The 57,671-nt window shown below is 59.4% G+C and carries 55 protein-coding genes, 1 other RNA gene and 1 pseudogene (1 of these 57 only partly in view); 27 read left to right on the forward strand and 30 right to left on the reverse strand.

Annotation, left to right across the window (positions count from 1 at the left end):
- Positions 1-129 precede the first annotated feature (129 nt).
- The 8 genes from G359_RS17435 to G359_RS17470 all read left to right on the forward strand — a co-directional run bounded on the left by G359_RS17435 (position 130) and on the right by G359_RS17470 (position 9,456).
- Entirely contained in the window at positions 130-1,122 is a 993-nt protein-coding gene (locus G359_RS17435; protein WP_371199103.1) for a Gfo/Idh/MocA family protein, read from the forward strand.
- Entirely contained in the window at positions 1,115-1,948 is an 834-nt protein-coding gene (locus tag G359_RS17440) for an SDR family oxidoreductase (protein WP_045837149.1), read from the forward strand. Before G359_RS17435 ends, G359_RS17440 begins: the two co-directional genes overlap by 8 nt.
- On the forward strand, positions 1,945-3,177 hold the full coding sequence (locus G359_RS20825) for an acylneuraminate cytidylyltransferase (RefSeq protein ID WP_082073113.1): 1,233 nt from the start codon (positions 1,945-1,947) through the stop codon (positions 3,175-3,177). The genes G359_RS17440 and G359_RS20825 overlap by 4 nt, the downstream gene beginning before the upstream one ends.
- Before the next feature lie 11 nt (positions 3,178-3,188).
- On the forward strand, positions 3,189-4,076 hold the full coding sequence (locus G359_RS17450) for an N-acetylneuraminate synthase family protein (RefSeq protein ID WP_045837150.1): 888 nt from the start codon (positions 3,189-3,191) through the stop codon (positions 4,074-4,076).
- Between the two features lie 503 nt (positions 4,077-4,579).
- A complete protein-coding gene (locus tag G359_RS20620) occupies positions 4,580-4,996 on the forward strand; it encodes a nucleotidyltransferase domain-containing protein (protein ID WP_156150820.1) in 417 nt (138 codons plus the stop codon).
- Positions 4,997-5,011: 15 nt separating this feature from the next.
- Entirely contained in the window at positions 5,012-5,650 is a 639-nt protein-coding gene (locus tag G359_RS17460; RefSeq protein WP_045837151.1) for a hypothetical protein, read from the forward strand.
- Positions 5,651-5,920: 270 nt separating this feature from the next.
- Positions 5,921-6,706, forward strand: coding sequence for a VCBS domain-containing protein (locus tag G359_RS19795; protein ID WP_082072992.1), 786 nt, complete (start codon positions 5,921-5,923; stop codon positions 6,704-6,706).
- Between the two features lie 677 nt (positions 6,707-7,383).
- Positions 7,384-9,456, forward strand: a complete 2,073-nt coding sequence (locus G359_RS17470) for a putative bifunctional diguanylate cyclase/phosphodiesterase (protein ID WP_052699438.1) — start codon at positions 7,384-7,386, stop codon at positions 9,454-9,456.
- Between the two features lie 229 nt (positions 9,457-9,685).
- Here the strand turns inward: G359_RS17470 and G359_RS20625 are convergent, their stop codons facing one another.
- Positions 9,686-9,886: a hypothetical protein gene (locus G359_RS20625; protein ID WP_156150821.1), complete on the reverse strand. Its 201-nt coding sequence runs from the start codon at positions 9,884-9,886 to the stop codon at positions 9,686-9,688.
- Between the two features lie 496 nt (positions 9,887-10,382).
- On the opposite strand from G359_RS20625, the gene G359_RS21175 reads away from it, so the two are divergent.
- The 4 genes from G359_RS21175 to G359_RS19800 all read left to right on the forward strand — a co-directional run bounded on the left by G359_RS21175 (position 10,383) and on the right by G359_RS19800 (position 14,061).
- Complete coding sequence (locus G359_RS21175; RefSeq protein ID WP_082072993.1) at positions 10,383-11,144, forward strand: SH3 domain-containing protein; 762 nt, start codon at positions 10,383-10,385, stop codon at positions 11,142-11,144.
- A 116-nt stretch (positions 11,145-11,260) separates the two neighbouring features.
- Complete coding sequence (locus G359_RS17480; protein ID WP_197077605.1) at positions 11,261-12,259, forward strand: NAD-dependent epimerase/dehydratase family protein; 999 nt, start codon at positions 11,261-11,263, stop codon at positions 12,257-12,259.
- Positions 12,260-12,365: 106 nt separating this feature from the next.
- Complete coding sequence (locus G359_RS17485) at positions 12,366-12,917, forward strand: isoprenylcysteine carboxyl methyltransferase family protein (RefSeq protein ID WP_045837154.1); 552 nt, start codon at positions 12,366-12,368, stop codon at positions 12,915-12,917.
- Positions 12,892-14,061, forward strand: coding sequence for an NAD(P)/FAD-dependent oxidoreductase (locus G359_RS19800; protein ID WP_052699439.1), 1,170 nt, complete (start codon positions 12,892-12,894; stop codon positions 14,059-14,061). The genes G359_RS17485 and G359_RS19800 overlap by 26 nt, the downstream gene beginning before the upstream one ends.
- Here G359_RS19800 and G359_RS17495 read toward each other — a convergent pair.
- The 4 genes and pseudogenes from G359_RS17495 to G359_RS20630 form a co-directional block, all read right to left on the reverse strand.
- On the reverse strand, positions 14,058-15,164 hold the full coding sequence (locus tag G359_RS17495; protein WP_052699440.1) for a type III polyketide synthase: 1,107 nt from the start codon (positions 15,162-15,164) through the stop codon (positions 14,058-14,060). The genes G359_RS19800 and G359_RS17495 overlap by 4 nt on opposite strands.
- Positions 15,165-15,380: 216 nt before the next feature.
- Positions 15,381-15,521 (reverse strand): annotated as a pseudogene (locus G359_RS20990) (cytochrome P460); the annotation flags it as partial.
- 50 nt (positions 15,522-15,571) lie between these two features.
- Positions 15,572-15,772, reverse strand: a complete 201-nt coding sequence (locus G359_RS17500) for a response regulator transcription factor (protein WP_197077606.1) — start codon at positions 15,770-15,772, stop codon at positions 15,572-15,574.
- 367 nt (positions 15,773-16,139) lie between these two features.
- The gene (locus G359_RS20630) at positions 16,140-16,478 is read right to left on the reverse strand and encodes a hypothetical protein (protein WP_156150823.1); all 339 of its coding nucleotides are present in this window, start codon (positions 16,476-16,478) and stop codon (positions 16,140-16,142) included.
- Here G359_RS20630 and G359_RS17510 point away from each other — a divergent pair.
- From G359_RS17510 to folE, 4 genes are all read left to right on the forward strand, one after another.
- Complete coding sequence (locus G359_RS17510) at positions 16,423-18,774, forward strand: YadA family autotransporter adhesin (protein WP_371199104.1); 2,352 nt, start codon at positions 16,423-16,425, stop codon at positions 18,772-18,774. The two genes, G359_RS20630 and G359_RS17510, sit on opposite strands and share 56 nt — an antisense overlap.
- A 111-nt stretch (positions 18,775-18,885) precedes the next feature.
- Positions 18,886-19,476 (forward strand): hypothetical protein, encoded by a 591-nt coding sequence (locus G359_RS19805; RefSeq protein ID WP_156150824.1) that lies wholly within the window; start codon positions 18,886-18,888, stop codon positions 19,474-19,476.
- A 275-nt stretch (positions 19,477-19,751) separates the two neighbouring features.
- Positions 19,752-21,122, forward strand: a complete 1,371-nt coding sequence (mgtE, locus tag G359_RS17520) for a magnesium transporter (protein WP_045837159.1) — start codon at positions 19,752-19,754, stop codon at positions 21,120-21,122.
- A gap of 221 nt (positions 21,123-21,343) precedes the next feature.
- Positions 21,344-21,937 carry a GTP cyclohydrolase I FolE gene (folE, locus tag G359_RS17525; RefSeq protein ID WP_045837160.1) on the forward strand — a complete coding sequence of 198 codons (594 nt, stop codon included), beginning with the start codon at positions 21,344-21,346 and terminating at the stop codon, positions 21,935-21,937.
- Here folE and truA read toward each other — a convergent pair.
- From truA to G359_RS17585, 13 genes are all read right to left on the reverse strand, one after another.
- Positions 21,934-22,686: a tRNA pseudouridine(38-40) synthase TruA gene (truA, locus tag G359_RS17530; RefSeq protein WP_045837161.1), complete on the reverse strand. Its 753-nt coding sequence runs from the start codon at positions 22,684-22,686 to the stop codon at positions 21,934-21,936. The two genes, folE and truA, sit on opposite strands and share 4 nt — an antisense overlap.
- 69 nt (positions 22,687-22,755) lie before the next feature.
- Complete coding sequence (locus G359_RS19810; RefSeq protein WP_052699442.1) at positions 22,756-23,196, reverse strand: hypothetical protein; 441 nt, start codon at positions 23,194-23,196, stop codon at positions 22,756-22,758.
- Between the two features lie 78 nt (positions 23,197-23,274).
- Positions 23,275-24,210 (reverse strand): methionyl-tRNA formyltransferase, encoded by a 936-nt coding sequence (gene fmt / locus G359_RS17540; RefSeq protein WP_045837162.1) that lies wholly within the window; start codon positions 24,208-24,210, stop codon positions 23,275-23,277.
- 66 nt (positions 24,211-24,276) lie between these two features.
- On the reverse strand, positions 24,277-24,792 hold the full coding sequence (gene def, locus G359_RS17545; RefSeq protein WP_045837163.1) for a peptide deformylase: 516 nt from the start codon (positions 24,790-24,792) through the stop codon (positions 24,277-24,279).
- Between the two features lie 31 nt (positions 24,793-24,823).
- Positions 24,824-25,810: an NAD-dependent epimerase/dehydratase family protein gene (locus tag G359_RS17550; protein ID WP_045837164.1), complete on the reverse strand. Its 987-nt coding sequence runs from the start codon at positions 25,808-25,810 to the stop codon at positions 24,824-24,826.
- Positions 25,811-25,911: 101 nt separating this feature from the next.
- The gene (locus G359_RS17555; RefSeq protein WP_045837165.1) at positions 25,912-27,276 is read right to left on the reverse strand and encodes an MATE family efflux transporter; all 1,365 of its coding nucleotides are present in this window, start codon (positions 27,274-27,276) and stop codon (positions 25,912-25,914) included.
- Between the two features lie 51 nt (positions 27,277-27,327).
- Entirely contained in the window at positions 27,328-27,933 is a 606-nt protein-coding gene (gene recR / locus G359_RS17560) for a recombination mediator RecR (protein ID WP_045837166.1), read from the reverse strand.
- 57 nt (positions 27,934-27,990) lie between these two features.
- Positions 27,991-28,311 (reverse strand): YbaB/EbfC family nucleoid-associated protein, encoded by a 321-nt coding sequence (locus G359_RS17565; protein ID WP_045837167.1) that lies wholly within the window; start codon positions 28,309-28,311, stop codon positions 27,991-27,993.
- 48 nt (positions 28,312-28,359) lie between these two features.
- Complete coding sequence (locus G359_RS17570) at positions 28,360-30,171, reverse strand: DNA polymerase III subunit gamma/tau (RefSeq protein ID WP_045837168.1); 1,812 nt, start codon at positions 30,169-30,171, stop codon at positions 28,360-28,362.
- A gap of 98 nt (positions 30,172-30,269) precedes the next feature.
- An RNA gene (gene ffs / locus G359_RS20210) (signal recognition particle sRNA small type) lies at positions 30,270-30,365 on the reverse strand.
- A gap of 89 nt (positions 30,366-30,454) precedes the next feature.
- A complete protein-coding gene (locus tag G359_RS17575; RefSeq protein WP_052699443.1) occupies positions 30,455-31,198 on the reverse strand; it encodes a glycosyltransferase family 25 protein in 744 nt (247 codons plus the stop codon).
- A 172-nt stretch (positions 31,199-31,370) separates the two neighbouring features.
- Positions 31,371-32,282: a prephenate dehydratase gene (locus tag G359_RS17580; protein ID WP_045837169.1), complete on the reverse strand. Its 912-nt coding sequence runs from the start codon at positions 32,280-32,282 to the stop codon at positions 31,371-31,373.
- 27 nt (positions 32,283-32,309) lie between these two features.
- A complete protein-coding gene (locus tag G359_RS17585; protein WP_082072997.1) occupies positions 32,310-33,044 on the reverse strand; it encodes a 3-deoxy-manno-octulosonate cytidylyltransferase in 735 nt (244 codons plus the stop codon).
- Between the two features lie 159 nt (positions 33,045-33,203).
- On the opposite strand from G359_RS17585, the gene G359_RS17590 reads away from it, so the two are divergent.
- The 8 genes from G359_RS17590 to G359_RS17625 all read left to right on the forward strand — a co-directional run bounded on the left by G359_RS17590 (position 33,204) and on the right by G359_RS17625 (position 42,912).
- Complete coding sequence (locus tag G359_RS17590; protein ID WP_045837171.1) at positions 33,204-33,761, forward strand: c-type cytochrome; 558 nt, start codon at positions 33,204-33,206, stop codon at positions 33,759-33,761.
- A 153-nt stretch (positions 33,762-33,914) separates the two neighbouring features.
- The gene (locus G359_RS17595; protein ID WP_082072998.1) at positions 33,915-35,852 is read left to right on the forward strand and encodes an extracellular solute-binding protein; all 1,938 of its coding nucleotides are present in this window, start codon (positions 33,915-33,917) and stop codon (positions 35,850-35,852) included.
- A complete protein-coding gene (locus G359_RS17600; RefSeq protein ID WP_052699444.1) occupies positions 35,849-37,756 on the forward strand; it encodes an extracellular solute-binding protein in 1,908 nt (635 codons plus the stop codon). Before G359_RS17595 ends, G359_RS17600 begins: the two co-directional genes overlap by 4 nt.
- Positions 37,756-38,877, forward strand: a complete 1,122-nt coding sequence (locus tag G359_RS17605; RefSeq protein ID WP_045837172.1) for a microcin C ABC transporter permease YejB — start codon at positions 37,756-37,758, stop codon at positions 38,875-38,877. The genes G359_RS17600 and G359_RS17605 overlap by 1 nt, the downstream gene beginning before the upstream one ends.
- Positions 38,878-38,879: 2 nt before the next feature.
- Positions 38,880-40,097, forward strand: coding sequence for an ABC transporter permease (locus G359_RS17610; protein WP_245280080.1), 1,218 nt, complete (start codon positions 38,880-38,882; stop codon positions 40,095-40,097).
- Complete coding sequence (locus G359_RS17615) at positions 40,097-41,728, forward strand: ABC transporter ATP-binding protein (RefSeq protein WP_045837173.1); 1,632 nt, start codon at positions 40,097-40,099, stop codon at positions 41,726-41,728. Before G359_RS17610 ends, G359_RS17615 begins: the two co-directional genes overlap by 1 nt.
- A 15-nt stretch (positions 41,729-41,743) precedes the next feature.
- A complete protein-coding gene (locus G359_RS17620; RefSeq protein ID WP_197077607.1) occupies positions 41,744-42,376 on the forward strand; it encodes a glutathione S-transferase family protein in 633 nt (210 codons plus the stop codon).
- Between the two features lie 86 nt (positions 42,377-42,462).
- Positions 42,463-42,912, forward strand: coding sequence for a hypothetical protein (locus G359_RS17625; RefSeq protein ID WP_045837175.1), 450 nt, complete (start codon positions 42,463-42,465; stop codon positions 42,910-42,912).
- Positions 42,913-42,928: 16 nt separating this feature from the next.
- Here G359_RS17625 and G359_RS17630 read toward each other — a convergent pair whose 3' ends face one another.
- Together G359_RS17630 and G359_RS17635 are read right to left on the reverse strand one after the other, a co-directional pair.
- A complete protein-coding gene (locus tag G359_RS17630; RefSeq protein ID WP_045837176.1) occupies positions 42,929-43,825 on the reverse strand; it encodes a C40 family peptidase in 897 nt (298 codons plus the stop codon).
- A complete protein-coding gene (locus G359_RS17635) occupies positions 43,822-45,243 on the reverse strand; it encodes a leucyl aminopeptidase family protein (protein ID WP_045837177.1) in 1,422 nt (473 codons plus the stop codon). Before G359_RS17635 ends, G359_RS17630 begins: the two co-directional genes overlap by 4 nt.
- Positions 45,244-45,457: 214 nt before the next feature.
- Between G359_RS17635 and G359_RS17640 the strand changes: the two genes are divergently transcribed.
- Positions 45,458-46,423 (forward strand): tetratricopeptide repeat protein, encoded by a 966-nt coding sequence (locus G359_RS17640; protein ID WP_045837178.1) that lies wholly within the window; start codon positions 45,458-45,460, stop codon positions 46,421-46,423.
- Between the two features lie 169 nt (positions 46,424-46,592).
- On the opposite strand, the gene G359_RS17645 is transcribed toward G359_RS17640, so the two are convergent.
- From G359_RS17645 to G359_RS17685, 10 genes are all read right to left on the reverse strand, one after another.
- The gene (locus G359_RS17645; protein WP_045837179.1) at positions 46,593-47,576 is read right to left on the reverse strand and encodes a type II secretion system F family protein; all 984 of its coding nucleotides are present in this window, start codon (positions 47,574-47,576) and stop codon (positions 46,593-46,595) included.
- 39 nt (positions 47,577-47,615) lie between these two features.
- The gene (locus G359_RS17650) at positions 47,616-48,602 is read right to left on the reverse strand and encodes a type II secretion system F family protein (protein ID WP_052699445.1); all 987 of its coding nucleotides are present in this window, start codon (positions 48,600-48,602) and stop codon (positions 47,616-47,618) included.
- On the reverse strand, positions 48,595-50,091 hold the full coding sequence (locus G359_RS17655) for a CpaF family protein (protein WP_045837180.1): 1,497 nt from the start codon (positions 50,089-50,091) through the stop codon (positions 48,595-48,597). The genes G359_RS17650 and G359_RS17655 overlap by 8 nt, the downstream gene beginning before the upstream one ends.
- Before the next feature lie 13 nt (positions 50,092-50,104).
- Entirely contained in the window at positions 50,105-51,406 is a 1,302-nt protein-coding gene (locus G359_RS17660) for a response regulator (RefSeq protein ID WP_045837181.1), read from the reverse strand.
- A gap of 15 nt (positions 51,407-51,421) precedes the next feature.
- Positions 51,422-52,162, reverse strand: coding sequence for a CpaD family pilus assembly protein (locus tag G359_RS17665; protein ID WP_045837182.1), 741 nt, complete (start codon positions 52,160-52,162; stop codon positions 51,422-51,424).
- 18 nt (positions 52,163-52,180) lie between these two features.
- The gene (locus tag G359_RS17670; RefSeq protein WP_045837183.1) at positions 52,181-53,800 is read right to left on the reverse strand and encodes a type II and III secretion system protein family protein; all 1,620 of its coding nucleotides are present in this window, start codon (positions 53,798-53,800) and stop codon (positions 52,181-52,183) included.
- 41 nt (positions 53,801-53,841) lie between these two features.
- Positions 53,842-54,648, reverse strand: a complete 807-nt coding sequence (gene cpaB / locus G359_RS17675; RefSeq protein ID WP_045837184.1) for a Flp pilus assembly protein CpaB — start codon at positions 54,646-54,648, stop codon at positions 53,842-53,844.
- Between the two features lie 165 nt (positions 54,649-54,813).
- Complete coding sequence (locus G359_RS17680; RefSeq protein ID WP_045837185.1) at positions 54,814-55,320, reverse strand: A24 family peptidase; 507 nt, start codon at positions 55,318-55,320, stop codon at positions 54,814-54,816.
- Positions 55,321-55,413: 93 nt separating this feature from the next.
- A complete protein-coding gene (locus G359_RS20215; RefSeq protein ID WP_082072999.1) occupies positions 55,414-55,578 on the reverse strand; it encodes a Flp family type IVb pilin in 165 nt (54 codons plus the stop codon).
- A 207-nt stretch (positions 55,579-55,785) separates the two neighbouring features.
- Entirely contained in the window at positions 55,786-55,968 is a 183-nt protein-coding gene (locus tag G359_RS17685; protein ID WP_045837186.1) for a Flp family type IVb pilin, read from the reverse strand.
- Between the two features lie 601 nt (positions 55,969-56,569).
- Here G359_RS17685 and G359_RS17690 point away from each other — a divergent pair.
- Positions 56,570-57,037, forward strand: coding sequence for a pilus assembly protein N-terminal domain-containing protein (locus G359_RS17690; protein WP_045837187.1), 468 nt, complete (start codon positions 56,570-56,572; stop codon positions 57,035-57,037).
- Between the two features lie 274 nt (positions 57,038-57,311).
- Positions 57,312-57,671: the 5' portion of a pilus assembly protein gene (locus G359_RS17695; RefSeq protein WP_245280146.1), read on the forward strand. It continues 99 nt past the right edge of the window; only the first 360 of its 459 coding nucleotides appear in the window; it begins with the start codon at positions 57,312-57,314; its stop codon lies off the right edge, out of view.

Raw genomic sequence — 57,671 nt, forward strand, 5'->3', positions numbered from 1 at the left:
CATGCGATGTGGCTCGGCTTCTCGCCGACCTTGTAGGGACCGGGTGGCTTGCTGAGCTGACTAAACCGGTGACGGCTTTTGGCCACCACCACGATGAAACTTTGATGGGATGCTGCAATCGTGCCTGATGTGCGCCTCTCCGCTCCGATCTTAATCGCCGGATTTGGTTCCGCGGGGCGACGGCATTTCAGGAATCTACGGTCCCTTGGATATAGAAAATTTGTGTTTTTGCGAAGTGGTCTCGGCGTTCTGAATGATCGCGAGATCGCTGATTTCCCGTCTACACATAGCTTAGAAGTGGCCCTGAGTTATAAGCCCAAAATTATCGTGGTAACAACGCCAAGCGCTACTCATTTGGAGATTGCCTTGGCAGCCGCCGAGGCAGGCTGCGACCTTTATATTGAGAAGCCACTTGGGCACGATCTGAAGAATATTGATCGGCTGCTCGCTGCAATTCGCAAACGGCATTTAGTCGCGATGGTCGGTTGCCAATTTCGTTTTCATCCAATGCTCGTGGAACTTCGCGCGATGATCTGCCGTGGGCAACTAGGCTGTATCGCAGGAGCAGCTGCTGAGTATGGTGAGTACCTTCCTGGCTGGCACCCCTGGGAGGACCATCGAAACAGCTATAGTGCTCGCGCTGAATTAGGCGGGGGCGCGATACTGACTCTCATTCATCCGCTGGATTACCTGCACAATCTTTTCGGGGAGTGGCGACGAATTCAAGCGTCGGTGAGGCGCGTGTCGTCCCTGGATACTCCAGCCGGGGAAGACTGGAGCGACATCAACGTTGAATTCGTGAACGGCGTCCTGGCTCATGCTCACGTCGATTACGTTCAACGCCCGGCGACACACCGGCTGAGCGTGGTGGGCGACAGGGGGCGTGCGATCTGCGACTTCGAAGCGGGCGAATTGCGTTGGTGGCCGACGCAAGGTGAAATGATCGAGCGTCGGGTCCCGGATGGTTTCGAACGCAACACGATGTTCTTAGACGCGATGCACCACTTCCTACATTGTGTGAGAGACCGGACCGAGCCGCAGATACCAATAGCCGATGGCATTGCAGTGCTCAAAATGGCGTTGGAGGCGCGGCGTGTTGCTTCGGACCAGATCGATGCTTAGTCCCGTTTCACCACTCTTTGACTTATCCGGACGTGTTGCCGTGCTGACGGGCGGCGCCGGTCTACTCGGCCGACAATTTGTTCGAACACTGCTTCTCGCACGAGCGCGTGTGGTTATTGCAGATATCGATGAATGCGCTGCGCAAGGTGAAGCGACAGCGGCTGTTGATGCTGTCGGCGGCGAGGCAATGGCATGGAAGGTTGATGTCACGCGTCAGGAAGACGTAGCAGCGATGATAGATGCCACACTCTCACGTTGGGGACGGCTCGACATATTGATCAACAACGCTGCCATCGATCCCAAAGCCTACGCGGAAAGGGGTAGCACTCTTTCGAATAGTTTTGAGGATTTTCCACTTTCGTCGTGGCAGCAGTCACTCGACGTCAATCTCACAGGGGCCTTTATCTGCGCGCAGGCCGCCGGTCGGGTCATGACGCTCGCAGGGCGCGGCGTCATTCTAAACATTTCTTCAACCTATGGCCTCGTAGCTCCCGATCAGCGCTTGTATCAACGTGACGACGAAGAGCAGCAGCGCGCATTCAAGCCCGCAAGTTATGCCGTCACGAAGGCAGCCATCGCTCACCTTACGCGATATTTGGCAGCTTATTGGGGCGGGGCGGGCATTCGCGTGAATACGCTGACCCCTCACGGTATTTTTGACGGTCATGACGAACAGTTTACGCGGCGCTTTAACGGTCGCTCTCCGCTAGGTCGCATGGCGCGGGCGGACGAGATGAACGGACCCCTTCTTTTTCTTGTGTCCGACGCATCATCCTACATGACCGGTGCGAACCTTGTGGTCGACGGGGGCTGGACGGTGTGGTGAAACAAACCGAAGTACTCGCGATCATCCAGGCGCGCGGCGGTTCGAAGGGATTGCCGAACAAAAATCTCCTGCCGCTTCAGGGGCATCCTCTGATCGCCTACAGCGTGGCCAGTGCACTCGGCGCCGCCAGGGTAACACGCACTATCGTCTCGACGGATAGCGAGGCGATCGCTGACGCCGGCTGTTCTTATGGTGCCGAGGCTCCCTTTCGCCGCCCTGCGTTAATTGCCGATGATGACACGCCGGATCTTCCGCTATTCCAACACGCGCTCGATTGGCTCTGGGAAAATGAGCGATATCGACCGGAGATCGTTGTGCAGTTGCGGCCCACCACTCCCTTGCGGCCAAGAGGACTGATAGACCACGCGATATCGCTGTTGGAATCCGATCAGAAAGCAGACTCCGTTCGAGGCGTCACTGCTCCCAAGCAAACTCCCTACAAGATGTGGCAGCCGGCTGAAGGCGGATATATGAGGCCGTTGCTCGATACAAATCTGCATGAACACTACAACCTGCCGCGGCAAAAATTGCCCGAGGTGCTTTGGCAAACCGGCCATATCGACGCGATTTGGACGCGGACGATTCTCGAACAGCAATCGCTGACCGGTCGACGTGTGCGCCCGATTATGGTCGATCCGGCCTATTGCATCGATATCGATACGATTGCGGATTTCGATGCCGCGGCCCGTGCCATGGCCGCGGAGACACTCGATATCTATAGGCCAATAAGGCTGGGGAATTCGGCTTCAGAGTCAAAGCTTCCAGCTACCATCGATCTTATCGTTTTTGATTTCGATGGGGTGTTCACAGACAACCGCGTACTGGTGTTTTCAGATGGAACGGAAGCCGTTGCCTGCGACCGCGGAGATGGCCTGGGTATTTCCCAATTGCGAGGCCTTGGAATTCCGCTCGTGGTCTTGTCGACCGAAGCAAATCCCGTTGTCGCGTCTCGCTGCCGGAAACTCGGGCTGGAATATCTCCAGGGGCTGAATGACAAGCTGGCAGCGCTCCGCACGGTGAGCGTCGATCGAGGTGTCTCAATGTCCAACACGATTTTTGTTGGAAACGACGTCAACGATCTCCCGTGTTTGAAGGCTGTTGGATGTGCAGTCGTGCCGGCTGACGCGCACGCTGCTGTGCTCCCTCATGCGCATCTCATACTGACGCGGCCGGGTGGACGCGGAGCGATCAGAGAATTTTGCGACGTAATACTAAAAGCATTTTTATAGGAGAGATAATAATGGCCGCATTGCGCAAAATTGCAGGGCGTACGGTAGGCGACGGCTATCCTACGTACGTAATTGCCGAGATCGGAATCAACCACAACGGCAACGTGGACATCGCAAAGCGGCTGATTGCGGTTGCCAAGGCAGTGGGGTGCGATGCGGTTAAATTCCAAAAGCGCAATCCGGAAAAGTGCGTCCCTGCCGATCAACGAGATCGGATGCGCGAGACGCCCTGGGGCTATATTAGTTACATGGACTATCGGAATAAAATCGAGTTTGGAGAGGCCGAATTTCAACAGATCGATCAATATTGCAGAGAGCACGATATCGCATGGTTTGTTTCGTGCTGGGACGCGGACTCGGTTGAATTCATAAGATCCTTCGAGGTGCCCTGCATCAAGATACCTTCCGCGTGCCTAACAGATAGAGAACTTCTTGAAAGTTGCCGGAGCACGGGAGTTCCGCTCATGCTGTCAACCGGTATGTCCACGCTGGACCAAATTGATGCTGCGGTATCCATTCTTGGAACGGAGCGCTTGCTCCTCGCTCACTGCACGAGCGCCTATCCTTGTGCAGACAAAGAACTCAATCTGCGGATGATCCCGAAGCTTCGCGAATTGTATTCCTGCCCTGTCGGTTATTCCGGCCACGAAGTGGGAGTAGCTACTTCGGTAGCGGCAGTCGCGCTAGGTGCGAGTTTTATCGAACGCCACATTACGCTCGACCGAGCCATGTGGGGAAGCGATCAAGCCGCTTCGGTTGAACCGGTTGGCATGAGCCGATTAATCAAAGACCTCAGAGCAATTGAACTTGCACTCGGAGATGGCATCAAGAGAGTTTACGAAAGCGAGCGAAGAGCGGCGGAGCGATTACGCATCAAAGATACTCTGAGCACGAATTGATCCGTCCATTGAAGTAGTCCGACACGAAGCATATTTGCTGGAGGAGGAAGCAGATGGTGCCGAAGACTTACGTGCGAGAGTGCCAACCTCCTTCGCAGAAAGGTTTTCGTGACGGCTACATAATTTTTGCGCTGCCGCTTCCCGCGTACGCATCGATGAGTACGGAGCTTCAGACCTACCTCGACCGCTTCCGAAGGGCCTCTAGTACGTCAGTCGGAAACTCAATCGACGCGGACACACTCGCGAAACGGATGCGAGCGCATCTGAAGAGTATCGGAATCACCGGCTTCACGATTCATGGGCTCCGCCCCCTACGCGGAACTGAACTCGCCGAGGCCGGATGTTCGGAACACGAGATCGTGGCGCAGCTCGGTCATGTCACGCCCCTTCGCGGCAAGAACGGGCAAGGACCAGCATTCTTTCTGCGCCCAGAATCCCAACACGAATCACCATCACAAACGGCACTGCTATGGATTTGGCCGAAATCAGATTTGGGGGGTCTCATGACATTTCCAGCCGAACGTGTCGTTCCCATCATTCGATTTCTTGAGGATTCCGGGATCCCGGTCTGGCTCGACGGGGGATGGGACATCGACGCTTTGCTTCAAACGCAAACCCGCGATCACTTGGATCTCGACCTCATCATCCCAGATCCTAATTTGGAGGCGGCCGAACTCGCTCTAGGGACGCTAGGATTTGTTCGCGACGAACGTGCGACATGGTTGCCGCTCCGGCTTGTCCTGCGAACTCCCGAGGGTCTAGAAATCGATATCCATCCGGTTGTGTTTAATTCGCCGTTCGATGCCGACCGTATGCGCGCCAACGGCGTTTCAGCCGACATTCAGGATATCCGAGCGTTGCAAAATCGGTTCGAACTTGCCGTCCCTGAGTCCTATTTCGACAACCCCGTGGCAGGCTAGACGAAGGATGCTCACGTGACCACGGCGGCCAACATCAGCGGATACCTCGACGTCGGCGGCTACGTTGTCGTGGGCTTCTTCACGCCGAACTACAGGCCGTTGGCTGACGACTTCGCGGCCAGTCTCTCCCGCCATGCGATTCCGCACATGCTCTATGCCTGGGAATCGGGAACGTGGCACGCGACGACGCTCGCCAAGCCGCTGGTGACGCAACGGGCCATGGAAGACTTTCCCGATCGCACCATCGTTCTGATGGACGTTGATATCGACGTGCATGGTCCGATTACTCCCGCCCTGGAATTCGCCGGCGATATCTCGCTCTGGATCGGTGTCGGTGTTCACGCCAAGAACGAGCCCGGATGGCGCATCCGCGCGATATCATCATCGCGCCTTGTCATATGGCGGCAAACTGAAAAGGCCAAACGACTGCTTAGAACATGGTGCCAGCTGACGGCGCAGCAGATCCCGGATCACATATTGGACGACGAGCAGACACTGACTTTGGCGATCGAGCACAACGACGGATTGACCGTGACCACAACGCCCCGGCGCTACGCCGCACGCAATCCCTGGGAAGTCTCGGACGACGCAATCATCGTCCATAAGACCATATCGCGAGAGATGCCCAGCCGGCAGTTTTTGCCTAGGGCTTAACGATCGGTTGCCACGCCTGCTTCTGTGAAAGCCCCTAGTTCGCGCTGACGGCAAAATGCGGCAGATGTATAATCACGGCCGGTTGCTGCTCGTCATAGAGCGCGGCTCCAACTCTGAGCGACGCCGCCCAAGCCAATCCGATTAACTAGGCACCACGTTATGCGGTTGGCTACTTGTGCTCGGCGTCGCCATCTTGCATCAGGACGTGCTCGACGATCTGCTTTGGCGATATGATTCCCGCTGCCGACGCCAGCGCTAGGAACACGACGATTGCCGGGGCCGCCCCCTCATCACGATGCCAAGCTCAACTCCTCCCCCGCAGTGCAATCACTGAATGCAAATGATACGCGCGCCGATAAGCTCACGGTCCTGTCGCTCGATCGCACAGCGTCATCAACAATTACAGTGACGATTCACGGGGCCGATGAGGCGATCAGCCCGCCTGCAAATCAGCTGAACGTCAAGGGCCCGGCGGGCAATGATGTGATCACCGTGGGGCCGACAAACTTGGTCGTCGACGCACAAGCGGGTGACGACATTATCAAAGTAAAAGTAAAAGCAGGATCTTTCCTTCAGGCACATTACTTCGACGGTGGTTCCGGCAGCGACACGTTAGATCTGTCGTCTCTCGCCACTTCCGTATCGGTTGATCTAGGTCTTGGGATCGCGACGGGAAGTCAATTAGGGCTAGCTGCACTGTCGTCAATCGAGAACGTTGTAGGCGGCGCGTCGGCCGACACACTTTTCGGAAACGCGGTAGCTAACCGGATAGACGGCGGCGCTGGAAATGACACTCTTACCGGCGGAGCGGGAAATGATACCTTCATTTTCAATCCCGGTTTTGGCAAAGACACGGTGACAGATTTTTCCATCGGTACGCTCAGCGATCATGACACGCTAGATCTCAGCAGTCTTGCATTCACATCGGTTGCTGATGTCCTCGCTCACACTGACAGCGGTGCCAATGCCGTTATCCATTCAGGTAGCGATACGATAACTCTGACAGGGGTTAGCAAGGCACAGCTTCAAACTTACACGTTCGATATTCTCGTCTGATCGGCTACCTTTGGGTTCAATATGGACCGACGCGATAAACGGGTTCGTCACAAGGCGATGGAGTACTGTCGAAGTGGCAACGAAATTGCCGGCCGTCCTATTTGCCCCCCGCCGCGGATATGGTGGACGTTCAACGCTGAAGAGAGGTGAAATTAATCACACAAGCGAGTGAATCGAGGGTGGCGTCCGTGAGAAAACGTATTCTCGAGTTTCAGAATCTTCCTGTGGCCAAGACATCGAGAGTAGCTGATTTAGTTGCCGTCAGAGCATCATTTCGTGTGGGAACAGACTCAGAAAAAGCCCTAAAATGAGCCGCCGGAAGCAGTCAACAAATCAGTCAACATCGGCAACCCGTCATCCGAAATTCTCTTATTTTCCTAGGGCTTTGAAATTGCTTTGGTAGCCTCCGGCAGCACCAGCCTAAATGCTCAAAAGCCTCTGCGCTATTCACCTGTTAAATTCAGCGCGACCGACATTGCGTAAGGCCGAGACACCCGTTCCTGCCGACAGAAAAACTTTCCCGTAGGACAACTCATCCTTAACGATCCCCCCGCTAAGGAGCAGTTTGCAAGGCATTGATCGACGATCAACGGCATGATGCCTCCGCCTGCCCCGGCCAATCCGGATTACGCAGTCGAGCGCGCCAAAGGCGCTGTTCCCTTTCGTCAGAACGTTACATGTCGGTCGTTGCGTGCATTCTCACAGCCCATGATCTGCGGCTGGTTTTCCTCGCCGCTCTCGTTTGCGTCGGCGGCTCTTGGGTGGCAATGGGCCTATTGAAGCGAGCCCGGGAGAATTTCGGGTTCCAGCAAAAAGGCTGGCTGTTCCTAGGTGCAGTCGCCGCTGGATCATCAGTCTGGTGCACACACTTCATCGCCATACTCGCATATCAAGTCCCTGCTCCTTTCACCTTCGATCCCATCCTAACGTTCGCTTCCCTTCTACTCGCTATCTCAGGGATTGCCGTTGGCTTCATCGTAGCCGGCCGTAAGTTCAGATACTCCGCGATTGTCGGCGGTGGTCTGTCCGGCGTGGCAATCTCCGCGATGCATTACATCGGGATGTTGGCCTACCACGTGGACGGAATCGTCGAATGGAGCATCCCCTACGTCGTCGCATCTGTCCTTCTTGCAATCGTTCTGATGGCCGCATCGGTTGAAGCGTTCGGCCGCATGGGATTGCCCTGCAGGCGGCCCATTGGCCTTGGCTTATTTGTCCTGGCCGTCGTGTCCCTTCACTTCACAGGCATGGCAGCGATGACCGTCGTGCCGATGGTCACGGGCGCGTCCTTGGTCGGCCAGGAAACGATCGAAGGCATGGCCGTGGCAGTCGCCGGCGTCGCGATGATCGTGGCCGCGACGGGTATAGCGAGTTATCTGCTCGATGCCCGGTCGCATCAGGAAATGATCGATCAACTTCGCATGTTGGCCTTGACCGACGCGCTCACTGGCCTCCCCAACCGAACGCGGCTTGGCGACCATCTCGGCTATGAGCTGTCCCTCGCCAAAGATACGCAAGGCAAATTCGCGGTCATCGGCATCGATCTCGACCGCTTCAAGAACGTCAACGATCTTTACGGCCACGAGGCTGGCGATCGAGTGCTGAAGATTATCGGCCAGCGCCTGAAAAACTTACTGAAGGACAGCGAATTCGTAGCACGAGTGGGCGGCGATGAGTTCTTTGCCGCGAAGCGGTTCGGCTCCCTCGACGACGTCCATGATTTCGTGCTTCGCATCAATAACTGCCTTGCTCAACCGGTCCACACGGATGAGTTTAACATTGCACTCGGTGGCAGTATCGGTGTCGCGCTGTTTCCTCAGGATGGAGATACGGTCGAGCGCCTTATGGCGAACGCCGACCTCGCTATGTACCGCGCCAAAGCCGACATCATCCGCTCGGTTTGCTACTACGAGCCGGATATGGACGAAGTGGTGCGGGAACGCCAACTTCTCTCCCTGGATCTCAAGCGCGCCATAGAGAACGAGGAACTCGAGCTTCACTATCAGGTGCAGACATCTGTGCCGACAGGCGACATCTGCGGCTACGAAGTGCTCCTGCGCTGGAAACATCCGACCAGGGGACACGTCCCGCCAGCTGTCTTTATCCCGATCGCTGAAGAAACGGGATCCATTCTGGCGATCGGAGAATGGGTTCTCAAAACGGCTTGCCATGAAGCCGCCAGCTGGGACGCCGAGCACAAGATCGCGGTCAATCTGTCTGCCGCGCAGTTTACCCACACTGACCTTCCAGCTCTCGTGCATCAAACTCTTTTCGAATCCGGATTGGCGGCCAGCCGGCTGGAACTCGAACTGACAGAATCCACGATCATCGCAGACAAGGCCCGTACGCTGCACATGCTGAGGCAGATCAAGGCGCTCGGCGTCACTGTGGCCATCGATGATTTCGGCATAGGATACTCCTCGCTCGATACGCTGCGCTGCTTCCCATTCGATCGCATCAAGCTTGACCGCTCCTTCATCAGTGAAGTCATCGACAACCCGCAAGCAAAGGCCATTGTGCGCGCCGTGCTTGCGCTCGGACGTTCGCTCGAGATCTCGGTGCTAGCGGAAGGGGTTGAAACGCAGGATCAACTGCTTCTCCTGTGCAACGAAGGTTGTGATGAAGTTCAAGGGTATCTGATCGGCCGGCCACGACGCGACCCGCAGACCAACATCGAAACTTCGCAACTTGGGCCGCCGCAAATCGCGACCAAGACTTACGAGTCAAAAGAACTAACGACAACGGCGTAATTCATTCTGCGTCTCGATGACGGCGCACGGTTAGGCTTGCCGACTAGCGGCGATATCACGAGCAACTCATCCGTAAAGATACTTTCAGTCTAACGACATTCGATATAGATTTGCCCCGCGTCGGGGGAGCGAATCGTGGATGCGAGAATTCAATCAGGCTGTAAGCTTGGGACGAGACTGCCAGCCTGCCGCTCAGAGCAGGCGCCATTTCGGAAAGCAGAACTGCCCGTCATGCGTGTTTGATCATCAGGTAACGCCTCATCCTGCGCTTATCGCCTACCTCGAAAATGATTGCCGCGGCTTCTTCGAGCGCGATGACTTGGAAATAGCTCCGCAAGGCTGGGTGCAAAACAAGCGCTACAAGACTCAGCACATGCACGAATTCCCAAATGGCATAGAACAGGACTACGAGCGTGCACGATCGCGTCATGACCACATCTGCGAAAACCTTCGGAAGATAATATATGGGCGTGTGCCGACTCTCTTCGTGTGTCGCTCCAAAACACCGGAGCTTGCCGACACTGTCTCTGCGATCATCCGGTCCAAGAACCCGAGGCTACGCTTTCATGTTTTGGTTGTCGTCGACAGGCCGGATCTCCCGCCGACCAAGCCATTTCCCGACGATTGGCGCGGCAACGATGACTACTATTCCAGCGCATTTTCCGAATTTCGCATTATTCCCCGCAGGCTCACGGTTGGCGAAGTAGTTGGCCAGCAGGCCACGCGCTTCCTTGGCCACCTAAGGACCGGGAAGTTTTAAGCACGACGCGATCGTCCTTCGGTTTCCCGCGCTGAAAGCGGACTGCGCATCTCGTTCGCAGGCGATGCTTGATCTTACGCAAAAGTAAGAACTTTGCCGCCATGCTCCAGTCACAAACGCCACTCAATTGGACTTGCTGCACGCAGCTCGTCATTCGGATGCTCACATGAAAATTCAAACGGTCATTTGCGCGCTTGTCGGTTCCGTCGTTCTCGGAATCTCGACAGCAGAAGCAGCGCCGGGATACGCCACGGCGAATGTCAACTTACGAGCAGGTCCGGATATCGACTATCCCAGTGTCGGCATTATTCCCGACAGCGATCCCGTGGACGTCAGAGGATGTCTGCGAGATGAATCCTGGTGTGACGTCATCTGGGCTGGAAATCGCGGCTGGGTGTACAGCGAATACCTTGCACTCGATTACCGCGGCGAACCGAGACCGCTTCCGGATTACGGCGTGGCCGCATTTGGAATTCCAATCATTGCGTTCAGCGCCGCAGAGTATTGGAACCACTATTATGTAGGACGCCCTTGGTACGGAGATCGTGCACGTTGGTTCGCCTACACGCCGAGGCCACGTCCCGGATGGCACGCACCGCCTCCAGGGCCTCGCCAACCAGGCTGGTGGCGCGGAGGCGGCTATCGACCACCGCAGGGGATGCAACCGCCTCCGGACCGTGGATGGCGTCCGCATCCAGGTCCGGGAAACATCCCAGGCGGTCCACCACGTGGCCCGGATGATAGACGGAGGGGCCTGGACGACAGAATGAAGGGCCCAGGCAACGGACCGGGAGGCCCAGGCGAAAGGCCGAGAGGCCCCGAAGACAGGCCGAGAGGCCACGAAGACAGACCGAGAGGCCAACAAGACAGACCGAGAGGTCAAGACGACAGGCCGAGAGGTCCGGACGATAGGCCTAGAGGCCCGTGAAGTAAGTTTTACTGAAAACCCCGGTTCAAATGAGCCGGGGTTTTTTGCACATTGCGTTGTACGTTGAATGGTTCAGGCCGCATGACCTGATCAACATCGCAAGGTGAATGGAGGTGATGACCTTGGCATCTCTGTCGGGGCAAAGAATCTTCCTTACCGGAGCGACCGGATTCATCGGCGCGTACTTTCTCCGCGCAGCAATGGCCGCCAGCCACGAAATCGACGCGCTGACCCGATCGAAAAGCAACGCCGCATCGCTTGAAGCCGTGGGAGCGACCGCGATCGTCGGCGACTTGACGGACTCGAAGGGAACGTGGCGCGAAGCCCTACGCAAGGCCGACGCTGTCATTCATCTCGCGCAGCCTCAGACATTCGGCGGTCGCCTCACAAAGTCTCGCGCCAAGCAGTACAGCGTCCGCCGGGTCGCCATGGATCGCGCCTTGTTCGAGGCCATCGATCCGGCGAGAACGCGGCGGATCGTCTACGTCGCCGGCACAAGTTACTATGGGGATTGCGGATCGGTGATTTGCGACGAAGGAGCGACGCCTCACCCCAGGGGATGGGGACCCTATCTTGCTCCCGCAATCGAATCCCTGCCGGGCTACGTCGCGCGCGGACTGCCGATCGTGGCCGCGTTTCCAGGCTGGGTATATGGGCCCGGCTCCTGGTTCGCGCAGTATGTCCTCGAACCCCTCAGCAACGGCAAACCGGTTTACGGTTTACGAGGTCGCGCCCGCTACACTTCTCCCGTGCACGTCGAGGATTGTGGCCGGGCCATTCTTCATCTGACTCAGCATAGCGAGATAGGAAGCCGCTACTTCATTGTGGACGACGAACCCGTTCCAGGTGAGCAATTGGCGAAGATCGCAGCGAACACGCTGGGCGTGACTGGGCACGGCCGCAAGTTGCCCTTCGTTCTGCTGAAGCTTCTGGTCGGCCAAGTCGTTGCCGACAGCCTAGCCTATGAAAACCGGCTTTCGAACAGCCGTTTGAAATCCACCGGCTTCGCATTCGATTTTCCGTCCTGCGAGCAGGGCGTGCCGCATGCCGTTCGGACATGGTTGCAGGAGAAATCGATCAACAAAGCCGAACAACAAAAATGCAACGCCGAATAAATTGAACGGTTTGATCACGGATCGATCAACCAATTAAAATGCTTCCCATAGAAATTTCGGACATTCATTTGTAAGCTGGCTGAAGTCATTTGCGAGCGGCGAGTCCATGATTTCAGATAGCATCGGGTTGCCGCAGATAGTCGCTCTTATCATTCTCCTTCAAAGAGGAGCCGAGGAGGTCTACTCGGCGCGCAATACGCGGGCGTTGATCGCGGCCGGAGCAAAAGAAGTTGGCCGATCCTATTATCCTGTCGTCGCGACGACCCATCTTGCATGGATAGCAAGCATCTTTTTCCTGATCCCATCGAGCGCGACCGAATCCTATATTTTGGCGGCGGCCTATATTCTTCTGCAAGGAGTCCGCTATTGGGTCATCGGCACGCTCGGGCGATTTTGGACCCACCGCATATTTACGATCGAGGGCGCACCGGTCACCCTGCGCGGACCCTATAAATATTTCCGTCATCCCAATTACGCGGTCACGATTACCGAGACGTTTTTGCTGCCGGCAGTCTTCGGCGCCTGGGCTGTCAGCATTATCATGGGCGCGGTTTGGACCGCAGTGCTCGCCTACAAAATCGAACTCGAAGACGAAGCTCTTTCCGCCAGGCGCGCGCTTTCCGAGCAAAGCCTTGAACCCCAGAGAACAGAAATCTGACGAAACGCCGTCCCGCGGCGCGACGGCCGATGCCATTGCCGTTGGCGGGGGTCTCGCAGGTTCCGCTTTCGCTCTCGAGCTTGCCCGTCACGGCAAGAGCGCAATGATATTTGAACGCATGCGCGGTCCGCATCATAAGGTTTGCGGCGAATTCCTGAGCGACCGCACACAAACTCTGCTTCGATATCTCGGCATCGACGTCGATGCTCTCGGCGGCAGCCCTGTCGAAACACTATGTCTCGCGAATGGCGCGAAGCGGACCAGCGCAGAGCTTCCGTTCAAGGCGATCGGCATTTCACGGCTCCTTCTCGATGAGACGGTTCTAACGGCAGCCGAACGCGCTGGCGCAACGGTCTATCGCGCGACATCGGTTGAACGGCTCGAAGATTGTGGAGGTCGCGTGCGCGTTCAGACGGCACGTGCGACGTTCGAATGCCGCGCGGCGGCACTCGCAAGCGGCAAGCACAACATTCGCGGACTACCGCGGCCCGACGGGCCGATGGTCGGATTCAAGATGCACCTGCGCCCCACGGACGCGGCCTGCACTGCGCTGATCGGATCCGTTCATTTGATCGCGTTCGCCGGCGGCTATCTCGGGCTTTGCATGGTCGAGGATGGAACGCTCTCAATCGCGTGGATCATCAATTCGCAAATCCTGCAACTCATCGGAACAAGTTGGGCCACGCAATCATCGTATTTTGCAAAGCAGTCGCCCATCTTCGACGAGCTGACGGCAGGCGCCGCACCCGCTTGGGAAAAGCCGCTTGCCGTCTCGGGACTGCCTTACGGCTTTATGCGATCGGCAGCGATTGCGCCGACGATATATCCAGTCGGCGACCAATTGGCCGTGATCCCCTCATTCTCGGGTGACGGCACAGCGCTCGCTTTGGCATCGGGAATTGCCGCCGCGCAGTCTATTCTCAAATGTGAAGGCGCCCTCGACTTTCAGCGCCGAATGCTCGCGAACTACAAACCACAGTTCCAGCGGGCGGCGGCTCTCGATTGGGTCATCGCCGACCCGCGGCTCCGCAACGTAGGCATGGCCGGCGCGCGCCTCTTTCCCAGTATGGTGACAATGCTTGTCTCCGCGACGCGGCTTCGCGGTCTCGACGGATTGATATCGTCGACAGAAGCGCGAACCTAGAGATCCAGCGCCACGAAATAAGCCGAGAAACCCGGCCCGAAAGCCGCTAACAGATGCCGCCCCTTGTCACCGGCCCTCATCGCTCTTTGCAAGATGAAGAGCGCCGTCGCTGACGACATATTGCCGAAGTCGCGCAGCACATCCCACGAATGCCCGAGCATCGACCTGTCGATGCCAAGCACATCTTCCGCCGTCTCGAGCACCTTGCGTCCGCCGGGATGAAAAAGGAATCCTTTAAAGTCGCTGAGCGACATGCCGTTTCTGCCGATGAATTCTTTCACCACCTGAGCGAGATTATTGCGCATCAACGTCGGAAGCTCCGGACTGAGCACGACGCCGAAGCCATCGCTTTTGACATCCCACCCCATGATATGACGCGTGTTGCGCCACGTGTGCTCGCCGAACGCACGCACGACAGGCCTATCGCCATTGCTGCCTTCACTCGCGCCGTTTGCGCTTGCCCGCAGAACGACGCCCGCGGCACCATCTCCGAACAACGCCGCAGCAACGAACATCGCCATGCTCGGATCGTTCGGACGCGCGCAAAGACTGCAGAGATCAACTGTGATGAAGAGAACGTTCCGGTCCGGCCGCCCTTGAGCAAAACGTGCCGCGCGAGAAAGCCCCGCTACGCCACCGCCGCAGCCAAGACCAAAAATCGGCAGCCGCTCGACGTTCGGTGAAAATGGCAGGCGGTTCATCAGCAGCGCGTCGAGACTCGGTATAGCGAGGCCCGTGATCGTATTGGTAACAAACGCATCGATGTCGTCGAGCGATAATCCCGCACGCGCCGTAGCTTCCAGCGCGACCTGCTCGAGCAAATTCAAGGCCTGCTCTTGGAAGACTTCGGTCCGCTCTTCCCACGTGTGCGTTTGCCGGTACCAGCTCATAGGTTGGCAGGTATAACGATGGTCGATGCCCGTATTGGAGAAGAGTCCGTGCACGCTCGCGAACTGCGGGTAAATCAGGGCCGCATTTGCGAGTGCATCGCTCTGGCTAACCTTGTGGGGCGGATTGGCGGACGCAATCGAGAGAATTTCAACCGGCAGCCCGAAGTCGGGTTTGCGCACATGCTTCGCGAAATCAACCGGCAACACCGTCATGGATCGTTCCCATCGGCCGAGAAGCGCGAAGTGTCTCTACGCTTTCGGCTGAATAACAGTTAGGTCATTTCTTAATGCGCCGGCAAATCTGCTTTATCAGCATGCTTACCTGTCGACTAAGACCCAAACAGTCGCACCGCGACAATCGTCCGCCGACGTACATTATTGGCGTCGCTGAGCAAAAGGTGTTGGAGCAGTGAAGCGCCGGCGCTCCGCTCACCGTTTCGAATAAGCCGTGAAGATGTAATCTTTTGCCGACACGATTGTGTGACACGCAAACCCGCACTTGGCGTCGTTCTCCTGCGGCGGCTGATCGTTCGGGGTGGCCGGTGAGAACGTATCGGAGGCAGCATCATAGTTTCTCAAATTGCCACTGAGAATTGCCGATCATCCCGGGGCGAAGAAAATCAGCTGACCAAATCTATCAATCCTTGCTTGACGGCGAGCGCGACGGCCTGCTCCCGGGTCTTGGCACCGAGTTTCCTGCGCGCGTTTCCGATATGGAGCGCGACGGTAGCCAACGAGATCTCTAACTGCTTTGCGATTTCACTATTGGAAAGCCCGCGCGCCAAACCCGCGAGGCACTGCATTTCGCGAGTTGTGAGCACGCCATTCTTCATCTGACCCACACGCACGGAACACCGAGTCTGCATATCGCCCGGCTGATGTCGTTCAAGGCAAAGAATCGTTAGCATCGGACCCTGAACTATTCGCTTTTACACACTCTCAGACGAAATGTTTTTGAAAGTTGCATCGAAGAGCCAGTTTACGACGTTCACAGATCATCGCTCGGCTGAAGACCATCGAATTTCGTTGCATTGCCGACACACCTAGCGATTGCACTAGCTTTTCCCCAACAAGAATTAGTGGACAGATTCGCGCACGATAATTGGCGCGAGAGGGTCGAGTGCCCGCGATCGATTTAGATCTAGAGCCAAATCAAATGCGGATGAATCCGGGAGTTAAGAGCGAATCTTAAAGTGCGTTGTCCCAAATAATTTTGCGTAGCGGGGAGTGTGTCATGTACTTGGTATCGCGTCGAATTGCGCCAAAATCATTGCTGATAAATGCAAGCGTGGTGGCGCTTAGCATAGGTTTTATCGGAACAAATTCTGAGTTCGCCTTTGCCGACACTTGCGCCACTGGCGTGTCATCGTCATCCAGCCTCGCCTTTACCCCAATATTTCCCTTCGTCACGGGTGTCGTCACCAGCGTAGCTGCCACGAATTCCGGGGCGACTGCCCCAAACAACACCTCGATTGCATGCGGACCGAACGCCACCGCCACCGGCGCGCAAGCTAGCGCCTTCGGCAACAATAGTTCTGCCGTTGGAACCGGCTCTGCCGCGTTGAGCGCCTCGGCGGTCGCGATGGCGAATTATTCGATCGCCATTGGCGGCGACTACAGTTCGGCTACCGACCCGCATAATCCTGCCGGAGGGCCGGATGGCACCGGCGCGAAAGCATTCACGGACTTTTCGGTCGCCATAGGAGCGGATGCGAAAGCCCAAGGAAATGAATCTATTGCCTTCGGCGCCGGCGCGCAGGCGTACGGAACCGACGGTATGGCGCTAGGTGTTCTGGCGACTTCTCGCGGAACTGCGTCCGTGTCTCTCGGAGCGGTGAGCTCCGCCCTCGGCAACGGATCGGTCGCCATCGGCGGCGACACCGATGGGCTGAGCGGTCCTAAGACTGGCGCTCAGGCGCAAGGCGATTTCTCCACCGTCATCGGATCGAACTCGACCGCGGGCGGCACGAATGACGTGATCACGGGCGCCAACAATCTCACTGGAGCCGGCGGCAACAACAGCGTCCTCGGTAATGGCATCAGCATCCAAGGCGGCGGCGCCAACAACACCGTGCTCGGCGTCGGCCACACGGTCAACGGCTCGAACAACTTCGTCGCCGGTGATCCCAATAACGTCACCGGCTCGAATAACACCGTTACCGGCAACAACAACACGGTCAACGGCGACAGCAATTATTTCGGCGGAAACGATAACCAAGCCACGGGCGACAGCAATACGATCATCGGCAACAACAACGGCGGCCCGACGGCGAACTTCAGCAACAACACCATCATTGGCGATGGCAACACGGCCGTGACGACGAGCAACAACAACATCGTCGGCAACACCAACACTGTCGGAGGTGGTGGCGGCAGTAATAACGTCCTCGGCGCCAACAACACGGTGAATGGCACTAAGAACGTGGCCGTTGGCGAGGGTACGACCGTCACCGGCAACGATGCCGTCGCCATCGGCACCAGCGCTAAGGCAACCGCAAACGGCAATGTCGCCATCGGCAATAAATCGAGTGCCAATAATTTCAACGCCGTTGCTGTCGGCGACGGCGCGGCAGCCTCGGGCGGCAATGCAACGGCTTTGGGCGACAGCGCTGAATCCCAGGGCTTCGATACGACAGCTGTGGGTCAAAACGCTTTCGCCGCTGGCGCGGGCACAACCGCGCTCGGACAAGGCGCTTCGGCAGTCGGTATTTTATCGACCGCCACCGGAGCTAGCGCGGCATCAAACTTCAGCTTCGGCTCGACATCGACGGGAGCTCTTTCAAACACCAGCTTCAGCACGTTCTCTGGCGCCGACGGCTACGAGTCGAACGCCAAGTTTAGCTTCGGCTCGACGGCTGCCGGAGCGTTCTCGAACGTGAGCGGCACCCTCTTCGGAACGGCGAACGGCTTCGGCGCGCAAGTCGATCCGTTCACCTTCGGCGGCACCGCCAGCGGCGCATTTGCGAATGCTGGAAACAGCTTCGCGTCGGCCTACGGCACGGGCTCGAGTGCAACCGGCTTCGGATCAACGGCCCTCGGCTCCGGCTCTGAAGCTTCGGGCACCGGATCGACCGCCGTTGGCTCCCTCTCCGAAGCATCCGGAAATGGCTCAGTTGCCATCGGAAATGCCGAAGCCACTCAAACGAACTCGATCGCCGTCGGCACAGGCGCCTCATCGACGGGTGCAGGCGCGATTGCGATCGGTGAATATTCGTCGGCTACCGGTTCCGTAGCGGTGGGCTCAAACGCACATGCAGCGAACGGCGGCGCCGCATACGGCGACAACAGCGAAGCCACGGGATCCTTTGCGACGGCGGCTGGCCCGAATTCTTCCGCGACGTACAGCAACTCGGCGGCGTTCGGAAACGGGGCCACCACCACGCGCGCCGATCAGCAAGTGTTCGGCACGGTCAGCAATACATACACCACGCCGGGCATAACCTCGAACGCCAGCAGAGCGGCCCAGTCGGGTCCGCTGGAAGTCGTCACCTCCGATCATAACGGCAACCTCGCGACGGACGGCGGCGCTATCTACGACGCACTGAGCAAACTCGGCGGCGGCGTCGCCATCGCGATGGCACTGACGAATCCCGACCTTGTTGGCAACGAGCGGTTTGGCGTCGCCGGCAACGTCTCCTACTGGGAAGACAACGTCGCGTTGGGCTTCAGCGCGATGGGCGTCGTTGGCCGCAACATCTTCGGCTCGGGCGAACGCCTCGCCGTATCGGGCGCGATCGGTGTCAGCGTCGCCGAAGAGAGCTACAGCAGACACGGCAACAACACCAGCGTCGGTGGCCGCGCCGGTGCTCAGCTCACGTGGTAACGACCGTCTGAACTTCGGATAACATCGCGGGTCCAAGGAGGGCCCGCGATGCTTTTTCGCCTCTTTTCGTGCATATCGAGGATCGGGCGAAAAGCATCGAAAGACCCGATCATGCTTCGACGGCATTCCGCGTTTCTCGCACTCTTGGCACTCGTGCTGACGGCTTCGGCCGCATATGCGGTCGATACGAAAAAGGCGAACCCAGCGAATGCTGCCACACCGGGAAAGGCCGCACCGCCCGCAGCTGCCCCGCAGAAAACGCCTGAAAAATCTCCCACCGCCACTGCCCTGCCAATTCCCGACGGCCCTGGGCTGAACATCCTCATTCGCCGAACTATTCTGACGATCAACGATGCCAACCTGAGTGGCAACTATTCGGTACTTCGAGACCTCGCGTCTCCAGCGTTCCAAGCCGCAAATAGCCAGGCGACACTCGTCGGCATCTTCGCCGATCTCAGAAATCGCAAGATCGATCTCGCGCCCATTCTCATGTTCGATCCCAAGCTCGTCCGTCAGCCGGAAATCAATCCGGACGGAATGCTCCACCTTTCCGGATTTCTGCCGACACGTCCCGAGCAGGTGAATTTCGATTTGCTCTATGAAAACGTGGCCGGTCACTGGCGCATGTTCGGCATCGCCTTGAATACTTCGCGAGCAGAGCCGCCCCCCACATCCGGAATGCCCGACACCGCCCAGCGCTGACGCCTCTCCGAACTGCTTTGAGTGGCACGCTGACCTTCGGTCGCATCGGATGCCGTGCCGCGGGACGCCGTAAAAAACGGCAGCTCTTGCACTTGACTATTAATGTCAATCGGATCATGTGGCTTTGTGGCTGCCACGATTTTTGGCGCCGCGATTTCGAAGGAACCCAACCCTTGTCTAGCGACTGTAGTCGAATGCTTCGGCCGTTGCGGCTCGTGGCCTGACCTAGGTCGGCTCGCCACGATCCGTTGCAACGGCGGATCGGAAAGTGAGCCATGGAAAACATCCGCAGCGCCTCGGGTGAAAACGTAGACCCGATTGTCTTGGTCGAGCTGCTCGAAGAGCACGACGCCGATATCGTCGCCCAGCTCAACGAGCTGGACCTCGAGACAGCTGGCTCGATACTCGCCGAATTGCCCCTCGATCGCGTCATCGAAATTTTCGACCGGCCCGAGCTGACGCGCGCCGGCGATCTGTTCCTCGAACTCCCCGACGAATTCGCTGGCCAAGTCCTGAAGGGCATGTCCGCCGACCGCGCGGCCGACACGCTTCGCCAGCTTGACCCTCCCGACCGCACCAAGCTCTTAGGGCTCCTCGACTTCGAGACTGCCGCCTCGCTGAAGCTGCTGCTCGCCTATCCCGAGGGCACCGCTGGCAGCATGATGACGACGGAATTCGTCAGCGTTCCTTCGACCTTCACCGTCGCCGAAACCCTGAAGCTTATCCGCGAGGTAGAGCACACGCGAGAGACGATCTACGCGATCTACGTCCTCGATCCGCAATCGCGCGCGCTGGTGCAGACAGTGACATTGCGCCAGCTGATCATGGGACAGCCCGATCAGTCGATCCTCGAGGTGGCGCCTGACCGCGAACCCGTCTGGGTCGGACCGGACACCGACCGCGAAGAAGTAGCGCGTCTGATCTCTATCCACGACCTTCTCGCCGTGCCGGTCCTCAACGCCCGCCATCGCGTGCTGGGCATCGTGACCGTCGACGACGTCGTTGACGCGATCCTCGCGGAAAGTATGGAAGACGTCCAGAAGTTCGGCGGCGTCGAAGGCATCGCGGAGCCGTATCTTCAAATCGGCTTTATCGAAATGATCCGCAAGCGCGCCGGCTGGCTGTGCGCCCTCTTTCTCGGCGAAATGCTCACCGCCAGCGCCATGCAGCACTACTCGGATGAGCTGGAAAAAGCGGTCGTGCTCACCCTATTCATTCCGCTCATCATGAGCTCCGGCGGCAACTCCGGCTCGCAAGCCACCTCGCTGCTCATTCGCGCGCTCGCGCTTGGCCAGCTGCGGCTCCGCGACTGGTGGCGCGTTGCCATCAGGGAAATCCCAACCGGCATCACGCTTGGGGTCATCCTCGGCGTGATCGGCATAGTGCGCATTACGATATGGCAGAAGCTCGGCATTTTCGATTATGGCGAGCACTGGGTGCTGGTCGCATTGACGGTCGGCCTCGGCCTTGTTGGCATCGTGACCTTCGGCTCTTTGATGGGCTCGATGTTGCCGTTTGTGCTGAAACGTCTCGGCTTCGACCCGGCAAGCGCCTCGGCCCCGTTCGTCGCAACGCTCGTCGATGTCACCGGCTTGATGATCTATTTCAGCGTGGCGCTCCTCGTTCTGCGCGGCACACTGCTTTGACTGAAAAAAAGGCCGGGGAATGATCCGGAGGACGATTCCCAGCGTAGTCCAATCATGCCGAAATTAACTGCGACAAGTCTCCAATATCGACAAACGTCACCCTCGCCCCCACCTACCGGCGGCAAGGTGACGTTTGCCGTCTAGAATCCGATGGGTCTATAAGGGCGTCATCGGCGCCAGTTGCCGTCACTGCTCCTTCCAATAACAACCAGTGTTCTCCAATGAATTCAGAAAACAAGCCGACGCGGGCCGAGGTTGAAGCGGCAGTCAAGACAATCCTCCGCTGGGCGGGCGACGATCCTTCGCGCGATGGCCTGAAGGAAACGCCTTCCCGCGTTACGAAGGCATTCGAGGAATATTTCCGCGGCTACGGCCAGGACCCCGAGGCGATCCTCCAGAAAACCTTCGAGGAAATCGAAGGCTACGACGAGATGATCGTGCTCCGCGGCATCCGCTTTGAAAGCCACTGCGAGCATCACATGGCGCCCATCATCGGCCGCGCCTGGGTCGGCTATATCCCCGATGGCCGCGTCGTCGGCATCTCCAAGCTCGCCCGCGTTGTCGATGCCTACGCCAAGCGTCTCCAGATCCAGGAGAAGATGACCGCGCAGATCGCCAACACGATCCAGGACGTGCTGAAGCCGCAGGGCGTCGCCGTCATGATCAAGGCCGAGCATCACTGCATGACGACGCGCGGTGTCATGAAGCCCGGAACCGACATGGTGACGAGCCGAATGCTCGGCGCATTCCGCGACAATCCGAGCACGCGTCAGGAATTTCTGGCGATTGTGACGGAAGACTCGAAGACGATCTAACGGGCGTCTTCCGGGTAATCCACTCCGACCAGATAGAGACCGGATGCGGGCGATACCGGCCCGCATGCCTCGCGATCGCACGCGGCAAGCGCCGCCACGAGATCCTCACGCGACCACTTTCCTTCGCCGACGAGTTTCAGGCTCCCGACCATCGACCTCACCTGATGGTGCAGGAACGACCGCGCCGAAACCTCGCACACGATTTCATCGCCCGAGCGGCGAATATCGAAGACGTCGAGCGTCTTCACGGGCGACTGCGCCTGGCATTGCGCCGCGCGGAACGTCGTGAAGTCGTGTTTTCCGACGAGCGCCTTCGCGGCCTCGTTCATCGCCTCGGCATCGAGATCGCGCATCGTCCACCACACCCGGTTCTTGTCGAGGATCGGTGGCGCGCGGCGCGTCAGCAGGCGATACCGGTAATGGCGCTTCACCGCGCTGAATCGCGCATCGAAAGTCGCGTCAACGGCTTCCGACGCGACGATGCCGATCGGGTGCGGACGCAAATGAAAATTCATCGCATCGCGGACGCGCGACGCCGCCCAGTCTTTCGTCAGATCGAAATGCGCGACTTGGCCGAGCGCATGAACGCCCGCGTCGGTCCGCCCGGCGCCGCGCACGCCCACGGTCTCACCCGTGAATTTACGGATCGCGTCTTCGAGCAAGCCCTGGATCGATAATCCTGCGGCCTGCCGCTGCCAGCCGACGAAAGGCGTGCCGTCATATTCAATGGTAATGCGGTAACGGGGCATCGGGCTCAGGTTGAAAAGCGGTTTCCGCCATCCCTAGCCTCTGCTGGGCAGCGCCTCAACGGCCCTGTGCTACGGCGCCGGCTGAATTGCGTGCGGCTTGTTATTCGGCGGCCGGTGGTGCTGGAGATGCATCGCGTCGCGAGGTCCGCCGATACGATAGAAACCCGGCCGCCACTCGACGACCCGGCCCCACGCCGGGGCATGATAGAGCCCATCGCCCGTATAAAGATTGCTGCCATACCCGCCGCCAGCGCCCACAGGCGCGTTCTGCCCGTAGACGTTCGTGTCGCTGATGCTGAGCGACAGCGGAACCCGGTCGGGATTGATGATGACGTAGCGATCCGGCGGCAGCGGCCGATAAACGCGAACACCATGCTCGAGCGTAACGACCGCGCCGTAATAGGGACGCGTCTCGATCCGCGTCGTGAAGCGATCCGCATTCGCAGAGACCGCCAAAGCGCAAATGGCCGAAGCGCCGATGGAAAGAAGAAGCGCAAACTTTCGAAGCACGGCAGGTTCTCCGGACCGATGAATCGCTCCGACATTAACCGCACCTAGCGAAAGTCTCAGTGCCTTTCGCGCCTATGATTAACGGCCAAGACGCGTTCCCGCGGGAAGCCGCGTGCCGCGAAGGAAATCCACCGCAGCCATCGGTTGCTTTCCCGCCCGTTGCAATCTCTCAACGCGAATGGCCCCCGGGCCGCAAGCGATCGTCAACTGATCGTCGAGGAGCGTGCCAGACTCCGCATTCCCGTTCGTCTCCGCCGCCGCCAGAACTCTGATCCTCTCGGCCTTGCCGCCGATCACGATCTCGAACCACGCGCCCGGATAAGGCGAGAGCCCACGAATGTGATTGATGACCTCGCCCGCCGGACGGGAAAAATCGATGCGCGTCTCGCCCTTGGCGATCTTGGCAGCATAGGTCGTGCCGTCATTCGGCTGCGGCACACAGGCGATGTCTCCAGACTCGATTTTGACGAGTGCTTCGACCATCAGCTTCGCGCCGAGCTGAGACAGCTCATCGTGCAGTTCCCCGGCCGTCATATCGGGACGAATGGCAACGTCGCGACCGAGGCAGACCGGACCCGTGTCGAGCCCCTGCTCCATCCGCATGATGTTGACGGCCGTCACCGTGTCGCCCGCCATGATCGCGCGCTGGATCGGAGCGGCCCCGCGCCAGCGCGGCAGCTTCGAAGCGTGGACGTTGAAACACCCGAGCCGTGTCGCATCGAGCACCGCCTTAGGCAGCAACAGTCCGTAAGCGACGACCACCGCCACATCGGCCTTCAGCGCCGCGAACGCTTCGCGATCCGCATCGTTTTTGAAATTCACCGGCGTCCGGACGTCCAGTCCCAATTCCTCGGCACGGCGCTGAACGGGCGATTTGACTTCCGCCATGCCGCGTCCAGCGGGCCGCGGCGGCTGGCTGTAAACGGCGACGATCCGATGCCCGGCCGACGCGATCCCGTCCAGCACCGGCACGGAGAAATCCGGCGTACCCATGAAGATGATATTGAGCGGCATGTCGCCCGTCTATGTTGGCGCGCGACTGCCCGCCGGTCGGCCGGCCGCACGCGCGGGTAGAGTTGTTCAGTCCCCGCCCGTCCGGACCTGCTTCTTGAACTTGCGGATGATGATGTCGCGCTTCAGCCGCGAAAGAAAATCGATGATCAGCTGCCCGTCGAGATGATCAAGTTCGTGCTGAATGGCGGTCGCGAGCAAACCGTCCGCCGCCAGCTCCTGCTCTTTCCCGTAACGGTCGATGTAACGCACCGTCACCGTCGACGGCCGTTCGATCTCGACGCGCACGTCCGGAATGGAAAGGCAGCCCTCTTCATGCACGCGCGTCGCCGAGCCGACGGCGACCAGTTCGGGGTTGGCCATGGCGATCGGCCTCGGAGGCTCGTCATCCTCCGCCGCGTCGATGACGACGACCCGCTTCAGAATGCCGACCTGTACGGCGGCGAGCCCGATGCCGGGCGCGTCGTACATAGTCTCGAGCATGTCATCCATGAGCTTGACGACAGCATCGTCCACGCGCTCGACCGGATCGGAGATCTTGCGCAGGACGGGATCAGGAATTGTGATGATCGGAAGAACGGACATAGCGCTGACATATGAAAGCCTGCAGCTACGGTCAATGGCGTGCGGCTCTATACCATTGAGGTTTTGAGCGCTCGACACTTGGTCCCACCCGCGCCGATGCCGCCAGCGCCTCCACTGTCGCCTCCGGAGGAACCCAGCCGATCCGCCTCAAGAGCACGGGGTCGACAATCAGATCACCCGTCAGCCGGTCGGCGAGATGGGGCTTCCCAGCTATCCGCAGCAATGCCGCAAGCGACGCCTCCGGAACCGGCAAAAGCAGCTCCGGCCGTCCCGCTCCCCGGCGGAGCGCCCGAATGACATCCGCTATTGTTAACGGCTCCCGGTCGGCCACATTGAAGGTCGTGTTTTCGGCCGTTTGGGTCTGCAGAACGTATTGAAGGGCGCTGAGCAGATTGCCGATGCTGAGCAGCGACCGGCGCGCCTTGAGGGCGGCGAAAGGCAAGGGAACCGGCAACGCGGCAAGACGCATCAACGCGGCCATGTTGCCCCTGACGCCGCCACCATAGACGAGCACCGGACGAAGCACGGTCCAATGCGTTTGCGATCCCTCGAGCATCTTCGCGAGGATCACCTCCGCCGCGAGCTTCGACCGGCCGTAGGCGTCCGTCGGGGCGGCGAACGTCGCTTCTGTGACGACGCCCGGATAGGTGACGCCGACTTGCGCGCGGATCGAGGACATGAGCACGAAGCGCTTCACCCGCGCTGCCCGCGCAGCTCGGGCAAGTTGGCGAGTTGCATCAACATTGATTGCCGTATACGCCGCCTCGGGCAAATTCGCGCGCGAATGGGACAAACCGGCCGCATGCACCACCGCATCGACGCCGCGAACCAGAAACTCGGCAGCAAACGACCGCGACATGTCCCCGACAGCCACCCCCTCGACGCGCGGACTGTCGAAAACGATGGGCTGCCGTGACGCCGCGCGCACGGTGTAACCCCGGTCCGCAAGCACCCTGACCACGTGCTGGCCGATGAAGCCAGACGCGCCGGTTACAAGAATGCGCTGCGCAATGGCCAAGCCTTCTCCCCGAAATGCCGGTCCGCAAGCTGAACCGGCTCAAAAAGGCCGTCCCCGGACGATCTAAAACTGCGTCGGAGAAAAGTGCAACGCCACAGAACCTAAAGCAGCAGCCTTTTCCCGACTCGCGCGATCAATCGATATCCCTCCATTATGGCAATTAAACCGAACGCGACGCCGCCGATCATATTTCCGGCAAGCACGCCCTCGGCTCCGTAGAGATGCCCCCCGAGCAAAACGAACGGCATCGTTCCGAGCGTCGCGCGGCCCCAGTTCAGCAATGTCGAGTAGTGGGCTCGGCCGAGCGTATTGAATACCGCGCTCGTGATAAAAAGCGTTCCGAGAAATACGAACAGAGGTGACAGCCAACGGCAGAAAAATACGATCAGGTCACGCGTCTCCGGTCCCGCCCGGAACAGACTTGCGAGCGGATGCGCGACGAGCGCCAGGATGAGCCACGCGAGCCCCGTGAACGCCGCCATCGTCAACAGCGACAGCGTGTAAACATCCCGCATCCGCGACGGCGATCGCGCCCCGAAGTTCTGCCCGAGGATCGGCCCAACCGTACCCGAAAGCGCGTAAATGGCGCCGAACGCCACCGGTGTAATGCGTCCGATGATAGCCCACGCCGCAACCGCCGCGTCGCCATACCTCGACATCGCAAGCGTGATGTAACCGTTGCCGACTGCCGGCGCGATGTTGGTCAGAACTGCCGGACCCGCGATGCGGCAATAGGGACCAGCATCTTGTTTAAGCGTTGCGATCTTCGGCCGGCCCATCAAGTCGTGCACGGCGATGACGCCATAGAGACCGACAGTCATCATCGCGGCGCGCCCAATGAGCGTCGAGAACACCGCGCCTTCGAGACCCATTCCGAAATGCACGATCAGAACGAGATCGAGGATCGTATTGACGATGGCGCCCGACAACGTCACGAACATCGCCCGCCGCGCGTCGCCGACTGAACGCAGCACCGCCGCCGCCGTCATGCCGAGTGAGAGAATGGGCAGCGTCGGCACCAGGATCAGAAGATAGAACCGCGCAAGTTCGAACGTTCGGCCAGTCGCCCCCAAAAGTTCGAGCAACGGCCGAATGGCGAGCCAGATCGCAACACTGGCGATGACCGAGAAAAGAAACGACAGCACGTGCGCATTCGCGGACAATCGGCGCGCGCGAACGCGTCGCCTCGCCCCAAGCGCGGGCGCGATCAGCGACGTCGCCGCAATGGACAAGCCGATGCCGATCGATGTTGCAAAGAAAAGAACTGAACTCGCATAACCGACCGCCGCGACGATCGCCTCGTCGCCAAGACGCGACAGAAAATAGATGTTCGCGAGGTCGCCGACGAAGATCGCCATCAGCCCGACGGCGCCCGCCGCTGTCATGGACAGGATGTGACCGAGCAACGAACCGGTGACAAACCGCGGACCTTCGCTTCGACGACGAATGGTCTCGACATCTGCCATAGGTGGCGGCCTCCCGCGGCGCGCCACAGCAGCGGCGGCCTTCTTATTATTTTATAATTTGCGACGCGCCTTGAACGCAGCAGCGAGCGTACCATCGTCGAGATAATCGAGCTCGCCGCCAATGGGCACGCCCTGCGCAAGACGCGATACCGTAACGTCCGCCGAGGCGAGTTGATCCGAGATGAAATGCGCCGTCGACTGGCCTTCGACGGTGGCGTTGAGCGCCAGCAAGATCTCTTTCACAGCGGGTGACTGCGCCCGGCCGACGAGACTCGCGATATTGAGCTTATCCGGCCCGACGCCATCGAGCGGCGACAGGTGTCCGCCGAGCACATGATATTGCGCCGACACGACGCCCGCGCGCTCCAGCGCCCAGAGATCGCCGACCTCTTCGACAACCACGATCAAACTCTGATCACGACGCGGATCAGCGCAGACGCTGCACGGAGAAACCGTATCGAGATTTCCGCACACCGGACATTCCGCGATCTTTGCGATCGCCAGCTGCAAAGCCTCCGACAGCGGCACGAGCAGCTCATTTCGCCGCTTGAGTAACGACAGCACAGCTTTGCGCGACGAACGCGGGCCAAGTCCCGGCAAGCGCGCCAAGAGCTGCACCAGACGCTCGATTTCGGGACCTGCCGTTTTGCGTGACATTCAATGCGATGCCGGAGAAGCCGATACTTTGAGGAAACCGCGCGGGTCTCCGAATTTTTAAAAAAGCTTCATGCCCGGTGGCAGCGGAAGCCCACCGGTGATCTCGGCCATTTTGGTCTGCATGACGTTATCGACCTTGGCGCGCGCGTCGGCAGCTGCAGCCACGATGAGATCCTCGAGAATTTCGACTTCGTCCGGCTTCATCAGGCTCGGATCGATCCGAACGCGTTTGACTTCACCCTTGCCGTCGACAGTCAGATGCACGAGGCCGCCGCCCGACTGGCCTTCGATTTCGGCCTTAGCGAGATCGTCCTGCATCTCTTTGAGGCGAGCCTGCATCTGGCCCACCTGCTTCATCATTCCCATTATGTCTTTCATATTCGTCCTCGCGGCAACATGCCGAAATATTGAAAATCGCGGCGAGCTTTAAACAGCTTCGCTCTCGCTGTCCGTATCTGTGTCACGTCCAGCGATTCGCCGCACCTCGGCGATCTTTGCATCTGGAAACGCTTCGAGCACGGCGCGCACGGCTGGATGAGCTTTGAGAGACTCGAGCTCGGCAGCTTCGCGTTGCCGCCGCACGACGCCGATAGGAGGAGAACCGGCTTCCTTCGACAGGAGAACGACCCAGCGCCGGTTCGTCCAGAGATTGAGCTTCTCGCGAAGGTCGTTCGCGAGTTCCGGAGGCGCCTCGGGATAAAGAAAAAGATCGATCGATCCCGCAACCGCATCGAATTTGACGAGGCTGACGTGATCTTCGAGATGGATCGTGAGCTTCACATCGCGCTTCGCGCTCGCTAGCGCGACAACTTCCGCAAACGAACGCGGATTGGCGACGGGAACAGCACTCGGAATTTCTCCGTCGTCTTCGTCGTCGCCGATTGGCTCACCGTCATCGAATCCAAAGTCATCCGCCGGTTCGTCATCGGTGAACTCGGCAACCGGCGCCCCTGCACGCGAATTGAGGGGCCCACGTTGATCAGCGGTCCCGCCATCGCCTGCGGGCAAAGCCGGACGCCGCGCCGGTACCGCGCCGCCACCCAGCGCGCGGATCAATTCATCCGGCGTCGGCAGATCGGATGTGTACGCGAGACGGATCAGCACCATCTCGGCCGCGACGCGCGGATTGGGTGCCCGCGACGTCTCCTCGAAACCCTTGATCAGCATCTGCCAGGCACGCGACAGGTACGGCATCGACAGCCGCCCGGCGAGATCCTTGAGCCGCGCCTTTTCTTCAGCCGTCAGTCCCTCGCCTGCAGGCTCTTCGCCAACCGCTTTGACGCGTGCGATGGCGTGCACCGCTTCGGCAAGATCGGACACGATCTCGGTCGCTTCCGCGCCGTCACGATGCAGCGACGCGAGGCTGGCAAGCGCGCCCGCGACATCGCCACGAAACAGACATTCGGCGAGATCGAATATGCGTGCACGGTCGGCCAGACCGAGCATGTCGCGCACCTTGGCGGCGGTAACATGCCCTTCGCCCATCGCAATCGCTTGATCGAGAATGGAGAGCCCGTCGCGAACCGACCCCTCGGCAGCGCGTGCAATCAGTTGCAAGGCATCGGCATCGGCGCTCGCACCTTCCGCGCCGACGATTTTCTGGAAGTGTTCGGCCAGAACCGGCTGCTCGACGCGCCGCAGATCGAAACGCTGGCAGCGTGACAGCACCGTCACCGGAACCTTGCGGATTTCCGTCGTCGCGAAGATGAAGCGGACATGCGCCGGCGGCTCTTCGAGCGTCTTCAGGAGCGCGTTGAACGCGCCCTTGGACAGCATGTGAACCTCGTCGATCAGGAAGACTTTGGTGCGCGCGACGAGCGGCGTGTATTGCGAGCTCTCGATGATCTCGCGGATGTTGTCGACACCGGTGTTCGACGCGGCGTCCATTTCGAGCACGTCCGGATGACGGCCCTCCATGATGTCCTTGCAGTGAACGCCGAGGCCCGGCATGTCGATCGTCGGCTTGTCGTAACCCGGCGCTTCGTAATTGAGTGCGCGCGCCAGAATTCGCGCTGTCGTCGTCTTGCCGACGCCCCGCACGCCGGTCAGCATGTAGCCTTGGGCGATCCGGCCCGACGCAAAGGCGTTCCGGAGCGTCGTCACCATGGCCGACTGGCCGATCAGATCATCAAACGTCGCCGGACGATACTTACGCGCAAGCACGACATAAGGCTTCGCGGCCTCTGGGCCGCCAGAAGCCTCGACGCCGTCCGACGCATTTGAATTTTTCTTTGCCATGATCCCTGGATCGAACCTTTCGCCCGAAGGGCGAGGGAGCAAGGCGACCCCTCGGATGGTCGCGCCCCCGCGGAGGGCCAATGGCCCGCGAGCGCTGAAAAGGAGGCTGGCGAACGACCCGACTTCTGATCGTTAGGGCTGCTTCCTTCCGGACCTGACCCGGTTGGCGACGAATTCGTCCGTCACCAACCTCCCAAGCCTATAATGGGCCGGACAGACGAAAAGTACAACCCTTTGCCCGACCGGCATTTCTCGAGGCGGCGAGCCAAGTTGTCTCGGAGTTTCAACCTGCTGAAGGCCGCGACGGACCAAAACCCGATGCCCTGGCCCACATTGCCGCAAACAGCCGCCGGACTCCAAACTTCTGCCATTGGACGGCGCGGCCCAGAAAATACTCGTAGGGGGAGACCGACCAGTGACGACGGCGTTTCCGGCCACTGATCGTCGAAGAAAAATCTTCGATCTGGCGCGACGGCGGAGGAACGACGCCATAACTTTCGAAGTGCATTCCACAACTGTAGTGCATATCGACATCGATAGGCCGGTACCGCCGCCGCGGATGTAGCAGTCTCAGAGCGCCGTTATAGCTCAGAATGTAGGCGCCGAGCCCCTTCGGAGCCCTGACGAATTTGACGAGATGACGCGATCCGATCGCCTCCACTTTTTCGTGGAGCCCCTTCCCGAGACGCGACCCACAGAGGCTTATCGCATCCCATCCGGCCGGACATGATTCGACGGCACGCCGGGCGACCTCGAAAAAATCCGCGCCGACTTCCACGTCGTCTTCCATGATCAAGGCGTAGGGCCGGCCGGAAGCGACGATTTTCTCAGCCGCGAGCAGATGGCTAGCATAGCAGCCGATTTCGCCGGGCGTCAGACTGGCGGGCGAAGAAAACTGCGGAGCCAGATGCGGCGGCACGGCCGCCCCGAGCACGGCCTCGATGCGCTGGAAGCGATGACCGAGCTGCCCCGTCATGAAGGCCAAGCGATCGGCGGAACGCTCAAGATTTATGAGGAAAACATCCATCGATCCGGTCCCCTGGCGGCTGCCAGGAGAACGGAGCGAATGGCGCTACCCCGAGCATCGGCGGGATCAAAGCATCCGCCAAAGGGCAACGAAATTAGGCCATACGGATGGGGACGCCGGTCCGACTATCGACAAAAACTAATGTGCACGGACCGACTTCGCTCGCCGCGCTTCAGCCAGGACGCTTGAGCGGCACAAGGCCGCTCGCGGCAAGTTCCCTCGCTTCCTTCCGGAAGGGACTCGCCGGATAGGTGCCGAAAATCTTTGTCTGCGTCGAGAAGAAGGAGAGTTCCTCGAGCGCCAGTTGAACGGGCCGGTCAACGGGGTGGCCTTCGATGTCGGCGATGAACATCGTCGCGTTGAAGGTGCCCTCTTCCTGATAGCTCTCGAGCTTCGTCATGTTGACGCCGTTCGTCGCAAAGCCGCCGAGCGCCTTGTAAAGCGCCGCGGGTACGTTGCGCACGCGGAAGAGGAACGTCGTCATAACGGGGCCGTTGCCGGGCTCCGCGTCGTCGGGCTCCTTCGCGAAGATGACGAAGCGCGTCGTGTTGTGCTCCTGATCTTCGATGTCGCTCTTCAGGATCTTCAAACCGTAGATCTCGGCGGCAAGACGCGAAGCGATCGCAGCCGTCGAGAGATCGTCGCCCTCGGCCACGAGCCGGGCCGAGCCAGCGGTGTCCGCCTCGGGAACCGGCTTCAGTCCAAGTTGCCGCAGCGTATTCCGGCATTGGCCGAGCGCCTGCGTGTGGCTCATGACACGCTTGATCGTCGACATGCTGGCTTCGGGCTTCGCCATCAACTGATGGCGAACGCGGAGAAAATGTTCGCCGACGATGTAGAGACCGGAATCCGGCATGAGGTGATGGATGTCGGCGACGCGCCCAGCGACCGAGTTCTCGACCGGGATCATCGCATACCGCGCTTCCCCGCTGCTGACCGCCGCCAGTGCATCCTCGAACGTCGGATACGCGATGCTCTCGAAAGACGGATAGGCCTCGCGCGCCGCGAGATGCGAATTCGCCCCCGGCTCACCTTGGTACGAAATTTTTGCGGCTCCGGCGTCGGAGCCCGTTTGCTTTGTCATAGCCGTTCGATTGTCCGGGATGAGATGCTAGGGCGCGATGAGGCGGCGCGCGCGCTCAAGGTCGGCAGGAGTATCGACACCGAGAGGAACGGTGTCAACGATAGCGACGTCGATGCGCATTTGCGCCTCAAGCGCCCGTAATTGTTCAAGTTTTTCGCGTTTCTCAAGTTCCGCCGGAGGCAGCGACACGAAGCGCTCGAGGCTGTCACGCCGGTAGGCGTAGATGCCGATATGATGAAAGAGCGGCCCCTCACCATGAGGCGCGGTCGCGCGCGTGAAATAAAGTGCCCGAAGCCGGTTCTCGCCGATTGGCGTCCCGACGACCTTCACAACGTTCGGATTGCCGCGCTCTTCGTCCTCGGAAATGACTGCGGCGAGCGTCGCGATATCCGTTTCGCCCGACGCGAGCGGCGCGACGCAATCAGTGACGAGCGCGGGATCGAGCGTCGGCAGATCACCTTGCAGATTGACGATGATGTCCGCCTTCCGTGCCGAATCGATTTTCGTCAGCGCCTCGTGAATGCGATCCGAGCCCGACGCATGATCGGCGCGCGTCATCACCGCTTCACCGCCCGCCGCCTTCACCGCTTGCAAAATCTCCGCGCTGTCGGTCGCGACGACGACACGCCCGGCGTTCGCTTCAGTCGCACGCTGCCAGACGTGAACGATCATCGGCCGTCCATGGATGTCCGCGAGGGGCTTACCGGGAAGCCGCGTCGCCTGCATCCGCGCCGGTATGAGGATGAGAGTTTCTTGGGACACTGCGGTTAAGTTCTTTTGTTCGGTGACAAATTGCCACGATATCGCTATCGACACTGGAAAAAGTCGACGCGCTGGCGGGACGGGCGAGCTTATATACCGCAAATCGTTCTCGTCACCTTGAATTGCGCGTCTCGGGGAAGACGTACAGGGAGCGAAAATATGGACAGTTTCGAATTCACGAAGATTGCGGGCGCCGTGTTGTCGGCACTCCTTTTGATTTTCGGGGTGAAGACAGCGATCGACATGAACGTCGGCCACACACCCGAAAAGCCGGGCTTTGTGCTGCCGGCCGCAGCCCCCGCCGAGACGGCGAAACCGGCCGAAGCAGCTGCTGCAACCGCGCCCGCCGCAGGCGGCGGTGAGGAAGTCGTCGCACTTCTGGCGAAGGCAAACCCCGAGAACGGCAAGGCCATTTTCACGAAATGCCAAGCCTGCCACGTGTCGGAAAAGGGTAAAGCACCGACGGTCGGGCCGAACCTCTGGGACGTCGTGAACCGACCCAAGGCGAGCTATCCGGGGTTCAGTTATTCCGACGCGATGAAGAAGAAGGGCGGCGATTGGTCTTTCGCGGAACTCGCGCATTTCCTTCACGGCCCCAAGACCTTCGTTCCCGGCACGAAAATGGTCTTCAGCGGGCTTCCTTCCTCCTCTGATGAAGCGGATGTAATCGCCTATTTGGCAACCCTTGCAGATACCCCCGTTCCACTGCCAAAATGACGGCGTTTTAACTCGCTAAGGGTGGAAAACTTTGCGACCCTGCCGGGGCTCTGGGCGGGGTCGTTTCATGTCCGGCGGGACGACTTTATCCCCGGTCGCCGCCCCCAGGTTAAACTGCTCTCGTGTGTGAGATTTGGAAGGACGAAGTCGAATATGCAGATGCGCCTGACGCCGTTCATTGTTGCCGCGCTGGCGTTCTTGAGTTTCTCACCGATCCCGACCCCGGCAAAGGCGGACGAAACCCAGTGCCACCACGCGCTGTCGCTCGTCGGCGAACCGAAATACGGACCGGACTTCAAAAATTTCGATTGGGTCAATCCCGACGCGCCGAAAGGCGGCACGATACGCCAATGGGCGGACGGCACGTTCGACACGCTGAACCCCTTCTCCGACAAGGGCGTCAAAGCCGCGGGACTGGGGCTGATCTACGATAGCCTGTTCACGCCGAGCCTCGACGAGCCGTCGACGCAGTACGCGCTCATCGCCGAGTGCGCATCCTATCCGGATGATTTTTCATCCGTAACGTTCAAGCTCCGCCCTGAAGCAAAATTCCAGGACGGTCAGCCGATAACGCCCGAGGACGTGATCTTCTCGTTCGATGCATTGAAGAAGGCCAATCCGTTTTACGCGTTCTACTACAAGAACGTCGAGAAAGCGGAAAAGACCGGCGACCACGAGGTAAAGTTCACGTTCGAGACCAAAGGCAATCGCGAGTTGCCTATGATCGTCGGCGAGCTGAACATCGTCCCCAAGCATTACTGGGAAGGCAAGGACGCCAGCGGCAATCAGCGCGACATCACCAAGACAACCGTCGAGCCGCCGCTCGGCAACGGCCCTTACAAAATCAAGTCCGTCGATACGAGCCGCAAGATCGTCTACGAGCGCGTGCCGGACTATTGGGCCAAAGATCTGCCCGTAATGCGCGGCCAGCAGAATTTCGATGCGCTCGAAATTACCTACTATCGCGACCGCACGCCTGCGTTCGAGGACTTCAAAACCGGCAGCATCGACTTCTGGTTCGAGAACCAGGCAGCCGCTTGGGCAACGCAGTACAATTTCGATGCGCTGAAAAAGGGCCTCGTGAAGAAAGAAGCGATCCCGGTGAAGCGGGTCGCGCCGATGCAGGCGTTCGTGTTCAACCTCCGCCGCAAGGAATTCCAAGATCCACGCGTGCGCCGGGCCTTCAACCTGCTCTTCAATTTCGAAGAAACCAACAAGAAGCTGTTCTTCAATCTCTATCAGCGCGTCGATAGCTACTTCGCAAACTCGGATCTCGCCGCGACAGGCCTGCCGCAGGGCCGCGAACTCGAAATCCTGAACGAGGTGAAGAACGAGGTGCCGCCGGAAGTGTTCACGACCGAGTGGAAGAACCCCGTCAACTCCGAGGAAGGCGATTACCGCAAGCATCAGCAGGAAGCGCTGAAGTTGTTGGAAGCCGCTGGCTGGAAAATCCGCTCCGAGACTGTCGACGATCCGTCGTGCGGCACCTGGTGCAAGATCAAGAAGCAGATCGGCATCTCATCGGGCTCGACGGCACGCGCGCTTCGCAACGATGCGGGCGAGCAGATGACGGTCGAATTCCTGATCAACGGCGATACGTTCGAGCGGATCATCCTGCCTTACGTGCAGGGGCTCGGAGCACTCGGCATCAAAGCGACCGTGCGCGCCGTCGACGACGCTCAGTACAAGCAGCGCGAGGACAACCGCGACTTCGATATCATCGTCGATACCTTCGCGCAGTCGAACTCGCCGGGCAACGAGCAGCGCGATTTCTGGGGCTCGGCCGCGGCCGATAAACCCGGCAGCCGCAATACGGCAGGCATCAAAAACCCCGCCGTCGACAAGATCGTCGATAAGATCGTCTTCGCCAAGGATCGCGCCGATCTCGTCGCCGCAACCCATGCGCTCGACCGCGTCCTGCTGTGGAACAACTACGTCGTGCCGCACTGGAATTATCCCTACGAGCGCATCGCCTATTGGGATAAGTTCGGCCGGCCGGCGAAGTTGCCGTCGCAGACCTCAGGCTTGACGCAGGTCTGGTGGTACGACGCCGACAAGGCAAAAGCACTCGAAGCAGCGAAGGGAAAATGACCCTCGTGCAAGGATCAGCGCCGTTTCGAAAGACGACGACCGCCAACAAGGTGACGCTTGTCACCGCGTTGGTGCTGTTGTTCTCCGCCGCTTTCGGAGAAATCGCGTCAGCGGAGCCGAGCCACGGTCTCTCCGTATTCGGCGAATTGAAATATCCGGCGGATTTCCAGCACTTCGATTACGTCAACGCGGACGCGCCCAAAGGCGGCCGCATGGTGACGATGGGCACCGGCGGCGCCAATACGTTCGACACGTTGAACCAGTTCATCCTGAAAGGTGACGCCGCGCAGGGCCTCGATTTCCTGTTCGACGCCCTGATGGTGCGCGCTCAGGATGAGCCCGACGCTGTCTATGGCCTCGTCGCCAAATCGGCCGATGTCGCACCCGACCATATGTCGGTGACGTTCAAACTGCGACCAGAAGCGAAATTCTCCGACGGCTCGAAGCTGACCGCCGAAGACGTCGCCTTCACCTTCGGTCTCTTGAAGGAAAAAGGTCACCCGGCCATCGCCATGACTTTGCACGATGTCGAGTCGGCCGAAGCGATCGATCCCGAAACGGTGCGCTACACGTTCAAAGGCACGTTGGTTCGCGATCTGCCGATCATCGTCGCGCAGCTCCCAATTCTTTCGAAGGCCTATTATACGACGCAGCCGTTCGACCAGACCTCGTTGAAGCCGCCGCTGGGATCAGGTCCCTACAAGATCAAGAGCTTCAATCCCGGCACCGATATCACCTACACGCGCCGCGAAGATTATTGGGCGAAAGATCTGCCCGTAAACAAGGGCCGCTATAACCTCGACGAGATCCGCTACGACTATTATCGCGATCGCAATATCGAGCTCGAAGCGCTGAAATCCGGCAACTTCGACCTCCGCGAGGAATTCTCAAGCATCAGCTGGGCGACGGGATACAACATCCCGGCCGTCACCGAAGGCCGCTTGGTGAAGGTGTCGCTGCCCGACGACCGCCCGTCTGGCGCGCAAGGCTATTTCCTCAACACGCGCCGCGACAAGTTCAAGGATCCGCGCGTCCGCCAAGCGCTCGATCTCGTGTTCGATTTCGAATGGTCGAACAAGAAACTATTCTATGGGCTCTACAAGCGCACGACGAGCTACTTCGAAAATTCCGACATGAAGGCGAATGGGAAACCGAGCCCCGAAGAGCTGGCGCTGCTTGAACCCTACAAAGACAAACTTGCGCCCGAAGTCTTCGGCGAACCCTACACGCCGCCCGTAACGGACGGCAGCGGCAACAATCGCGACAATTTGAAAAAGGCGCGCGACCTTCTGATCGCCGCCGGTTGGAAGCCCGGCTCCGACAGCTATCTGCACAACGACAAAGGCGAACGCCTAACGATCGAGTTTCTCGACTTCGAGGCTATGTTCGAGCGCATCACCGTTCCCTACACGGAAAATCTGCGAAAGATTGGCGTCGATGCCTCGTGGCGGCTCGTTGATCCGGCTCAATACGAACGGCGCGTGAAAGCCTTCGATTTCGATGTGGCAACCCAGCGCTACTCCTTGCGTCTCACGCCCGGCATCGAAATGCGCAGCTATTGGGGGACCGAAGCCGCCAAGACCGACGGATCGTTCAATCTCGCAGGCATATCCGACCCCGTCATCGATGCCCTCGTTGACAAAGTTGTCGCAGCGAAATCCCGAGCGGAGCTTGTCACAGCGACGCGCGCCATTGATCGCGTGCTCCGTGCAGGTCATTATTGGGTCCCGCACTGGTATAAGGCGTCGTACTCGGTCGCATATTGGAACAAGTATTCGCGGCCCGCAGTGCAGCCCAAATATGATGCGGGCATACTCGACACGTGGTGGTACGATCCGGCAAAGGCCGCAGCGCTGAGCTCCGGCAAGCCGACCGCACAATCTCAGGAACCGGCAAAGCCCTGATGGCTGCTTATCTTTTAAAACGATTGCTGCTGGTGATCCCGACACTCTTCGGGATCATGCTGTTCTCGTTCATCATCATTCAGTTCGCCCCCGGCGGACCCGTCGAGCGCATGATCGCTGAGTTGACGGGGCAATCGTCGTCGATCGTCAGCCGCATGGGCGGCGGTGGCGGCGACACGCTTGGCGGCGGCGCCATGAGCAACCAGCTCGGCGTCGGTGGCGGCGATTCCATCACGTCGAAATATCGCGGTGCCCAGGGCCTCGATCCGGCATTCATCAAAAGTCTCGAGAAGCAGTTCGGCTTTGATAAGCCCGCCTACGAACGCTTCTACATCATGATGAAGAACTTCCTGACGTTCGATTTCGGCAAGAGCTATTTCCGCGACGTCTCGGTGTTGGAACTCATCAAAGAGAAGCTTCCGGTTTCGATCTCGCTCGGCATCTGGATGACGCTGCTGACGTATCTGATCTCGATCCCGCTCGGCATTCGCAAGGCCGTGAAGGATGGCGAGCCCTTCGATACGTGGTCGAGCGCCATCCTTGTCGTCGGCTACGCGATCCCCGGCTTTCTGTTCGCCGTTCTGCTGCTCATTCTCTTCGCTGGTTCCTCGTTCTTCCAGTGGTTCCCGTCGCGAGGCTTGTTCTCCGACAACTGGGATCAGCTGTCGTGGTTCGGAAAAATCACCGACTATCTCTGGCACCTCGTGCTGCCGATGATCGCGATGGCGGTCGGCTCGTTCACCGCGATGACGTTCCTGACGAAGAACTCGTTCCTCGACGAGATCCGCAAGCAATACGTCGTGGCGGCGCGCGCCAAGGGTCTGACCGAGAACCAGGTGCTCTACGGACACGTCTTCCGCAACGCCATGCTGCTCGTCATCTCGGGCTTCCCGTCAGCCTTCATCAGCGCGTTCTTTTCAGGCGCGCTGCTGATCGAAACGATCTTCTCGCTTGACGGTCTCGGCCTTCTCTCGTTCGAAAGCATCGAAAAGCGCGACTATCCCGTAGTCTTCGCGTCGCTGTACATCTTCTCGCTCGTCGGCCTGTTCGTCGGCATCCTGTCGGACTTCGTCTACACCCTCGTCGATCCACGCATCGACTTCGAAACGCGTGAGGTGTGACGATGGATCAGAGAACCGAGCGCGCATCAGACGCCACAGTTGCTGCTCCAGCCGCAAAACCGGCGAAGTCGCGCTTCCAGAGGTTGCGCCAGCGCTTCCGCCTGTCGCCCGTCAACCGCCGCCGCTGGGAACGATTCAAAGCCCACAAGATCGGCTATCGCTCGTTTATCATTTTCACCGCCCTGTTCATCGGCTCGCTTTTCGCCGAGTTCATTGCCAACGACCGCCCGCTGATCGCCAGCTACAAAGGCGAGATCCTTTTCCCGGTGCTCGTCGATTATCCGGAAGAAAAGTTCGGCGGCTTCCTCGCCGTGACCGACTACCGGACGCCCGACATCGCCAACGAGATCAACGCCAACGGCTGGATGTTTTGGCCACCGATCCGCTATTCCTATTCGACGATCAACAAGGATTACCCCGGCCGCATCGGCGATAATGGTGTCTGCCTCGGCTATCCCGCGCCGCCGCCTTGGTCGACGAAGCTCAAGCTCTGCGATGCCCCGGCCGACCAGATCGCGCGCTTCAATGAACTCGGAAACACCAACTGGCTCGGCCTCGATGATCAAGGCCGCGATGTGCTCTCCCGCGTCATCTACGGCTTCCGCATTTCGGTGCTGTTCGGCCTGATCCTGACCATCGTCTCGTCCGCTGTCGGCATCATTGCGGGCGCGGTGCAAGGCTACTTCGGCGGCCGCGTCGATCTCATATTCCAGCGCCTGCTCGAAATCTGGAACTCGATTCCGGAACTGTTCGTGCTGCTCATCATATCGTCGCTCTTCGTTCCGGGATTCTGGACGCTGCTCGGCATCCTGATGATCTTCAGCTGGACGTCCCTCGTCGGCCTCGTCCGTGCCGAATTCCTGCGTGGCCGAAACCTCGAATACGTTCGCGCCGCGCGCGCGCTCGGGCTCTCCGACACGCAGATCATGTTCAAGCACTTGCTGCCGAACGCCATGGTCGCAACGCTGACGTTCCTGCCGTTCAAGCTGTCAGGCGGCATCGCCGCGCTGACCGCGCTCGACTTCTTAGGCCTTGGCATGCCGCCCGGCTCACCTTCGCTCGGCGAGCTGCTTCTCCAGGGCAAAAAACATCTCGAAGCGCCGTGGCTCGGCATATCCGGCTTCATTGCCGTTTCGATCATCCTATCGCTCGCGATCTTCATGGGCGAAGCCGTGCGCGACGCGCTCGATCCGCGAAAGACATTCAGAGGCAAGAGTTGATGGCAGCCGGAACGCCCCTCGTCGACGTTCGCAATCTATCCGTCGCCTTCGGAGACGGCGCCGAAGCCGTGCGCGTCGTCAAAGGCGTGTCGTTCAACATCGGCAAGGGCGAGACGGTGGCCCTCGTCGGCGAATCCGGCTCCGGCAAAACCGTCTCCGCGATGTCGATCCTGCGGCTTCTCCCGAACTCCGCTTCCCACCCGACCGGCGAAATCCTGTTCGAGGGCAAAGACATCCTGAAGGCGAACCCGGCAGAGCTTCGCGCCATCCGCGGCCGCCGCATCTCCATCATCTTTCAGGAGCCGATGACGACGCTGAACCCGCTTCACAACATCGAGAAGCAGGTCGGCGAGATCATCAAGTTGCACCAGCCGCTGTCGAACGAGAAAACCCGCGAGCGCGTCATCGAGCTTCTGACGAAGGTCGGCATCCGCGATCCCGAAAAGCGGCTCGGCGCCTATCCGCACCAGCTGTCGGGCGGCCAGCGCCAGCGCGTGATGATCGCCATCGCGCTCGCCAACAAACCGGATCTGCTGATCGCCGACGAACCGACGACCGCGCTCGACGTAACGATCCAGGCGCAGATCCTCGAACTTCTGAAGTCGCTGCAAAAAGAGATGGGCATGGCGATGCTGCTCATCACGCACGACCTCGGCATCGTGCGCCGCATGGCAGAGCGCGTCTACGTGATGCGCCACGGCGAGATCGTCGAGACGGGACCGGCGGAAGAAGTCTTCACGCAGCCGAAGCACCCCTATACGCGCCATCTGCTCGAAGCGGAGCCCAAGGGCACGCCCCCGACGACCGACAACACGCGTCCCGTGGTCGTCGAGACCGACAACCTCAAAGTCTGGTTTCCGATCAAGCACGGATTGCTGCAGCGGACGGTCGATTACGTCAAAGCCGTCGACGGATTGTCGATGAAGCTCCGAGCCGGTGAGACGCTCGGCGTCGTCGGCGAATCCGGCTCCGGCAAGACGACGCTCGGCCTCGCGATTTTGCGTCTTCTCTCATCCGACGGACCGATCGCTTACGTCGGCAAGCGCATTGACGGCCTGACGAACAAGCAGATGCGGCCGCTGCGCAAGGAAATGCAGATCGTTTTCCAGGATCCCTACGGCTCGCTGTCGCCGCGCTTGACCGTCGGCCAGATCATCGAAGAAGGCCTCGTCATCCAAAACCCGGAGCTCGACGACGAGCAGCGCCGGGAACGCGTCAGCGCCGCGCTGACCGAAGTCGGCCTCGATCCGGCATCGCAAGATCGCTACCCGCACGAATTCTCGGGCGGCCAGCGTCAGCGCATCGCGATTGCGCGCGCCATGGTTCTGCAGCCGAAATTCGTCATGCTCGACGAGCCGACGAGCGCGCTCGACATGAGCGTGCAAGCCCAAATCGTCGATCTCCTCCGCGATCTGCAGACGAAGCACGACCTCGCGTACCTCTTCATCAGCCACGACCTGAAAGTCGTGCGCGCGCTTTGCAACTACGTCATCGTCATGAAGAACGGCAAAGTCGTCGAGGAAGGCCCCTCACGCGACATCTTTGAAAAGCCGAAAGACGAGTATACGAAGGCCCTTCTCGCGGCCGCGTTCGACATCAAAGTCGCCCATCGAGGAGCGCTCGCGAGCTAAAAAGGGAGGCCGATGATGCCAACGCCCAAGCTCGTTCACTACCACGCTCCGCAGACACGATCCTTCGCCATCCGCTGGCTTCTCGAAGAACTCGGATCGCCGCCCCACGAGCTCAAAGTGCTCGACATGAAGAAGGGCGAGCACAAAACGCCGGAATTCCTCGCCATCAATCCGCTCGGAAAAGTCCCGGCCATCACCCACGGCGGCGTTCCGGTGACGGAAGTGGGCGCTATCGCCATCTACCTCGCCGATCTTTTCCCTGACGCGCAACTTGCGCCCGCCATCGGCGACACCGCACGCGGCACCTATTTGAGGTGGATCGTCTTCAATCATGGCGCCGTCGAACCCGCCATCACGGACCGCTGGCGCAAGATCGAACCGACGATGACCTCCGCATTGTGCTACGGAACATACGACGGCACGGTCGATGCTCTCCGGGGTGCGGTCAGTCGCGGTTCTTACATTCTTGGTGAAAAATTCTCTGCCGCAGACGTTGTAATTGGATCCGCCGTCCGCTGGTTGACGCTGTTCAAGCTCCTGCCCGAAAAGCCCGAATTCACGAGCTATCTTGAACGCGTCACAAGCCGTCCGGCGTTCAAGAGCGCGCAGGCGAAGGACGAAGAACTCGTCCGCGCACTGGCGTCCTGACGGGGGATCGGCACGCGGAGCCAGTTTCGGAGGCTGAAGGATCAGCTATCCTGCAGCCTCCGAATCGCCGCTTGCGAGACCCCTCCATGCTTTCCGACGATGTATTCCGAGACCGCCTCGAACAGACGCTCGTCGATATCGAAGGATGGGGAGCGGCAATCCGCGACTGCGCCGACGTCGGCATCGCCGCCTCCGATCGCTATTGGCGGATGGTCGTCGTCCCGAACGAGGATCTTGCCTGCCCATTCGAGCTGATGATCAGGTCCGATCAGAAATTCAGCTTGAAGCTCGCGGCGGAAACGTACGAAGACCGGCCAATCGAACGGCTGGACTTGTTTCCCGCCCTCGTCCGGGCGATCGAGGCCGGACGCGTCGACAAGATCGAAATCTACAATGCGTTGACGGATGCGCTCGCCGGCATCGCCATGCGCGTCGAGCTGGCGCCGGGCTGGGACTGGATCGGCGACCGCCGGATCTCCCCGCCGACCCCGGCCGAAGAGTGGCGCACGCGGCGCTTCCTGCCGTATCGCCGCTGAATACTACTACTGAATGCTAAAGAGACGGCGCATGCCCGGCGAGGCGCTTGATCGCCGAGATATGACCGCCCGTTTTGGCGATTCTCCGTGCAGCCTCAGGCAAAGGTTCAACCGCGACCAGCATGTGATAGGCGTTGGCGTGAACCAACATCACGCCGTCGAGCATGATGCCGACGTGCCCCTTCCAGAACACGAGGTCACCCCGCGCTAAGCCTTCGAGGTCTTCGGAGACGAGCACCTTGTCGCCAAGCTCTGCCTGCTGCATGTCACTGTCGCGCGGCGCAGGGATGCCCGCCGCATGAAGCGCCGTCTGCACGAGACCTGAGCAATCGATCCCGACGCGCGTGCGGCCTCCCCAGAGATAGGGCGTGCCGATAAAACGTTCGGCGATTTCCGCATAGTCGCGCACGAAACGATCCTTCGGCGCCGCGTGCCGCGCGTAGAGGAATCCGCCGCCTTCGAGTTCCAGAAATCGCTCGTCGCCGCCACGTGCCGCAATCGGCGCGTTCATCGGAAGATGCATGATCGGCGCCGACTTGATGTCCGGCGCGCTGTAAAGAAACGTGCCGAGTGTCTGCACGCGATGCGTGGGACTTATGACGCCGCGCGCAATCGTATCGGAGCGCAGATAGCCGACGTATCCGTCGCGCGCGAGCTGAACCCAGGCCCAGCCATTGCCTTCATCGAAAATCGTCAGGCTTTCACCGAACAGGGCCTCGGTCTCAAAGCCGCGCGACGGATCGGGCTGCTTGCGAAGCGGCACCGTCGCCCGCACGATAAAGCCAGCTTCGCCCGGAACATAACGCTCGGCGCGGACGATCCCCTCGAGCGACTTCGCCGCGAGGTCCGGACGAAAAGCATTGCGCCGCGGATCGAGCGCGCCTGCGGGCCGTTGTGAAACGCTGGTGGTCACGAGGTCAGTTCTCGCCTCAGTTGTTCCATGACCGCACGCGCCGTCTGCGGCTCCCCGCCTTTGGGCCCGAGAGGCCGCGGCGCCGGTCGCCAGCCATATAAGTCGAAGTGGGCGAAACGGCGAGCCTTGCTGACGAAGCGCTTCAAAAATAATGCCGCGGTGATCGCGCCCGCGAACGGCGATTCCCAAACATTGTTGATATCGGCGACGTCGCTGTCGAGATGGCGGCGGTAACCTTCCCAAAGCGGCAAATGCCACAACGGATCCCCAATCGAGGCCGCAAGCGGCGGCAGGCTCCGGGCGAGTTCATCGTCATTCGTAAAGAACGCCGGCAAGTCGGGACCGAGCGCCGTTCTGGCCGCCCCGGTCAGCGTCGCGAATACGAAGATGCTGTCAGGCTCATCCGCGTCGGCGAGCGCAAGCGCGTCCGCCAGCACGAGCCGCCCTTCCGCGTCCGTGTTGCCGATCTCGACGCTGAGGCCAAGACGGCTTGCAATGACGTCACCCGGCCGGAAGGCATCGCCCCCGACCGAATTCTCCGCCGTCGGTATCAGCACGCGCAACCGGCATTTGAGCCCCTGCCCCATGATCATGTGCGCGAGCGCCAGCGCCGTTGCAGCGCCACCCATGTCCTTCTTCATCAGAAGCATGGCGCTCGCAGGTTTGATGTCGAGGCCGCCGGTGTCGAATGTGATGCCTTTGCCGACGAGCGTGATCTTCGGCGCGCCGGCCGGTCCCCAACTCATGTCGATGAGACGCGGCTGCCGCGGACTGGCCCGGCCGACCGCGTGGATGAGCGGAAAATTCGCCGTCAGCAGATCGTCGCCGGTCGTCACCGAAATCTCGGCACCGTGACGTTCCGCAAGCACGCGCGCGATGGCTTCGATATCGGCAGGCGCCAAATCGGAAGCGGGCGTGTTGATCAGATCCCGGCCGAGCCACACAGCTTCGGCCGTATTGATGATGCGATCGGCTCCTGCTCCAGCGAGCCGCAGCTTGGCGCGATCGCCGTTCTTGTCTTTGCTTTTGTAGCGCGAGAACGAGTAGGCCCCGAGCGACCAAGCCAAAGCCGCAAGCTCATCGTGCGCCAACTCCGAGGCGAACCGATACGTGCCGGCAGGCAACGCCGGACTGAGCAGCCCGGCAAGCAGTTCGGACGGACCGCTCGGCTCGCCCTGCTGGCCGTTACCGATCCCGAAGGCGACAGACGCGATCTTTCCGCCGGCGCCCGGAATGAGAACAGTACGCTTGGCGCTGCCCGAGAACTTCTGAGCCTTGAGCCAGGCGCGCTGAACATCGTCGAGCGATCCGATCGCCTCGGCGCCGTCGGACGGAACGAAATGAATCGGAATGTCGTCTGCGACTTGAGCGCCAAGTGCAAATGTTTCCGCCGCTGCCCAGGCTGCCGTCTCGACCATCCGTCTTACACTCCGCTGCACGTTGCATTCATTGTCTGAAAACGCGCGCTGGCTGCAAGTGTCGGGGCCGCCAGAGCACATCTTTCCAGAGATGCATCTGCTTATACGGGTCTCCGTCAAAACTTAAGCGTTTGTTGACCCCTGCCCCAGAAACTGACGGCCTCGCAAAGATTCGCGCGCAAATCCGCGAATCACTTCCCCGACGGAGACTTTCATGACGCGTGTTGAGCGCCCCCTCCCGCTTGCAGTGCTGCGGCCCGCCCGCCTGGGCACCCTTGCTGCCCTGTCTGCGTGCCTGCTGCTCGGTGCGTGCTCCGCGTCGACCGACCTCTTGCCGAGCATCGCGATGAAGCCGGACAGCGGCGCCAAGACGGCCGATGCCACGCCCTCATCCCCGCAAAACGAGTTGCAGAAGGCGACAATCTATTGGGGCAACGAGTACACCAAGAAACCGACGGAGCTTCGCCCCGCGCTCAACTATGCCAAAAATCTGAAGGCCCTCGGCGAAAAGGAGAAAGCTCTCGCCGTCCTTCAGCAGGTCAGCCTCCTCCACGGCAACGACCCGGAAGTCGCGGGCGAGTACGGTCGCTTAGCGCTCGAGATGGATCAGGTTGGCGTCGCCAATCAGATGCTGACGATGGCCGACGACCCGACGAAGCCCGACTGGCGCATCGTTTCTGCACGCGGCACGGTGATGGCGAAGCAGGGCAAGTATACCGAGGCAATACCCTTCTACGAGCGCGCCCTGACACTTTCGCCCAATAATCCGACGGTCACGAACAACCTCGCGATGGCATACGCGATGAACGGCGATCCCAAGAAGGCTGAAGATCTGTTGCGGCAAGCAATGTCAGCGCCGGGCGCGACACCCAAAGTCCGCGAGAACCTCGCCCTCGTTCTGGGACTTCAGGGGCGTTACGACGAGTCGAAATCCGTCGCCTCGGCGGTGCTCAACACCGATACGGCATCGGCCAACGCCGCCTATCTGAAGCAGATGGTAAGGCTCGAGCCGACGACCGCCATGCCCGACGCCAAAAGCTTTGCCGTCAATACGTCGGTCAGCCCGTCCGCTCCCGCGCAGGACGCTTTCCAGAACGCCACGGCAACTCCCGCGTCTCTGCCTGTAAGCCAAGGCGTCTGGCAGACGAGTACCGACGAAGCGCTGCCGATCGCACGATAACGAAACGCGCGGTTCTCTTTTTCAGATCAGAGAGCAGCCCGGCGACCCAAATCGCCGGGCTTCTTCGCGTCGTGCTATGCGCACCATTCAAATGAAATAGCCCCAATCGCCGAGTGGCGATCAGGGCTAACGCTACACAAAGAGAATTTCCGCGGGAGCTTCGCGAGCCTTACTTTTGCATCTCCATGTACGAGATGCCGGCCGGCCCGAGAATGACGATGAAAAGCACCGGCAGGAAGAACACGATCATCGGAACCGTAAGCTTCGGTGGCAGAGCCGCAGCCTTCCGCTCGGCCTCCGACTGACGAATCTCGCGGTTCTCCTTCGCCATCGTTCGAAGCGCCTGACCAACCGGCGTACCGTAACGTTCGGCTTGTACAAGCGCCGTCATAACCGCTTTGACACCGGGAAGGCCCGTGCGCTTTGCGAGATTTTCGTAAGCTTGCCGGCGCTCCTGCAGATATGAAAGCTCGGCCGTCGTCAGCATCATCTCTTCGGCAAGCTCGATCGATTGAGCGACGATTTCCTTTCCGACTTTCGCAAAACCCGCCTCGACCGACATGCCCGATTGGACACAGATCAAAAGCATGTCGAGCGCATCCGGCCACGCCTGCTTGATCGCCATCTGCCGCTTCTGCACGCGGTTGGAGATGAACATGTTCGGCACGTAAAAGCCGAGGAAACCCGCCGCCAGCGCCATGAGAACGTTGATCGTCGGCGGGTAGCCGGTATCGTAGATAACGAAGAAATAGAACAGCGCAAAAAAGAAAAGCACGATCGGCGCGGCGACGCGAAAGAACATGAACGACACGATGTTCGCCTGCCCGCGAAGACCGGCGCGCTTCAGGTTTTCGCGCAATTCCTCATTATCGAAACGCTCGCGTAGCTTCAGCTGATCAACGACCCGCTGCATGAAGCCCTTCGGCGTGGACCTGAGCCGCCCACCCTGCTGTCGGTCCTTCGTCGCCATTTCGGCAAGACGCGCCGAGCGCATTTTGCTGCGCTCGATCGCCATTTCTTTCATGCGCCGGTTCATCTGGTCACGCTGCAACATCGGCAGCGCCACCGTCAAAACGGTTGCGAATACGCAGAACGCCGCCAGCATCGTCGCGATGAATTGCGGGTCCATTACCGTATTGACGAATGACGTCATCGCAGTCCTGCCATCATGCTTGGTTGCGTGAAAAACGGCCTAGAATTTGAAGTTGATCATCTTCTTCATGATGAGCACGCCCGTCATCATCCACACCGCGCCCACGGCAACCATGAATTGACCCATGGTCGTCGTGAAAAGCGGCATGATGTAACCAGGCGACGAAAGATAAACCATCGACATGACGCCCGGCGGCAACGAGGCGAGCACGATAGCCGACGCCTTCGCCTCGGCGGAAAGCGCTTTGACCTTGAGAGCCAGCATTTGCCGGTCACGAAGGACGTTCGCAAGGTTCGCAAGCGCTTCGGACAGGTTTCCGCCCGACTGCTGCTGGATGCCGATGACGATCGTCAGAAAGCGCATTTCCGGCAGCGGCATCCGCTCGCACATCCGTTCGAGCCCATCTGCGATTGAAAGCCCAAGCCTTTGCTGCTCGACGACTTCGCGGAATTCGCTCGCAAGCGGTTCCGGGCTTTCGCGCGAAATGACCTGAATACAGTCGTTCAGCGGCAAACCTGACTTGATGCCGCGCACCACGACGTCGATCGCGTTCGCCATTTGCCCAACGAACTTCTGTTGGCGGCGGTTGATCATTTTGTTCAGAATCCAGCGCGGCAGTCCAAAGCCGCCGACAAACGCGACGACGACTGTACCCGCTAATGGCAGCTCGACGATGAAGATCGAGATCGACGCCAAAAGACCGCCGAGCAAAGCGCTGGCGATATAGAATTCACGCGGCGTCATTTTGGAGCCGGCCCGCATCAGCTTCAGGCTGAGCGTGACCTTCTTGCTGCCATTGCGATCGTCGATCTCCTTCAACGTATCCGCAACCGATTTCCTGCGGCTGCTCGGCAACTCGCCGGTGGCGCTCGCAAGCCGGGCGCTTCGCACACCGGCGACACTCTTTAATCGCTTCGCTTGCCGATCATCGGCGAAATAGGGGTAAGCGAATGCGAATACCGCGCCCGCAAAGGCCAACGCTGCAAGCAGCGGCACCAATACTGAAAGGAGATCCACCTCACCCATTGCGATCTCCCAACGGACTGCCGTGCTTGTCTTCGATTTCAGATGCGACAAGCGCCGTCATAAGCCGTTCGGCCTCGCCGTAATATTCCGCACGCTCCATGAAGCGCGGCCGCGTGATACCCGTAGAGCGGTGTCTGCCGATCAGCTTGCCGTGCGCATCCTCGCCGGTAATTTCGTAGACGATCAGGTTCTGGAGCGTGATCGTCTCCTCTTCCATCCCGAGCACTTCGGTGATGTGGGTGATCTTGCGCGATCCGTCGCGCAAACGCGACGCCTGGACGATGACATCGACGGAGCCGCAAATCATTTCGCGAATGGTCTTGATCGGCAGCGCGTAGCCGCCCTGCATGATCATCGATTCAAGACGGCTCAAAGCCTCGCGCGGACTGTTGGCGTGCAAGGTGCCCATCGAACCATCGTGGCCCGTGTTCATAGCCTGCAGCAAATCGAAAGCTTCAGCGCCGCGGACCTCGCCGACGATGATCCGCTCAGGCCGCATACGCAGGCAGTTCTTGATGAGATCGCGCATCTTGATCTCGCCCTCGCCCTCGAGGTTGGGCGGACGTGTTTCAAGACGCACGACGTGGGGCTGCTGAAGTTGAAGCTCGGCCGAATCTTCGCACGTGATGATGCGCTCATCGTGGTCGATCGAACCCGTGAGACAGTTGAGCAGCGTCGTCTTGCCCGAACCCGTGCCCCCGGAAATCAGCACGTTGCAGCGTACGCGCCCGATGATCTCGAGGATCGTCTTCGCATCCGGTGTGATCGAGCCGTATTTGACCAACTGATCAAGACGCAGACGATCTTTCCGGAACTTTCGGATCGTGAGCGCAGGCCCATCGATGGCGAGCGGCGGTGCGATAACGTTGACGCGCGATCCATCGGGAAGACGCGCGTCGCAAATCGGACTCGATTCATCGACGCGCCGGCCAACCTGGCTGACCATACGCTGACAGATATTCATCAGCTGCTGATTGTCGGCGAACCGGACATTGGTCTTTTGAACCTTGCCGGCGACTTCGATGAAGGTCGTGCCCGCGCCGTTCACCATGATGTCGGCGATGTCGTCACGCGCGAGAAGCGGTTCGAGCGGGCCATAGCCCAGAACGTCGTTGCAAATGTCTTCGAGCAGCTCTTCCTGCTCGGCAATCGACATCACGACGTTTTTGATTTGAATGATTTCGCTGACGATATCGCGAATTTCTTCGCGCGCCGCGATACCGTCGAGCTTCGACAGCTGCGTGAGATCGATCGTATCGATCAACGCATTGAAGACCGTCGTCTTGACGTCGTAGTACTCTTCCGAATGGCGCCGCTGGGATTCAGCGACCGGCTCAGGCGCCCGTTGCATCGCGGGACTTGCCGGAATGGTTGTCCGCGCCGGCGCCGATGCGCGCGGCTCGATAGCGGCAACAGCGGCCTGCGGTGCAGGAGCCTGCGGCGCGACGCGCTTCTCCGGCGGTGAATCGTTCGAGCGCCTACCGAACATGCGATTTAGGTCCTCAACGCTTAAGCTTCAACTTCTCCAGGATCGGCGCGATGGCCGACAGCGGCGAACTCTGCTTTTCCGCTTTAGTGTCTTTACGGCGTGTTAGCTTGAACGCCAGATCGTGAAACTTCTCGATAGCCTTGGCCTTCGAGCTGAACTCGCCGACCATCTGACCGTTGTTCGCGGCCTGGCTGAAGGTTTCCGAGTCGTAGTCGATGACCGAAATAACCTTGAGCCCCAGCGCCTGCTCGAATTCCTTGACGCTGATTTCCTGCCGCTTCGGCACATTCGCCATATTCAGGATGAGATGGGGCTTCTCGTCGTTCTTTCGCGACGTCTTCAGAAAATCCACGATGTTCTTGGCGTTCCGCAGGTTCGCAAGATCAGGCACGGCCGTGATGACGACCTCGTCGGCCTGCAGCAGAACGTGCTTCGACCATGGTGACCACCCATGCGGAAGATCGACGGCAACAAACGGTACGTTCTGGCGCGCCACATCTATGACGATGGCGCAGGCTTCCGGCGAAATATCGTAGTCGCGATCGAGCACGACCGGAGCCGCAAAAATTGAAAGATGCTGCGAGCATTTGGTGAGCAGGCGATCGAGAAGCTGATCGTCGAGACGTTCAGGCGTCGCAAGTGCTTCCGCAATTCCCTGTACCGGGTCCTGGTTGAAATCGAGACCCGTGGTGCCGAACGCGAGATCGAGATCGGCAATCGTGACGCCCGACTTCAGAACCTCCGACATCGTCCACGCCACGTTGTGGCAAATGGTCGACGATCCGACACCGCCTTTCGCGCCGATGAACGCGAAGACATGACCGACGGGGTCCGTTTCAGGATTATTGTAAAGATTTGAGATGCTCTCCATCAACGCCATCGGATCGACTGGCGCGACGAGATACTCCGCAACACCGCGCCTCAGCAGTTCGCGGTAAAGGACGACGTCGTTATGGCGGCCTACAACGATAACCTTCGTCCCGGGATCGCAGCTCTCAGCTAAGCGGTCGAGATCAGCGAGCAGCTGGCTAGCTTTCAGCGCGCTGTCGAGGATGATCAGATTGGGCGTCGGACTGTCGATATAGTGCGCAACGGCAGCGCCGATACCGCCCATATGAACGCTGACATGCGCCTTCGACAATCGGCGGTCGTCGGCGGCATGCTGAAGCGCTTCCGCAACGTACGCATCGTCACAAAATGCCTGGATTGAAATGCGCGGGATCGGACGGGCGCGATCCGCCGGATGGATATCCGGCGAACCTGCATTATCGAGGAACGGTTCGTCGCTTAAGCTGGCTGTAGCGTTTTTGGTCATGTCGTCTCCGAAAGATCAATTGCTAAGTCCAGGCTTATCGATGGTCGACTTTTCGGCATCGGCGCCGAGCGGCTTACCCGACACGTATTTGGTGTACATATCGTCCCGGCGGTTCGCGTCGCGGCTTGTCATCGTGCGCGGACCGAGAAGATCGGCGGGGTTCGCCACCATGACGGCGAGATTGCGTTGTCCCGCGCAGCCGAAATTCGGATAGGGCGTGTTTTGATAAGTGCGCGCGAGATTTTCCGACCAGTCCCGTCCGCAGTCGGGCGCCTCGGCCACATAGCGCATGTAGGACAACCGCAGCGGCGCATCGCGGCCGTCGGCATGATAAGCCTCAACCGCTATCGACGTTTCCGAATAGCCGCTCTGGATCATCAACTGGCGTGCTTCGTCGGCCGCTTGCATCGATGCGCTTTCATTTGCCGACCCGCCAGGAGCCGAAATGACGATGCGGCTGTTTCCGGCATCCGCAGCCTTGCTTCGGCCAGCGAAATCCAGGACGCGCGCACGCTGCATCGGCGTCAGACCATCGGCATTCGCTGCGACCCGTAAGTTGAGGGTGGCAGGCTGCTGGGACACGAGAATGGGGTGACGCTGCTCGGGATCGACGAGCTGCCAACCCGCGACCTGAGGGCCGGGCGCATCGTGCCGGCACCCGGCAACGATGACCGGGACAAGCGTGGCGATGAGAAGCTTCGCAAATCCCGATCGCACATTCTGCGCAAGGCGGTCGGTCGTGCACTTGATCGGCATGATACGTCAACGCCCCAGCTATTCGACGATGAAACCGTAGTCACCCTTGAGACCGCCGGAGGGCATGACTTCGCCCTTGCCGTAGATCCGGTTGAGATGACCGAGAAAGTCCGCCTTGAGATCGGTCGCCGGCGCCAAGCCGTCAGTCGGCGCCGCAAGCTGCTGACGCGAGGTCGGCTGCACGAGATACGGCGTCACGATGACGACGAGCTCCGACTCTTGATTCTGAAAATCGCGGCTGCGAAACAGAGTACCGAGAATTGGAATGTCCTTCGCGCCCGGCAAGCCGTCGATGTTTTGCTGCGTCTTGGTATTGATGAGGCCCGCAAGCGCCAGCGACCCGCCGGACGGCAGTTCGACCACGGTTTTCGCCTGCCGTGTGTCGAACACCGGGTTGCCGCCAATGAACTGCGAAATATCGCTGACGCTGGTGTCTATCTTCAGGCTGATGCGGCCTTCCGACAGAACGACGGGTGTGAAGGCGAGCTGCACGCCGAATTTCTTGAACGCGACGGAACTCGTCCCCGTTTGCGTGTCGATACCGGTGACATAAGGCACTTCGCCGCCAGCGAGGAATTCCGCAGCCTCGCCCGAAATGGCGGTGAGGTTTGGTTCCGCGAGCGTCCGGATCAATCCATCGCGCTCGAGCGCACGAATAGCTGACTGGATCCGGTTTGATCCCGAACCCCAGCCCGAAAGCAGACCACTGTTGCCAACAGAGCCGTTACCGGGACCGGAGTTGAACGGGCAGATCGGCGCGCCTGCGGCGCAGGCAGCACCCGCGGCAGCAGGAATTCCGAATGTCGGAAGCGTCCCGAGGCCTTGCGCGGCGGTGATCGGGAATGAGTTCTCCGTCAGAAGCGTCGTCGAGAAGCTTCCCGATTGCAGCATGCCGCCGAGATTGACGCCCATCTGCTTCAGAAGCGTGCGTTGAACTTCGGCGACCGTCACCTTGAGCATCACCTGCTCTTCAGCTTCGACCGTCAGCATATTGATGACGGGTTGTTTGTGTTCGTTGGTCGCGCTCTCGGTGGCAGTAACGCCGTCTTTGACGTTGACGCCCGAACTCACGAGCTGCTGCGAGATGAATTGTGCTGCGATATTGCCGGCGCGCGTCGAGTCGATCGGGCTCTTAACGCTTCCGGTCAAGATGACCGTCTGATTGAGCATCTCGACCTTGATAGAAGAGCCCGTGATGATCCGGTTGAGGAGCGATTGAAGTCCGGCCGTCTCTCTTTCGATGAAAAGCTCCATGGTCGCGAATTGCGCGCCCGAAGTATCGAAGAAGAAGGCATTCGCCTCTCCCGCCCCCTTGGCCAACAGGAAGACGCGGTTGGAACTGAGCACCACCGCATCCACGACGGCGGGGTTCGACACCATCACGTCGCGGACATCGCGCGGGAATTCGAGCAGGACCGATTTTCCCATACCGATCTTCAGGCTTTTCCTGATGGGGCCGCCGGTGTCCTGGATGCGAATGAACGACTGATGATGTCCGGCGTCCGCCGAAATATCGCGATACGCTTCTTCGGAATCTTGCGGCTGCGCCGAAGCTCCTGGAAGGGCCAGCGTGGCGCTTACAAGCATCACTATGGCGCGCAACGAAGCGCGCCATGAAAAACCGAAATTACTGCGCATGAGGCCCTATACCCTATGACGACTACTGACTAAGCACTTACTCAGTTCACGCCATACACACGCGACTTGGCTCCGTAGCGAACGATGCGCACGGAATTGTTTTTAGGCTTGTCCAAGTTGAGACCGCCGGCCCGCGCCGGATCAGTGCTCAAATCGGCAACGCTACGAAGCGAAAGGGTGATTTCGCCCATCGCATTCGCAAGCGCCATCATCTCTGCTTGCCGCGGCGTCAGCTCCAACGTCGCCGTCGTCGCCGAGCTATCAGCCGCCTTCTTGCCTTCCTTCGTCTCGATCTGCTGCCCAATGGCCATCACACGGACATTGCGAAACAGCGTATCGGCGACGCTCTCTTCCTGATTGCCGCGATTGCGCACCTGACGGATCAGGATAACGTCGACATGATCGTTCGGGAGGATCAGGCTACCGGCAGCCGTCTCGGCTTTGATTTTCGTCGAGATGGCGCGCATGCCTTGCGGCAGGATCGCAGCCAGGACGCCGCCTTGGCCCGCCTTGATCAGCTTCTGAGTGGTGACGGGCTCGCCGGCGAGCATCGGGGAGCGCGCCACTGAGCCCGAAAGATTGTGCATCATCGCGATGCCGCCGCCCTGCTTCGTGACGTAGCTCGTAGAGACGGCTTCGGACGGCCAGGATACCCAGCGGAAGCTGCCCTCGTTGACGATCTGCCCGACGGGAATATCCGATCCAGCGACCAGAACTTCAGTGCTGTTGACGGTTTTTTCGACAGTGACTGGAGCTGGCGGCGGACGCACGAAAGAACTCGCCACGTAATAAGCGAGTACAGCGGCGCTTAACGCCACCGAAAACCCAATGAGCTGAGCCCGTTTCATCCGCCCCGTCGTCCCTCGAGATCAGAAATCGATCTGCTCAGGACGATGACGACCAATTGTCAATTTGAGGTTAATCTCTGTCTCGAAGCGAGGCTAAGGCGTCGAAACGTTGTAGAGACAGTTATCGAAGCGTAAACGAAGCCCAACCGAGTTAACGAGCAGCAATCACACGAGCGAAAGAAAAATGTCGGTCATCGGAAAAATCGCGAGCGCGCCAGCGGCGATGGCGATGCCGTACGGAATAGGCCCCTTTTGCACGTGGAGGCGCTGCGCCCATCCCGGAAGAGCAAAGGATTGAGCCGGAAACCAGTTGCGATAACCGAGGATTACCAACGAAAGAACGCCGCCGAACACTGCGACGCAGACGAGGTATCCGACAACCTGGTTGGCGCCGATCCAAATGCTGCCGGCCGCGATCAGCTTGGCATCGCCGCCGCCGAGAAGATTGAGCGAAAAGAGAACGAAGGTCACGGCAAGGGTCACGAGCCCGATCGCGAGGTTCGTGCCGAACGTCTCCAGCGGCATCTGAGTGAGAACAGCCACCGCGACGAAGCCGCCGACGAGCGCCAGCGAAATCTTGTTCGGTATTTTCATCGTGAAAAGATCGTTGGCTGCGGCAAAGGCCATCGCCACAGGGAACGTCATCAGGAAAAGCGAGGCGAGCGACGTCATGTATCGAGACCTGGGGAAGAATGCCACGGACGCCTGAGGATGCAGCAATTTGAGTAAAAGCGAGCCTAACGGCAGGGATCCGTGAGCCGGAAGCTATGAATTAGCCGCGGTAACGATAGAAGCGATGGACGAAAAAGCGGCCTGCAAGAAAGTTGATACCTGGGTCAAACCGGCGACGATGCAAACACTCACGATCCCCGCGATCAACGCGTATTCAAGGGCCGTTGCGCCGTCTTCATCGCGAAGAAAGTTCCGCATAGGTTTCTTACGCACGCCGGAATATTCCTTCTGCCACCATTCCAATGAATCGCCGTGAACGAGGCTAAAGTAGGGGCCTTAATCTTCGGTGGCTGGAGTTCGAGAGAGCATTTCAGCGCAGAAACGCGTCAACCGAACTGAGCAACCAGATATAAAAATGCGCCCGGAGGGGCCTCCGAGCGCAGTTCGCATGTGTGGAATTTAGAATTACGGGGTCGGGGCCACGCCCGTGGTGAGGGAAGTGCCGACGCCCGTGAAGGTGTTGACCAGCGCGGTCTTAAGAGGGGTAAGCCCTGCGATGATGCCGACACCGACGATCGCGGCGATCAGGCCGTATTCGATGGCCGTTGCACCCGACTCGTCGTTCATGAAACGCGAAAACATGTTCATTTGTACTCTCCCAAACTTGTCGCAAGTGTATGTCCGATCCTGGTCCACCGGGGGTATCCGTCCTCTCCGATGAACTTTAGCGACAATAATCTTCAAAAATTAAAGTCAGGTAAAACCGCCGATCCCGCGCGGTTCATCAGACTAAAGTCCAAATGATCACGGATCATTTCTCAAAATATCCAAGTATACTTCCGTATAAAACATGATAAATCTGCTTACTAAAGTGAGAATAACTTCAACTGTGCGCGCAAAAATCAAGTATTGAAGAGTTAATACTTCTTAATTATTAAACTTATCCATCTCGTTGAAGCCAAGATAAAGTCTACATGCTGCGCGTTTCCGCACGGCCAACTGCCCCGGATCTGCCTGAGACCTTTGGTGATCACCGCCTGCATTCGGGTGCTCACATTCAACTCAAGTAACTTTTTGCATTCCCGCGAATGACGCGCCGCACCTTGCGCGGTTGCGTAAAGACGCCCTCGCTTTCGATTGATACGGGCGTTTCCAGTTCCTTCACCAATTCATGCGGTAATTATCTTTTCCTCGAGCCATCGGATTTCGAATGCCCGCGCAATTCAGAAGAGCCGCAACATCGTTTCGGATGATTCGGAGCGTCGCCTGCGCTTGCCTCATCGGATTGGTTGGAACGCCGGCCTCCGCCGCCGACTTGATCGTGCGCTACGACCAATCGCAATTGCTGCGGCTTCCAAGGCCCGCGTCCGAAATCATCGTCGGCAATCCATCGATTGCGGACGTCACGCTTCAGGACGGAAATCTGCTCGTCGTGACGGGGAAGACATTCGGCATCACGAACATCATCGCTCTAGATACCGACCATAACGTCATCCAGGATCAGCGTGTGATGGTGGAGCGCGACGACCGCAGGGTCGTGAATTTGCATAAAGGGACGCAACGCTTCACATTCGCCTGCACGCCAAACTGCGAACCGACACTGACGATCGGCGACGAGAAAGACTTCTTCGAGAACGTAAAATCGGCCAACTCGAGCAAGACGAAGTTCTCAGAAGGTGCCTCTGATCAAGGCGTCAACGCCAACAACCAACAATAATGAGTCGAAGGCGCGGGATCGGTCTCCATTTCGTTTAACGCTTTGTGAACCGCGCCAAAGGAAAGACCTTTCGATAAATACGCTTTTAATGTTCCAGGACTACCTCTCAGCATAACAAGGGATGAGGGGCGGAATGCTTCTGCGTATGCCGAACTCCAGCTTACTGAAAGCTCGTCGCCTCCTGCGTTTGCAGGCCGGCAGCCTTCGCCGCCTTCAACGCGACGACAATGGCGCGACCGCGGTCGAGTTTGCGTTCGTCGTGACCCCATTCCTTATGTTCATCTTCGCGCTCATCGGCTGCGCCTTCTATTTCTTTATAGCGAACTCGATCGAGAAGGGCATGGATCAGGCGACCCGGCTTGTCCGAACTGGCCAGGCCGTTACTCAGAAGATGACTGTCGAGCAATTCAGAAAGACCATCTGCACGGGGGCAGGTAGCTGGATCGATTGCAACAAACTCAAAGTCGTCGCCTCCCCAACGGACGACTGGAGCAAAGTCAAAGATCCGATTCAGTGCTTGGGCAACACTCAAAACCAAGACCAAATCATGAAGGCCACGGATTTGATCGCAATCTATACGGGCACCGCGAGCCAGGTCGTTATGGTCACAACCTGCTACCAGTGGGATTTTACG

The organism is Hyphomicrobium sp. 99 (assembly GCF_000384335.2).
Classification (GTDB): domain Bacteria; phylum Pseudomonadota; class Alphaproteobacteria; order Rhizobiales; family Hyphomicrobiaceae; genus Hyphomicrobium_B.

Coding starts and splice junctions, on each gene's coding strand:
- G359_RS17440 (WP_045837149.1), top strand. CDS start 1,115: ATGCTTAGTCCCGTTTCACCACTCTTTGACTTATCCGGACGTGTTGCC.
- G359_RS17450 (WP_045837150.1), top strand. CDS start 3,189: ATGGCCGCATTGCGCAAAATTGCAGGGCGTACGGTAGGCGACGGCTAT.
- G359_RS20620 (WP_156150820.1), top strand. CDS start 4,580: ATGACATTTCCAGCCGAACGTGTCGTTCCCATCATTCGATTTCTTGAG.
- G359_RS17470 (WP_052699438.1), top strand. CDS start 7,384: ATGTCGGTCGTTGCGTGCATTCTCACAGCCCATGATCTGCGGCTGGTT.
- G359_RS20625 (WP_156150821.1), bottom strand. CDS start 9,886: ATGACGCGATCGTGCACGCTCGTAGTCCTGTTCTATGCCATTTGGGAA.
- G359_RS21175 (WP_082072993.1), top strand. CDS start 10,383: ATGAAAATTCAAACGGTCATTTGCGCGCTTGTCGGTTCCGTCGTTCTC.
- G359_RS17480 (WP_197077605.1), top strand. CDS start 11,261: ATGACCTTGGCATCTCTGTCGGGGCAAAGAATCTTCCTTACCGGAGCG.
- G359_RS17485 (WP_045837154.1), top strand. CDS start 12,366: ATGATTTCAGATAGCATCGGGTTGCCGCAGATAGTCGCTCTTATCATT.
- G359_RS17495 (WP_052699440.1), bottom strand. CDS start 15,164: ATGACGGTGTTGCCGGTTGATTTCGCGAAGCATGTGCGCAAACCCGAC.
- G359_RS19805 (WP_156150824.1), top strand. CDS start 18,886: ATGCTTCGACGGCATTCCGCGTTTCTCGCACTCTTGGCACTCGTGCTG.
- mgtE (WP_045837159.1), top strand. CDS start 19,752: ATGGAAAACATCCGCAGCGCCTCGGGTGAAAACGTAGACCCGATTGTC.
- folE (WP_045837160.1), top strand. CDS start 21,344: ATGAATTCAGAAAACAAGCCGACGCGGGCCGAGGTTGAAGCGGCAGTC.
- truA (WP_045837161.1), bottom strand. CDS start 22,686: ATGCCCCGTTACCGCATTACCATTGAATATGACGGCACGCCTTTCGTC.
- fmt (WP_045837162.1), bottom strand. CDS start 24,210: ATGCCGCTCAATATCATCTTCATGGGTACGCCGGATTTCTCCGTGCCG.
- def (WP_045837163.1), bottom strand. CDS start 24,792: ATGTCCGTTCTTCCGATCATCACAATTCCTGATCCCGTCCTGCGCAAG.
- G359_RS17555 (WP_045837165.1), bottom strand. CDS start 27,276: ATGGCAGATGTCGAGACCATTCGTCGTCGAAGCGAAGGTCCGCGGTTT.
- recR (WP_045837166.1), bottom strand. CDS start 27,933: ATGTCACGCAAAACGGCAGGTCCCGAAATCGAGCGTCTGGTGCAGCTC.
- G359_RS17565 (WP_045837167.1), bottom strand. CDS start 28,311: ATGAAAGACATAATGGGAATGATGAAGCAGGTGGGCCAGATGCAGGCT.
- G359_RS17570 (WP_045837168.1), bottom strand. CDS start 30,171: ATGGCAAAGAAAAATTCAAATGCGTCGGACGGCGTCGAGGCTTCTGGC.
- G359_RS17575 (WP_052699443.1), bottom strand. CDS start 31,198: ATGGATGTTTTCCTCATAAATCTTGAGCGTTCCGCCGATCGCTTGGCC.
- G359_RS17580 (WP_045837169.1), bottom strand. CDS start 32,282: ATGACAAAGCAAACGGGCTCCGACGCCGGAGCCGCAAAAATTTCGTAC.
- G359_RS17590 (WP_045837171.1), top strand. CDS start 33,204: ATGGACAGTTTCGAATTCACGAAGATTGCGGGCGCCGTGTTGTCGGCA.
- G359_RS17595 (WP_082072998.1), top strand. CDS start 33,915: ATGCAGATGCGCCTGACGCCGTTCATTGTTGCCGCGCTGGCGTTCTTG.
- G359_RS17600 (WP_052699444.1), top strand. CDS start 35,849: ATGACCCTCGTGCAAGGATCAGCGCCGTTTCGAAAGACGACGACCGCC.
- G359_RS17605 (WP_045837172.1), top strand. CDS start 37,756: ATGGCTGCTTATCTTTTAAAACGATTGCTGCTGGTGATCCCGACACTC.
- G359_RS17610 (WP_245280080.1), top strand. CDS start 38,880: ATGGATCAGAGAACCGAGCGCGCATCAGACGCCACAGTTGCTGCTCCA.
- G359_RS17615 (WP_045837173.1), top strand. CDS start 40,097: ATGGCAGCCGGAACGCCCCTCGTCGACGTTCGCAATCTATCCGTCGCC.
- G359_RS17620 (WP_197077607.1), top strand. CDS start 41,744: ATGCCAACGCCCAAGCTCGTTCACTACCACGCTCCGCAGACACGATCC.
- G359_RS17625 (WP_045837175.1), top strand. CDS start 42,463: ATGCTTTCCGACGATGTATTCCGAGACCGCCTCGAACAGACGCTCGTC.
- G359_RS17635 (WP_045837177.1), bottom strand. CDS start 45,243: ATGGTCGAGACGGCAGCCTGGGCAGCGGCGGAAACATTTGCACTTGGC.
- G359_RS17640 (WP_045837178.1), top strand. CDS start 45,458: ATGACGCGTGTTGAGCGCCCCCTCCCGCTTGCAGTGCTGCGGCCCGCC.
- G359_RS17645 (WP_045837179.1), bottom strand. CDS start 47,576: ATGACGTCATTCGTCAATACGGTAATGGACCCGCAATTCATCGCGACG.
- G359_RS17650 (WP_052699445.1), bottom strand. CDS start 48,602: ATGGGTGAGGTGGATCTCCTTTCAGTATTGGTGCCGCTGCTTGCAGCG.
- G359_RS17655 (WP_045837180.1), bottom strand. CDS start 50,091: ATGTTCGGTAGGCGCTCGAACGATTCACCGCCGGAGAAGCGCGTCGCG.
- G359_RS17660 (WP_045837181.1), bottom strand. CDS start 51,406: ATGACCAAAAACGCTACAGCCAGCTTAAGCGACGAACCGTTCCTCGAT.
- G359_RS17665 (WP_045837182.1), bottom strand. CDS start 52,162: ATGCCGATCAAGTGCACGACCGACCGCCTTGCGCAGAATGTGCGATCG.
- G359_RS17670 (WP_045837183.1), bottom strand. CDS start 53,800: ATGCGCAGTAATTTCGGTTTTTCATGGCGCGCTTCGTTGCGCGCCATA.
- cpaB (WP_045837184.1), bottom strand. CDS start 54,648: ATGAAACGGGCTCAGCTCATTGGGTTTTCGGTGGCGTTAAGCGCCGCT.
- G359_RS17680 (WP_045837185.1), bottom strand. CDS start 55,320: ATGACGTCGCTCGCCTCGCTTTTCCTGATGACGTTCCCTGTGGCGATG.
- G359_RS20215 (WP_082072999.1), bottom strand. CDS start 55,578: ATGCGGAACTTTCTTCGCGATGAAGACGGCGCAACGGCCCTTGAATAC.
- G359_RS17685 (WP_045837186.1), bottom strand. CDS start 55,968: ATGAACATGTTTTCGCGTTTCATGAACGACGAGTCGGGTGCAACGGCC.
- G359_RS17690 (WP_045837187.1), top strand. CDS start 56,570: ATGATTCGGAGCGTCGCCTGCGCTTGCCTCATCGGATTGGTTGGAACG.